50 protein-coding genes, 2 tRNA genes and 1 riboswitch (2 of these 53 running past the window's edge) are annotated in these 57,671 nt (G+C 66.2%); of the genes, 40 read left to right on the top strand and 12 right to left on the bottom strand.

Features of this window, described 5'->3' with window-relative positions; genetic code table 11:
• On the top strand, positions 1-57 hold the 3' end of the coding sequence (ndk, locus tag AC3IMC_RS03590) for a nucleoside-diphosphate kinase (protein WP_221385837.1). It extends 360 nt beyond the left edge of the window; the window shows 57 of its 417 coding nt (coding positions 361-417); its start codon lies beyond the left edge, outside the window; the stop codon is at positions 55-57.
• 99 nt (positions 58-156) lie between these two features.
• Here ndk and AC3IMC_RS03585 read toward each other — a convergent pair whose 3' ends face one another.
• Positions 157-828 carry a vitamin K epoxide reductase family protein gene (locus AC3IMC_RS03585; protein ID WP_490917055.1) on the bottom strand — a complete coding sequence of 224 codons (672 nt, stop codon included), beginning with the start codon at positions 826-828 and terminating at the stop codon, positions 157-159.
• A 439-nt stretch (positions 829-1,267) separates the two neighbouring features.
• Here AC3IMC_RS03585 and AC3IMC_RS03580 point away from each other — a divergent pair, with 439 nt between their 5' ends.
• The 15 genes from AC3IMC_RS03580 to mctP all read left to right on the top strand — a co-directional run bounded on the left by AC3IMC_RS03580 (position 1,268) and on the right by mctP (position 17,146).
• Positions 1,268-4,789 carry an Rne/Rng family ribonuclease gene (locus AC3IMC_RS03580; protein ID WP_490917054.1) on the top strand — a complete coding sequence of 1,174 codons (3,522 nt, stop codon included), beginning with the start codon at positions 1,268-1,270 and terminating at the stop codon, positions 4,787-4,789.
• 166 nt (positions 4,790-4,955) lie between these two features.
• A riboswitch (TPP riboswitch) is annotated at positions 4,956-5,053 on the top strand.
• Positions 5,054-5,060: 7 nt separating this feature from the next.
• Positions 5,061-6,572, top strand: a complete 1,512-nt coding sequence (thiD, locus tag AC3IMC_RS03575; RefSeq protein WP_490917117.1) for a bifunctional hydroxymethylpyrimidine kinase/phosphomethylpyrimidine kinase — start codon at positions 5,061-5,063, stop codon at positions 6,570-6,572.
• A 262-nt stretch (positions 6,573-6,834) separates the two neighbouring features.
• The gene (rplU, locus tag AC3IMC_RS03570) at positions 6,835-7,143 is read left to right on the top strand and encodes a 50S ribosomal protein L21 (RefSeq protein ID WP_003803420.1); all 309 of its coding nucleotides are present in this window, start codon (positions 6,835-6,837) and stop codon (positions 7,141-7,143) included.
• A 61-nt stretch (positions 7,144-7,204) separates the two neighbouring features.
• Positions 7,205-7,468, top strand: coding sequence for a 50S ribosomal protein L27 (gene rpmA / locus AC3IMC_RS03565; RefSeq protein ID WP_009372867.1), 264 nt, complete (start codon positions 7,205-7,207; stop codon positions 7,466-7,468).
• 116 nt (positions 7,469-7,584) lie between these two features.
• Positions 7,585-9,174: a GTPase ObgE gene (gene obgE / locus AC3IMC_RS03560; RefSeq protein ID WP_490917053.1), complete on the top strand. Its 1,590-nt coding sequence runs from the start codon at positions 7,585-7,587 to the stop codon at positions 9,172-9,174.
• Positions 9,164-10,312, top strand: a complete 1,149-nt coding sequence (proB, locus tag AC3IMC_RS03555; protein WP_490917052.1) for a glutamate 5-kinase — start codon at positions 9,164-9,166, stop codon at positions 10,310-10,312. Before obgE ends, proB begins: the two co-directional genes overlap by 11 nt.
• A 26-nt stretch (positions 10,313-10,338) precedes the next feature.
• Positions 10,339-11,709, top strand: coding sequence for a glutamate-5-semialdehyde dehydrogenase (locus tag AC3IMC_RS03550; RefSeq protein ID WP_490917051.1), 1,371 nt, complete (start codon positions 10,339-10,341; stop codon positions 11,707-11,709).
• A 79-nt stretch (positions 11,710-11,788) separates the two neighbouring features.
• On the top strand, positions 11,789-12,025 hold the full coding sequence (locus AC3IMC_RS03545; protein WP_221385842.1) for a hypothetical protein: 237 nt from the start codon (positions 11,789-11,791) through the stop codon (positions 12,023-12,025).
• Between the two features lie 13 nt (positions 12,026-12,038).
• The gene (gene nadD, locus AC3IMC_RS03540) at positions 12,039-12,695 is read left to right on the top strand and encodes a nicotinate-nucleotide adenylyltransferase (RefSeq protein WP_490917116.1); all 657 of its coding nucleotides are present in this window, start codon (positions 12,039-12,041) and stop codon (positions 12,693-12,695) included.
• 7 nt (positions 12,696-12,702) lie between these two features.
• Entirely contained in the window at positions 12,703-13,932 is a 1,230-nt protein-coding gene (locus AC3IMC_RS03535; protein WP_490917050.1) for a hypothetical protein, read from the top strand.
• 45 nt (positions 13,933-13,977) lie between these two features.
• Positions 13,978-14,379, top strand: a complete 402-nt coding sequence (rsfS, locus tag AC3IMC_RS03530; RefSeq protein WP_490917049.1) for a ribosome silencing factor — start codon at positions 13,978-13,980, stop codon at positions 14,377-14,379.
• A 106-nt stretch (positions 14,380-14,485) separates the two neighbouring features.
• Positions 14,486-14,558: transfer RNA gene (locus tag AC3IMC_RS03525), tRNA-Ala, on the top strand.
• Between the two features lie 272 nt (positions 14,559-14,830).
• A tRNA-Ala gene (locus AC3IMC_RS03520) sits at positions 14,831-14,903 on the top strand.
• 195 nt (positions 14,904-15,098) lie between these two features.
• Positions 15,099-15,476 carry a DUF3311 domain-containing protein gene (locus AC3IMC_RS03515; RefSeq protein WP_490917048.1) on the top strand — a complete coding sequence of 126 codons (378 nt, stop codon included), beginning with the start codon at positions 15,099-15,101 and terminating at the stop codon, positions 15,474-15,476.
• Positions 15,473-17,146: a monocarboxylate uptake permease MctP gene (mctP, locus tag AC3IMC_RS03510; RefSeq protein ID WP_490917047.1), complete on the top strand. Its 1,674-nt coding sequence runs from the start codon at positions 15,473-15,475 to the stop codon at positions 17,144-17,146. The genes AC3IMC_RS03515 and mctP overlap by 4 nt, the downstream gene beginning before the upstream one ends.
• 69 nt (positions 17,147-17,215) lie before the next feature.
• On the opposite strand, the gene AC3IMC_RS03505 is transcribed toward mctP, so the two are convergent.
• On the bottom strand, positions 17,216-18,553 hold the full coding sequence (locus AC3IMC_RS03505) for a class I SAM-dependent methyltransferase (protein ID WP_490917046.1): 1,338 nt from the start codon (positions 18,551-18,553) through the stop codon (positions 17,216-17,218).
• 46 nt (positions 18,554-18,599) lie between these two features.
• Here AC3IMC_RS03505 and AC3IMC_RS03500 point away from each other — a divergent pair, with 46 nt between their 5' ends.
• The 6 genes from AC3IMC_RS03500 to AC3IMC_RS03475 all read left to right on the top strand — a co-directional run bounded on the left by AC3IMC_RS03500 (position 18,600) and on the right by AC3IMC_RS03475 (position 25,427).
• A complete protein-coding gene (locus tag AC3IMC_RS03500; RefSeq protein WP_490917045.1) occupies positions 18,600-19,682 on the top strand; it encodes an FAD-dependent oxidoreductase in 1,083 nt (360 codons plus the stop codon).
• A 48-nt stretch (positions 19,683-19,730) separates the two neighbouring features.
• A complete protein-coding gene (locus AC3IMC_RS03495) occupies positions 19,731-20,891 on the top strand; it encodes a class I SAM-dependent methyltransferase (RefSeq protein ID WP_490917044.1) in 1,161 nt (386 codons plus the stop codon).
• Positions 20,892-21,116: 225 nt separating this feature from the next.
• Positions 21,117-22,319, top strand: a complete 1,203-nt coding sequence (locus AC3IMC_RS03490; protein WP_490917115.1) for an ROK family transcriptional regulator — start codon at positions 21,117-21,119, stop codon at positions 22,317-22,319.
• A 7-nt stretch (positions 22,320-22,326) separates the two neighbouring features.
• Positions 22,327-23,679, top strand: coding sequence for an extracellular solute-binding protein (locus AC3IMC_RS03485; protein ID WP_490917043.1), 1,353 nt, complete (start codon positions 22,327-22,329; stop codon positions 23,677-23,679).
• A gap of 3 nt (positions 23,680-23,682) precedes the next feature.
• The gene (locus AC3IMC_RS03480) at positions 23,683-24,564 is read left to right on the top strand and encodes a carbohydrate ABC transporter permease (protein WP_490917042.1); all 882 of its coding nucleotides are present in this window, start codon (positions 23,683-23,685) and stop codon (positions 24,562-24,564) included.
• Between the two features lie 14 nt (positions 24,565-24,578).
• On the top strand, positions 24,579-25,427 hold the full coding sequence (locus AC3IMC_RS03475) for a carbohydrate ABC transporter permease (RefSeq protein WP_490917114.1): 849 nt from the start codon (positions 24,579-24,581) through the stop codon (positions 25,425-25,427).
• Here the strand turns inward: AC3IMC_RS03475 and AC3IMC_RS03470 are convergent.
• Positions 25,424-25,627, bottom strand: a complete 204-nt coding sequence (locus AC3IMC_RS03470) for a hypothetical protein (RefSeq protein WP_454486047.1) — start codon at positions 25,625-25,627, stop codon at positions 25,424-25,426. The two genes, AC3IMC_RS03475 and AC3IMC_RS03470, sit on opposite strands and share 4 nt — an antisense overlap.
• Before the next feature lie 130 nt (positions 25,628-25,757).
• Between AC3IMC_RS03470 and AC3IMC_RS03465 the strand changes: the two genes are divergently transcribed.
• The 7 genes from AC3IMC_RS03465 to metE all read left to right on the top strand — a co-directional run bounded on the left by AC3IMC_RS03465 (position 25,758) and on the right by metE (position 34,592).
• Complete coding sequence (locus tag AC3IMC_RS03465; protein ID WP_490917041.1) at positions 25,758-26,765, top strand: AAA family ATPase; 1,008 nt, start codon at positions 25,758-25,760, stop codon at positions 26,763-26,765.
• 7 nt (positions 26,766-26,772) lie between these two features.
• Entirely contained in the window at positions 26,773-27,660 is an 888-nt protein-coding gene (locus tag AC3IMC_RS03460) for a DUF58 domain-containing protein (RefSeq protein ID WP_490917040.1), read from the top strand.
• The gene (locus AC3IMC_RS03455) at positions 27,650-28,114 is read left to right on the top strand and encodes a hypothetical protein (RefSeq protein WP_490917039.1); all 465 of its coding nucleotides are present in this window, start codon (positions 27,650-27,652) and stop codon (positions 28,112-28,114) included. The genes AC3IMC_RS03460 and AC3IMC_RS03455 overlap by 11 nt, the downstream gene beginning before the upstream one ends.
• Positions 28,105-30,168, top strand: a complete 2,064-nt coding sequence (locus tag AC3IMC_RS03450) for a vWA domain-containing protein (protein ID WP_490917038.1) — start codon at positions 28,105-28,107, stop codon at positions 30,166-30,168. The genes AC3IMC_RS03455 and AC3IMC_RS03450 overlap by 10 nt, the downstream gene beginning before the upstream one ends.
• A complete protein-coding gene (locus tag AC3IMC_RS03445) occupies positions 30,165-30,884 on the top strand; it encodes a hypothetical protein (protein WP_490917037.1) in 720 nt (239 codons plus the stop codon). The genes AC3IMC_RS03450 and AC3IMC_RS03445 overlap by 4 nt, the downstream gene beginning before the upstream one ends.
• 331 nt (positions 30,885-31,215) lie before the next feature.
• Positions 31,216-32,175, top strand: a complete 960-nt coding sequence (locus AC3IMC_RS03440) for a methylenetetrahydrofolate reductase (protein ID WP_490917036.1) — start codon at positions 31,216-31,218, stop codon at positions 32,173-32,175.
• Positions 32,176-32,249: 74 nt separating this feature from the next.
• Positions 32,250-34,592 carry a 5-methyltetrahydropteroyltriglutamate--homocysteine S-methyltransferase gene (gene metE, locus AC3IMC_RS03435; protein WP_490917035.1) on the top strand — a complete coding sequence of 781 codons (2,343 nt, stop codon included), beginning with the start codon at positions 32,250-32,252 and terminating at the stop codon, positions 34,590-34,592.
• A 68-nt stretch (positions 34,593-34,660) separates the two neighbouring features.
• On the opposite strand, the gene AC3IMC_RS03430 is transcribed toward metE, so the two are convergent.
• Positions 34,661-35,167: a DUF2004 domain-containing protein gene (locus AC3IMC_RS03430; RefSeq protein ID WP_490917034.1), complete on the bottom strand. Its 507-nt coding sequence runs from the start codon at positions 35,165-35,167 to the stop codon at positions 34,661-34,663.
• Between the two features lie 45 nt (positions 35,168-35,212).
• Positions 35,213-36,130, bottom strand: coding sequence for a LysR family transcriptional regulator (locus AC3IMC_RS03425; RefSeq protein WP_490917033.1), 918 nt, complete (start codon positions 36,128-36,130; stop codon positions 35,213-35,215).
• A 125-nt stretch (positions 36,131-36,255) separates the two neighbouring features.
• Between AC3IMC_RS03425 and AC3IMC_RS03420 the strand changes: the two genes are divergently transcribed.
• From AC3IMC_RS03420 to AC3IMC_RS03375, 10 genes are all read left to right on the top strand, one after another.
• Positions 36,256-37,656, top strand: a complete 1,401-nt coding sequence (locus AC3IMC_RS03420) for an NAD(P)/FAD-dependent oxidoreductase (protein WP_490917032.1) — start codon at positions 36,256-36,258, stop codon at positions 37,654-37,656.
• Between the two features lie 14 nt (positions 37,657-37,670).
• Positions 37,671-38,402 carry a DUF1365 domain-containing protein gene (locus AC3IMC_RS03415; RefSeq protein WP_490917113.1) on the top strand — a complete coding sequence of 244 codons (732 nt, stop codon included), beginning with the start codon at positions 37,671-37,673 and terminating at the stop codon, positions 38,400-38,402.
• Positions 38,399-39,754 (top strand): class I SAM-dependent methyltransferase, encoded by a 1,356-nt coding sequence (locus AC3IMC_RS03410; protein WP_490917031.1) that lies wholly within the window; start codon positions 38,399-38,401, stop codon positions 39,752-39,754. Before AC3IMC_RS03415 ends, AC3IMC_RS03410 begins: the two co-directional genes overlap by 4 nt.
• Entirely contained in the window at positions 39,751-40,989 is a 1,239-nt protein-coding gene (locus AC3IMC_RS03405) for a class I SAM-dependent methyltransferase (RefSeq protein ID WP_490917030.1), read from the top strand. Before AC3IMC_RS03410 ends, AC3IMC_RS03405 begins: the two co-directional genes overlap by 4 nt.
• 374 nt (positions 40,990-41,363) lie before the next feature.
• Entirely contained in the window at positions 41,364-41,609 is a 246-nt protein-coding gene (gene nrdH / locus AC3IMC_RS03400; RefSeq protein WP_043451057.1) for a glutaredoxin-like protein NrdH, read from the top strand.
• Between the two features lie 121 nt (positions 41,610-41,730).
• Positions 41,731-42,201: a class Ib ribonucleoside-diphosphate reductase assembly flavoprotein NrdI gene (gene nrdI / locus AC3IMC_RS03395; RefSeq protein WP_490917112.1), complete on the top strand. Its 471-nt coding sequence runs from the start codon at positions 41,731-41,733 to the stop codon at positions 42,199-42,201.
• A gap of 20 nt (positions 42,202-42,221) precedes the next feature.
• Positions 42,222-44,342: a class 1b ribonucleoside-diphosphate reductase subunit alpha gene (nrdE, locus tag AC3IMC_RS03390; RefSeq protein ID WP_490917029.1), complete on the top strand. Its 2,121-nt coding sequence runs from the start codon at positions 42,222-42,224 to the stop codon at positions 44,340-44,342.
• 89 nt (positions 44,343-44,431) lie between these two features.
• The gene (nrdF, locus tag AC3IMC_RS03385; protein WP_043451063.1) at positions 44,432-45,406 is read left to right on the top strand and encodes a class 1b ribonucleoside-diphosphate reductase subunit beta; all 975 of its coding nucleotides are present in this window, start codon (positions 44,432-44,434) and stop codon (positions 45,404-45,406) included.
• A gap of 66 nt (positions 45,407-45,472) precedes the next feature.
• A complete protein-coding gene (locus AC3IMC_RS03380) occupies positions 45,473-45,721 on the top strand; it encodes a type II toxin-antitoxin system Phd/YefM family antitoxin (RefSeq protein ID WP_490917028.1) in 249 nt (82 codons plus the stop codon).
• Positions 45,718-45,978: a type II toxin-antitoxin system RelE family toxin gene (locus AC3IMC_RS03375; protein ID WP_490917027.1), complete on the top strand. Its 261-nt coding sequence runs from the start codon at positions 45,718-45,720 to the stop codon at positions 45,976-45,978. Before AC3IMC_RS03380 ends, AC3IMC_RS03375 begins: the two co-directional genes overlap by 4 nt.
• A gap of 28 nt (positions 45,979-46,006) precedes the next feature.
• Here AC3IMC_RS03375 and AC3IMC_RS03370 read toward each other — a convergent pair whose 3' ends face one another.
• The 7 genes from AC3IMC_RS03370 to AC3IMC_RS03340 all read right to left on the bottom strand — a co-directional run bounded on the left by AC3IMC_RS03370 (position 46,007) and on the right by AC3IMC_RS03340 (position 56,863).
• On the bottom strand, positions 46,007-46,327 hold the full coding sequence (locus tag AC3IMC_RS03370) for a hypothetical protein (protein ID WP_490917026.1): 321 nt from the start codon (positions 46,325-46,327) through the stop codon (positions 46,007-46,009).
• A 226-nt stretch (positions 46,328-46,553) separates the two neighbouring features.
• Positions 46,554-49,742 (bottom strand): type I restriction endonuclease subunit R, encoded by a 3,189-nt coding sequence (locus AC3IMC_RS03365; protein WP_490917025.1) that lies wholly within the window; start codon positions 49,740-49,742, stop codon positions 46,554-46,556.
• A complete protein-coding gene (locus AC3IMC_RS03360) occupies positions 49,739-50,788 on the bottom strand; it encodes a 5'-nucleotidase (RefSeq protein ID WP_490917024.1) in 1,050 nt (349 codons plus the stop codon). The genes AC3IMC_RS03365 and AC3IMC_RS03360 overlap by 4 nt, the downstream gene beginning before the upstream one ends.
• 49 nt (positions 50,789-50,837) lie before the next feature.
• Positions 50,838-51,974 carry a PDDEXK nuclease domain-containing protein gene (locus AC3IMC_RS03355; protein ID WP_490917023.1) on the bottom strand — a complete coding sequence of 379 codons (1,137 nt, stop codon included), beginning with the start codon at positions 51,972-51,974 and terminating at the stop codon, positions 50,838-50,840.
• Positions 51,971-53,179, bottom strand: coding sequence for a restriction endonuclease subunit S (locus AC3IMC_RS03350; protein ID WP_490917022.1), 1,209 nt, complete (start codon positions 53,177-53,179; stop codon positions 51,971-51,973). The genes AC3IMC_RS03355 and AC3IMC_RS03350 overlap by 4 nt, the downstream gene beginning before the upstream one ends.
• Positions 53,172-54,803 carry a class I SAM-dependent DNA methyltransferase gene (locus AC3IMC_RS03345; RefSeq protein WP_490917021.1) on the bottom strand — a complete coding sequence of 544 codons (1,632 nt, stop codon included), beginning with the start codon at positions 54,801-54,803 and terminating at the stop codon, positions 53,172-53,174. Before AC3IMC_RS03345 ends, AC3IMC_RS03350 begins: the two co-directional genes overlap by 8 nt.
• Complete coding sequence (locus AC3IMC_RS03340) at positions 54,803-56,863, bottom strand: hypothetical protein (RefSeq protein ID WP_490917020.1); 2,061 nt, start codon at positions 56,861-56,863, stop codon at positions 54,803-54,805. The genes AC3IMC_RS03345 and AC3IMC_RS03340 overlap by 1 nt, the downstream gene beginning before the upstream one ends.
• Before the next feature lie 239 nt (positions 56,864-57,102).
• Here AC3IMC_RS03340 and AC3IMC_RS03335 point away from each other — a divergent pair, with 239 nt between their 5' ends.
• Positions 57,103-57,671 carry the 5' portion of an Rv1352/Rv1906c domain-containing protein gene (locus AC3IMC_RS03335; protein ID WP_490917019.1) on the top strand. 94 nt of this gene lie beyond the right edge of the window, so 569 of the gene's 663 nt are visible here — the first part of the coding sequence; it begins with the start codon at positions 57,103-57,105; its stop codon lies beyond the right edge, outside the window.

Here is a 57,671-nt window from a genome sequence, read left to right as displayed (position 1 = left end):
CACGGGTCCGACTCCACCGATTCCGCCGAGCGCGAGATCAAGATCTGGTTCAAGTAACCCGCGTCCGTCCCGCGTCTGTGGGCGCGAGGTGACAGATAAGGCCAATGTTCGTCGTGAACATTGGCCTTATCTGTCATGTGGCGCGATCGGAAACGCCTAGAAGCCCGAGGTCCCCGCGAAGACCTGGATGAAGGCGAAGAAGATGGTGGCGATGACGGCCACGTAGAGCAGCGCCGTGATGATCCAGCCGGAATCGGCCAGGACGCGGGCCGCGCCGGAAGGCATGGGGATGACGCCGGCGGAAATGTTCCTGATGGTTGTCCAGACAAAGAGCGGGATCATGGCCGCCCACACGATCATGCAGAACGGGCACAGGATGTGGATGGCGTAGAGGGCCTGGGACCACAGCCACACCACGAAGGCGAAGCCAAGTGTGACGCCTGCCTGCAGTCCCAGCCAGTACCAGCGGGCGAAGGTGGCGCCGGACAACAGCGCCATGCCCACCGTGATGGTGATGGCGAAGGCCACGATGCCGATGAACATGTTAGGGAAGCCGAACAACGAGCTCTGCCAGGTCTGCATCACCTGCCCGCAGGAAATCCATGGGTTCACATCGCACACGGTGGTGTGGTTGGGATCCTTGAGGACTTCGAGCTTTTCCAGGACCAGGGTTCCGGAGGCAAGCCAGCCCACCACGCCGGTGATGACCAGCAACCAGCCGAAGGGGCGGTTCCGGGTCATGGCCGGGACGGTCCGCGCAGTACTGCTGACGGAATCGGCGGCGCGTTCCTGGGCGTGGCTGCCGCTGACGGGGGAGATGCTGGGCATGGGTGTCGCGTCCTTTTCGTCCGGTGCTCCTGTGCCTGATTGTAACGCCGGCGGCTGGAGGCCTTTCCCAGCTTCCGGGGCAGGCTCGCCGCTTCCGCCGTGATTTAGCCCGGGTATGAGAGAATGAACGTGGCTGGAAGCCGATCCACATTCGGACTCCGGTCCGGTGGTTTGTTCCCAAGACCGCCAATGATGAGCAGGGCAGGCTTCGGATGCTTCCGACAACTCCCGCGACTCCATTGCGCGGCACCTGGTTGTGGCATGTAGAACAACGGGTTTTCAGAGCGACCGCCGGCTCCTACGGGCTGCCGCACCCTCCATGCCGGTGCGAACCTGGGAGTATCCACTTGACTTCTGTCAACGCCTGCGGGTTTTGACAATATGTGCCCCAATGGGTGCCGGATGTGGCGGTACGTCAGGGGCAGGAGTGTTGCCACATATGGACAATGAGCTGGAACTGGCTGTTAACGATGATGCGGCGGCTACAGAAGCCGCGCCGGCGCCGAAGAGGGCCACGCGCACCCGCCGCAAGGCGGCGCCCAAGGGTGCGGCGGCCGCTGCACCGGAAGACACTGCTGCTACGCCGGAAGGCACTGCCGCTGTGGACGGTGCTGTTGAAGGAGCCGGGCCCGAAGAAGCCGGGCCTAAGACCCCGGCGCGCCGCACCCGGGCACGGAAGAAGGCGGACGCCACCGAACCCTTGCCTGCCTTCGCCGTCGGTGACGCTGACTCCGTTGGAGCCGCACAGGCTTCCCCTGTCGCCGCACCGGCCGGCGGCACACAGGAAAGCGCCACACAGGACAGCGCAACACCAGAGCGCGGCGCCCAGGACGCAGCAACGCCGGACGCCACAACTGAGGCAGGCCCCGCGGCTGCGCCGGCCCCGGAAGCAGAAGCCGAGGCGAAGCCCGTCCGCCGCCGCCGGGTAGCCACCCGCAAGGCAGCGGCTCCGGCGCCGGCCCAGGAAGCGGCTCCGGCGCCGGCCCAGGAAGCGGCCGTTCAGGACGCAGCCGAAGCGGAGGCTGTCCAAGAGCAGGGCAACGGCGCCCCAACGGTCGAACATCAGGCTGCCGGCAACCAGGCGGCCGAGGGCCAGCCTGTTGAGCCCCAGGCCGTCGAACCCCAGGCGGCCGAGGCCCAAAGCGCTGACGCCCAGGGCACGGAAACCCGGAATGCCGACGCCCAGGCCACCGATGCCGGCGTCCCGCAGGCAGCGGACAAGGCAGAAGCCGCGGAGGAAGAAAAGCCGGCCGCCGGGGCTGCCAGCCCCTTTGGTTCCCTTTTCATGGAGCCCGGCTCCCCGACGTCGGTACTCTTCCAGGCACCCGACCTGAGCGCCGTGCAGCGCCCCGCGCCCGCCGCGGCCGAGACGGAAGAGGACGAGGAAGAGGCGGAAACGGACGACGCCTCAGGCCGCCGCCGGCGCCGCAGCCGTGGCCGCCGCGGACGCAGCCGCCTGGGCGGGCCCGAAGATGACACCGAAAGCGGCACCGGCACCGACGCCGAAGGCGCGGAGGATGCCGACGAGGACACCGGGGGACAGCTGGAGGACGGCGTAACGTCCCGTCGCCGTCGCCGCCGCCGCCGTGGCGACCAGGACCTTGAACTGACCGGCGGCGGGGATGATGACCCGCCCAACACCGTGACGAGGGTGCGCGCCCCGCGTCCCGTGAGCGAGGCGCCGGCCAGCAACCGGGTAGCCAGCGTGAAGGGTTCCACCCGCCTGGAAGCCAAGAAGCAGCGCCGCCGTGAGTCACGCGACACCGGACGCCGCCGCACCGTCATCACGGAGGCGGAGTTCCTCGCGCGCCGGGAATCCGTTGACCGGCAGATGATCGTCCGCCAGCGCGACGACAGAATCCAGATCGCCGTCCTCGAAGACGGCGTGCTGGCCGAGCACTTCGTCTCGAAGACCCAGCAGGACTCCCTGATCGGCAACGTGTACCTGGGCAAGGTGCAGAACGTGCTGCCGTCAATGGAAGCTGCGTTCGTGGACATCGGCCGCGGCCGCAACGCCGTCCTGTACGCCGGCGAGGTGAACTGGGAAGCAGTCAACCTCGAAGGCAAGCAGCGCCGCATCGAAAACGCCCTGAAGTCCGGCGACACCGTCCTGGTCCAGGTGACCAAGGACCCCGTGGGCCACAAGGGTGCCCGCCTCACCAGCCAGATCTCCCTGCCGGGCCGTTACCTGGTCTACGTTCCCGGCGGTTCCATGACGGGCATTTCCCGCAAGCTGCCCGACGTCGAACGCAACCGGCTCAAGCGCATCCTCAAGGACCGCCTCCCGGAGCAGGCCGGCGTCATTGTCCGCACCGCGGCCGAAGGTGCGTCGGAGGAAGAGCTGACGCACGACATCAACCGGTTGCGGGCGCAGTGGGAGGGCATCGAAAGCCAGTCGAAGTCCACCAAGATCCTTGCCCCGGAACTGCTCTACGGCGAACCGGACCTCACCATCAAGGTGGTCCGCGACGTCTTCAACGAGGACTTCTCCAAGCTCATCGTGTCCGGTGAGGAGGCCTGGGACACCATCGAGGCCTACGTCACTTACGTGGCACCGGACCTGGTGGGGCGCCTGGAGAAGTGGACCAAAGACCAGGACATCTTCTCGGCCTGGCGGATCGACGAGCAGATCCACAAAGCCCTGGAGCGCAAGGTCTTCCTGCCCTCCGGCGGCTCGCTGGTGATCGACCGGACCGAAGCCATGACCGTGGTGGACGTCAACACCGGCAAGTTCACCGGCAGCGGCGGCAACCTCGAAGAGACTGTCACCAAGAACAACCTCGAGGCAGCCGAGGAAGTGGTGCGCCAGCTCCGCCTGCGCGACATCGGCGGCATCATCGTCATCGACTTCATCGACATGGTCCTGGAATCCAACCGCGACCTGGTCCTGCGCCGCCTGGTGGAATGCCTGGGCCGGGACCGCACCAAGCACCAGGTTGCCGAGGTCACGTCATTGGGCCTGGTCCAGATGACCCGCAAGCGCATGGGTACCGGGCTGCTCGAAGTCTTCGGCGAGCAGTGCGAAGCGTGTGCCGGCCGCGGCGTGGTCACCCACGATGATCCTGTGGAGCACCGCCGCGCCAACATCGTCGCGGCTGAGCACCATGTGCAGCGGTCAGACAACCGGCCCGAGGGCCGGGTGGAAGCCTCCCGGAACGAAGGCCAGCGGACCGACAACAGCCAGCCCGCCGGACGTTCCGAGCGCAAGCGGCGGCGCGGACGCGGCGGCCAGCAGCCGGAGCCGGCCCCGGCACCCGCCGTCCATGTGCACACTGTCCAGCCGGACCCCGCCGACGCCGAGCGGCACGCCAAGGCGGAAGCCACAAGGCTCGCCCTGGCGAACATCGCCGCAGCCGCCCATGCAGCCCACCTGCACGACGACGAGGTCGCGGCCGCCCGCCAGGCGCCGCCCGCACCGCCGGTGGTGCAGCAGCCTGCCCCGGCTGAAGCGGACAAGCACGACGCCGGCACCCGGCCCGCTGCCGTCCTCACCTTCGGCGGCGAGACGGTGCCCCTGCCGTTCGTTGAGCACGCGGGGGAGCAGCAGGCGCAGCCCGCCTTCACCCTGGACCGGCTCGCGGAAGCGTTCGCGCACCTCGGGCAGCCGGCTCCTGCGGCGGAAACTGCAGCGGCCCAGCCCGTGGAAGCACAGGAAGCCAAGCCTGCGGACGTGGTGCGGGAACCCGAGCCTGCCGCCGCCGTACCCGGAACGGAACAGGCGGCGACGGACCAGTCCCGCCAGCGCCGGCCGCGGCGCCACCGCGGTGCCAGCCGTGCCCAGGGTGCCGCCAACGAGACCACGGTCCAGCACCACGAGAACGCGCCCGCGTCCGCCGGAGGGCACTCGCACGAGGCCAAGGCTCCGGAAACGACGAAGGCCCCGGCGGTCACAGCGGAGCCCGGCAAGGCCAGCGAGGAGCCCATCATCCTTGGCGTCGGAGTCCCCGCCTCGGAACTCTAAGCGCTCCGGGTTCTCAGCGCACCACGGCCGTCAGGCCATGCCGGAGGTCCCCGTTGTGTGGACAATTCCCCCGCGAAATGCAGGGGGAGTTGTCCACGCGGCGGGGACTTCCCGCATCCGGAAGGCTGTCACCTTTCCTTCGGGTGCCACCCGCCAGCTAGGCTGGGGAACCGACACGGGGTGCCGCGCACAGGGCCGGCTGAGATCCACACCCGTTGAACCTGTCCGGCTAGTACCGGCGAAGGGATGTCTGTTGTCTTCCACCCTTTCCTTGCCCCTGCCCCCTGCCACCCTTGCCTCCACCGTGGGCCGCGCTGTTCCCCGGGTACTCTCCATCGCGGGATCGGACCCCTCCGGCGGCGCCGGCATCCAGGCCGACCTCAAGAGCATCGCCGCGCACGGCGGGTACGGCATGGCGGCCATCACCGCCCTGACCGCCCAGAACACCCGCGGCGTCCAGGCTGTCCACGTTCCGCCTGCCGCCTTCCTTGCCCAGCAGCTGGATGCGGTCAGTGACGACATCTGCATCGACGCAGTGAAGATTGGCATGCTGGGTGACGACGCCGTCATCCGCACCGTCCGCGAATGGCTCGCCAAGGTGCGTCCCGCCGTCGTGGTCCTTGACCCGGTGATGGTGGCCACCAGCGGTGACCGCCTGCTGAAGGAATCCGCAGAAGCTGCGGTCCGGGAACTGCTGCCCGTTGCACACCTCATCACCCCGAACCTGCCTGAACTTGCCATGCTGGTGGACGGGGAGCAGGCGCAAACGTGGGAGGCAGCCCTGGACCAGGGCCGGCGCCTCGCGGAGGCAACCGGTGCAACGGTCCTGGTGAAGGGCGGGCACCTGGGGGGAACGGCGTGCCCTGACGCGCTGGTCAACACCTCCGGCGAGCTCTCCAGCGAAGTGGTGGAGGTGCCTGGGGACCGGGTGCCCACCCGCAACAGCCACGGGACGGGCTGCTCGCTGTCATCCGCGATGGCCACCGTGCAGGCGCGCCTGGGGGACTGGGAAGCATCCCTGCGGACGGTCAAGCCGTGGCTGGCCGGGGCACTCGAAAACTCGGGACAGTTGGACGTTGGCCAGGGGAACGGTCCGGTCCACCACTTCCACCACGTCCGGCCCGCGTTGCCGGAGGGCGGCTTCGCTGCCCGGCTGTGGGCGGAATCCGAACAGTACCTGGCAGAGATCTATGGGCTCGAATTCATCCGCGGCCTTGCCGGCGGCCACCTTCCCGAAAAGGAGTTCGCCTATTACCTCGCCCAGGACGCGGTGTACCTGAACGGCTACTCGCGGGTCCTTGCGCGGGCCAGTGCACTGGCACCTTCCGAGGCAGAGCAGTTGTTCTGGGCGGGATCGGCCCGGCAGTGCCTCGAAGTGGAATCGGAACTGCACCGGTCGTGGCTCAGCACCCGCCCGACGCAGGACGGACTCGGCCCCGTGACCAAGTCCTACGTTGACCACCTCACCGCTGCGTCGGCGTCGGGCAGCTACGCGGTGCTGGCTGCTGCCGTCCTGCCCTGCTTCTGGCTCTACGCCGAGGTGGGCGAAAAGCTGCACGCGCAGTTCCTTGCAGCAGGGGAGCCCGACGGGCACCCCTATGCGTACTGGCTGCGCACTTACGCCGACGAGGCCTTCGCCGAAGCCACCCGTCAGGCCATCGCGATCGTGGATGCGGCCGGCAGGGCGGCCCCGGACCACGAGCGGGACGCGATGCTTACGGCCTTCAGGCAGTCCTGCCGGCTTGAAGTGGACTTCTTCGACGCGCCGCGCCTTTATTCCTGACACTCCGCCGGCCCCGGCGCCGGTATCATGGAACGGCACGGTGACGGCGTTGCCGTGGGCTTGTGGTTACTATCACAACCCACCCGCCGGAACCAGCCTCATTTGCGGCCGGAGACGAACCTAGCGTATTCTTGATCTTCGGTGCTTACGCCAACACTTGGGTTTCTGACCCCACGGCGTTGAGGCACAGCGAGAAGCCAGGCTTATTCAGCCGGTACCGCACGCAATTTTGTTATAAACGTCGAGAGAAGTGAGTTCCCAAGTGGTGTACGCGATTGTCCGCGCAGGCGGCCGCCAAGAGAAGGTTTCCGTTGGAGACTTCGTTACCCTGAACCGCGTCGCCGGTGGAGCCGGCAGCACCATTGAGCTGCCCGCCCTGCTCCTGGTTGACGGTGACAAGGTCACCTCCGCCGCCGCCGACCTGGCCAAGGTTACTGTTACGGCTGAAATCCTCCAGGACCTCCGCGGTCCGAAGATTGTCATCCAGAAGTTCAAGAACAAGACCGGCTACAAGAAGCGCCAGGGTCACCGCCAGGAACTGACCAAGGTCAAGATCACCGGCATCAAGTAACCTTCGGTTACTGTTCAGGTATTTCAACAGATTCCCCAGAATTTAAAGGCAGGCATTTCAGATGGCACATAAAAAGGGCGCGAGCTCCACTCGCAACGGCCGCGACTCCAACGCTCAGTACCTCGGTGTTAAGCGCTTCGGCGGCCAGGTAGTTTCCGCAGGCGAGATCATCGTCCGCCAGCGTGGCACCCACTTCCACCCGGGCGCCGGCGTTGGCCGTGGCGGCGACGACACCCTGTTCGCCCTGACCCCGGGCGCCGTTGAATTCGGCACCCGCCGCGGTCGCCGCGTCGTCAACATCGTTGCTGCTGCAGCTGCAGAGTAACAACCAGTTCTGAAGTGGTGGAGCGGGCCTGTTGGTCCGCTCCACTGCTCTTTTAACCGCATTACAATCGATGTGGCGTCCACGGGCGCCGCATAAACAGCTTTGAGGAGATCCACGTGGCCAGCTTTGTAGACCGGGTAGTCCTGCACGTATCCGGCGGGACCGGCGGCCACGGATGCGTCTCCGTCCACCGTGAGAAGTTCAAGCCACTTGGCGGGCCCGACGGCGGCAACGGCGGCAACGGCGGCGACGTGATCCTCCGCGTCGACCACCAGACCACCACGCTGCTTGACTACCACCACGCACCGCACCGGCACGCCAGCAACGGCGGCCCGGGCATGGGGGACTGGCGCGGCGGGAAGAACGGCGAAACCCTCGTCCTGCCTGTCCCGGATGGGACGGTCGTCAAATCCAAGGACGGCACTGTCCTGGCGGACCTCGTCGGCGAAGGCACCGAGTACGTTGCTGCCGCAGGCGGCCTGGGCGGCCTGGGCAACGCGGCCCTCTCCTCCCAGAAGCGCCGCGCACCCGGATTCGCGCTCCTGGGAATCGAAGGCGACTCCCGGGACATCGTGCTGGAACTGAAGTCCATCGCGGATATCGCGCTGGTGGGCTTCCCGTCCGCGGGCAAATCCAGCCTGATCGCCGCCATGTCCGCCGCCAGGCCCAAGATCGCGGACTACCCGTTCACCACGCTGATTCCCAACCTTGGCGTCGTGCAGGCCGGCGACGTCCGGTTCACCATCGCCGACGTCCCGGGCCTCATTGAAGGCGCCAGCGAAGGCAAGGGCCTGGGGCACAACTTCCTCCGCCACGTCGAGCGCTGCGCGGCCCTGGTCCACGTGCTCGACTGCGGCACCCTGGAATCGGACCGCGACCCCCTTTCGGACCTCGCCATCATCGAGGCCGAGCTGGAGAAGTACGCCGTGGACATGAGCTACGCGGGCCAGGACGGCAAGGTGGTTCCCCTGAACCACCGCCCCCGCCTGGTGGCCCTGAATAAGGTGGACCTGCCGGACGGCAAGGACATGGCCGAATTCGTCCGTCCCGAACTCGAGTCCCGCGGTTACCGCGTCTTCGAGGTCTCGGCCACAAGCCACGAGGGCCTGCGGCAGCTCGGCTTTGCCATGGCCGAGATCGTCAAGGCCGCGCGCGACGCGGTCGAAGCTGCCCCGCCCAAGGTCCAGCCGGCCGTGCTGCGGCCGCGCGCGGTCAATGAAACCGGGTTCAAGATCCGGCGCGAGGAAAAGAACCTGGAGCCGTTGTTCCGCGTCCTGGGTGAAAAGCCGGAGCGTTGGGTCAAGCAGACAGACTTCACCAACGAGGAAGCCATCGGCTACCTGGCCGACCGGCTGGCCAAGCTGGGCGTGGAAACGGAACTCTTCAAGCAGGGCGCCAAGCCGGGCGACACCGTGGTCATTGGTGAGGATGACGGCGTCGTCTTCGACTGGGAGCCCACCATGATGGCAGGCGCCGAGCTCCTGGCCTCGCCGCGTGGCACCGATGTGCGGTTTGCCGATATCGGCGACCGCCCCACCCGCAGCCAGAAGCGCGAGGAGCAGCTGGAACGCCGCGAGGCCAAGGCTGCCGCCCGCGCGGAGCTTGAGGCGGAGCGGAAGGCCGGCATCTGGACGGAATCCGTCAGTGGACGCCGCGCCGCCCAGCCCCTCAGGGAGAGCGGAGTGGAAGCGGACGATGACTTCTAGGGCCATGGCGGCCGAGCGGCTGGCGGCCACCGACAGAAGCGTGCTGGCAGGGGCCCGCCGCATCGTGGTGAAGGTCGGTTCGTCGTCGCTGACCAGCATCAAGGGCGGAATCTCGGAAGAAGCGCTGACCGCCCTCGCGGATGCGCTGGCTGCCAAGCGCAATGCGGGCACCGAGATCATCCTGGTTTCCTCCGGCGCCATCGCCGCCGGCCTCGCTCCGCTGGGCCTGGCCAAGCGGCCACGCGACCTGGCTACCCAGCAGGCCGCCGCCAGCGTGGGCCAGGGCCTGCTGATGGCCCGGTACACCCAGGCTTTCGGAGCGCACGGCGTCACCGTCAGCCAGGTGCTGCTCACCGCGGAAGACCTGATGCGCCGCAGCCAGCACAGCAACGCGCTGCGGGCCATGGACCGGTTGCTCAACCTCGGCGTGGTTCCGGTAGTCAACGAGAACGACACCGTCGCCACCCACGAGATCCGCTTCGGCGACAATGACCGGCTTGCGGCGCTGGTGGCCCACCTGGTCCGCGCGGATGCGCTTGTGCTGCTGTCCGACGTCGACTCCCTGTACGACGGGCCGCCCTCCCAGGGTGCCAAGCGCATCCCCCTGGTCACCGGGGCGCACGATCTTGACGGCGTGTCCATCGGGAAGGCCGGGAAGGCCGGCGTGGGCACCGGCGGCATGCTCACCAAGGTGGAGGCGGCCAGCATGGCTGCAGGCTCCGGCATCCATGCCCTGGTGACCTCCACTCCAAACGCTGCCGCGGCACTGAACGGTGAGGACGTGGGCACCTGGTTCACCGTCAACGGGTCCCGCAAGCCCGTCCGGCTGCTGTGGCTGGCCCACGTCGCCTCGGTCCAGGGGCGCCTGGTACTCGACGACGGTGCGGTGCGCGCCGTGCGGCATCACCGCACCTCCCTGCTGCCGGCGGGGATCTCCGCGGTACACGGGGACTTCGAGGCGGGCGACGCCGTCGAGCTTGCTGCTGCCGACGGAACCGTCATTGCCCGCGGACTGGTGAACTACTCGTCCGAGGAACTTCCCAGGATGCTGGGGCGGTCCACGCACGACCTGGCCCAGGAACTTGGCAGCGGCTATGACCGCGAAGTTGTTCATGTTGACGACCTCGTGCTGGTCTGAGCCTGGGGCTCGCCTAAACTTGGACCATGACTGAAGCCCTGATCCATCACGCTGCCGAAAACCCTGGAGACGCTGCCGCCGAGGCCCAGGCGCAACCGGTGCCTTCCGCAGCCCAGGCATCAGCCGAAGCGCCCGGTGCCGGCGTTGAGGCAGCAGTCCACGCGATCGCCGACCGTTCGCGCCACGCCGCGCGCCGGATGGCCATGGCCAACCGCGCATGGAAGGACCGCGCGCTCCGGGCCGTGGGAGCCGCACTGCGGGAGAACACCCAGGCGGTCCTCACCGCGAACGCGCAGGACCTTGCCGCCGGCAAGGCCAACGGAACCTCCGCGGCGCTCCTGGACCGGCTCACCCTGAACGAAGCCCGCATCGCCGGCCTGGTAGCCGCACTCGAAAACCTGGCCGGCCTCCCCGACCCGGTAGGCAACGTGGTGCGGGGCCAGACCCTCCCCAACGGGCTCCGCCTGCGGCAGGTCAACGTGCCCATGGGCGTGGTGGCCGCCATCTACGAGGCCCGGCCCAACGTCACGGTGGACATCGCCGGACTGGCGCTCAAGAGCGGCAACGCTGTGATCCTGCGCGGGGGCAGCGCCGCAGAGGCAACCAACCAGGTCCTGGTCCGGGTGCTGCGCGAGGCCCTGGAATCGGTAGGACTTCCCGCGGACGCCGTGCAGACTGTTGACCAGTACGGCCGTGCGGGTGCCAACGTCCTCATGAAGGCCCGAGGCCGCGTGGACGTCCTGATTCCCCGCGGTGGCCGCGAGCTGATCCAGACCGTAGTCACCAACTCCGCCGTCCCGGTCATCGAGACGGGGGAGGGGAACGTGCACATCTTCATCGACGAATCCGCCGACGAAACCATGGCCGTCGAGATCCTGCTCAACGCCAAAACCCAGCGGCCCAGTGTGTGCAACACCGTGGAAACGCTGCTGGTCCACTCGCGCTCCAGCGTGCTGCCCGCCGTCGCTGCTGCCCTGAGCGCCGCAGGTGTACGGCTCCACGCCGACGACCGCATTCGGGCTGCCCTGCCCGCCGGCATCGATGCGCAGCCGGCCACGGACAAGGACTGGGGCACGGAGTATATGGACCTTGACCTTGCGGTGGGCATGGTGGACAGCATGGATGACGCAATCCAGCACATCCGCACCTGGTCCACGGGGCACACCGAGGCAATCCTCACTAACAGCCTGGCCAACGCCGAGAGGTTCATCGCGGAGGTGGATTCAGCGGCTGTGATCGTCAACGCTTCCACCCGGTTTACCGACGGCGGGGAGCTCGGCCTGGGGGCGGAGGTCGGCATCTCCACCCAGAAGCTGCACGCCCGCGGTCCCATGGGCCTGACGGAACTCACCACCACCAAGTGGATCGTCCAGGGCGAAGGCCAGGTCCGCGGGTAGCAACGCGGTAACATAGACCAGAACCTCACAGACAGCGGAAGGTTCCGCTGTCCCGTAATCATTGACCATAGGGGAGAAAATGCTCCAGCAGATTGCCACGTCCGTCGCCGCCGCAGGTGAAGCAGGCCACGAAGAGCTCGCTCCGCTCTGGGCCGAACCGTGGGTCTTCGGGGTCAGCATGTTCGCCATCTTCGTGGTGCTGATGTTCATCACGCTCTCCTACACCAACCTGGGCAACCGCCACGCTGCCACCGAGGAGCACGCGGATCCGCACCGCCAGCACCCCAACAAGCACGATCGCGGGCAGGGCCACTAAGATTTCCCACAACCTGCGCCGCAATGGTGCCCGGGGGCGGCTGCGGCTGGGCGTGATGGGCGGGACTTTCGATCCCATCCACCACGGCCACCTGGTGGCTGCCAGCGAAGTCGCGGCCGAATTCGACCTCGACGAGGTGGTCTTCGTGCCTACCGGGCAGCCATGGCAGAAGTCCCACAAACAGGTCAGCGAGCCCGAGCACCGGTACCTCATGACCGTTATCGCCACGGCCTCCAACCCCCGGTTCACGGTCAGCCGCGTTGACGTGGACCGCCCGGGCCCCACCTACACCATCGACACCCTGCGCGACCTGCGGGCACAGCGGCCCGACGCCGACCTGTTCTTCATCACGGGAGCGGATGCCCTCGCGCAGATCCTGTCATGGAAGGACATCGACGAACTGTGGTCGCTGGCCCACTTCGTGGGAGTCACCCGGCCCGGCCACGTCCTGGACGGCATGGGCCGCGACGACGTCAGCCTCCTTGAAGTACCCGCCATGGCCATCTCATCGACGGACTGCCGCACCCGGGTGGCGGCCAACGACCCCGTCTGGTACCTGGTCCCGGACGGAGTGGTCCAGTACATCGCCAAATACGGCCTTTACTCCGAGGTGCCAGCCAACGGCAACGGTCCAACTTCCGAAGCACGCGAACCAGCCAGTACCGAGTGAGTTCTCAATGAGTCAGGAACAGCCCCCCATCCGCAGCCGCCGGGAACTCCGGAAGGCCAGGGACGCCCAGCAGGCAGCCCTGCCCGCCACGGAGCAGCGTCCCCCGGCGGCGGACCGGCCGGCCCCGGCGGACCGGCCTGCAGCCGGCGCGGCTGCTCCCGCCCGCCCTGGGAATGCTCCTGCCGCGGAGCCCCGTCCTGCCGCCGACGCCGCGCCCGCCACGCAGCGCTCCTCCCAGATCCGTGCGAGGGACCGCGCCGCGCTGCGCACCATCAAGGAACTCGAGGAAAAAGAAGGGCAGTTGAACGCCGGCGGACCGCCCACCAGGCGCCAGCTGCGGCTGCAGCAGCTTAAGGAACAGGCGCTGACGGCGGCCAACCCGGTGGTCCCCGCCCCTGGCGGCCCCGCGCCTGCTGCACAGACGCCGCCGGCAGCGCCACAGCCCCCCAAGGATTCCGGCCAGGGCGCGCCCGCCGGCGCCCAGCCTCCCGCTCCGTCCGCACCGCAGGGCATGACAGTCGAACAGGCTCTCGCGGCGCGGGCCCTGATCGCTGAACAGGCGAAAAACCAGATCGCCAAGATGGAGCACATCGCCTCCCTGGATCCGGAAGCCGTCGATCCGGAGATCCTGGCCGAGCAGATTGCGCTGGCCGAGCGGGCTGCCGTCCTGAACCGCCGCGCCATGGCAAGGCAGAAACTCGCAGAACAGGCGGGAGGCACCGGCAACCCGCCCAAGGAGGCCCCTGCCAAGGACACGCCCGGGCCGTCCACCGCCAACAACCTCGCCATGGTGACGCCGCTGGAATTCGTCCAGGTCCCGGGAATCGATCGTCCCGTCATGAAGCCGCCGGCAACCTCGCATGTCCCGGTGACCACCCGGCCCGGCACGAAGGTACCGCCGGGGGCCGGCAAGCGGAAGCCTGCCGCGAGGCCCAGGACAAACCCGGCCGACGCCGGCAGCGGCCGGTCACAGGTCATTGCGCGGGCAGAGGCTGCCGCCAAGGCCGCACGCCGGCCCAAACCCGTGGTGCTGCCGGATGACCAGTCCGAGGACCTTTTCGAGGAGCTGCCCCGGATCCCGGCGAGGGACGCCCACGGCCTCGATCCACTCGATGCAGCCACGGCAGGACTGGCACGCGCCCGGCGGAACCGCATCCTGCAATTCTGCATCCTCGCCTTCGGGATCCTCGCCCTCGTCTCGGGCATCATCCTGATCATCAGCGGCATGTCCCGCTGACCGGCTCTACGAGCCACCAATACTTAAAACCCACTAAGGAGTCCCGTGACCGCATCAGAATCGTCCATCAGCCTCGCCCGGGCAGCCGCCAAGGCCGCTGCGGACAAAATCGCCCAGGACATTGTTGCCCTGGACGTCAGCGAACGGCTCGCCCTCGCCGATGTCTTCCTGATCGCCTCGGCACCCAGCGAACGCCAGGTGAACGCCATTGTTGATGGCATCGAGGAAGAACTCGGCAAGCAGGGCCTCCACCCGGTGCGCCGCGAAGGCCGTTCCGGGGGCCGCTGGGTCCTGCTGGACTACTCGGACATCGTCATCCACGTCCAGCACGAGGAAGACCGCGTCTTCTACGCCCTGGAGCGGCTCTGGAAGGACTGCCCCGTGGTGGACCTGCAGCTGCCCGACGACGCCTCGGCCAAGGCCGGCGCAACTGCGGAAGCCGAGTAGCCGGCAGGGAATATTCCCGATTTGGAATTTTCGGAATTGCTGTTCTAAGATATTGGAGTTGCTTCGGGGGAGACCACGAAGAAGCTCGCAAGGGCAGCAACAATCCGGGGCTGTGGCGCAGCTGGTAGCGCACCTGCATGGCATGCAGGGGGTCAGGGGTTCGAGTCCCCTCAGCTCCACCGGATAGTCCACCGGAATCGTCAGATTCCGGTGGACTTTTTTGTTTCGGCAGATTGCACCGCCGCCCGGACTTTACACCCGCGAATCCGGGGGTGACTTGTCCAGTAGCGGGGGTGTGGCAGTGTTAGGCCGGCTCCGGTCGACGGCCGATTGGCGTCCCGGACAAAAGTGCATTACTCTGGTCAGGTTGCTCCGGGGAATTCCACCGGAAGGAACAAGAGTACGGGGGTCAGGTTGCTCCGGGGAATTCCACCGGAAGGAACAAGAGTACGGGGCTGTGGCGCAGCTGGTAGCGCACCTGCATGGCATGCAGGGGGTCAGGGGTTCGAGTCCCCTCAGCTCCACCGTAGGAATGAACAAAGGGAACCATCACGCGTGATGGTTCCCTTTGTTGTTGCCGCCAGCAACTGTTAGGGGCCAAAACCCTTCCGGCGCAGGTCAAAGCGCGGTACAACTGTGATTGAGGGCACATCGTCCCGCCTCCGGACTGCTTTCATCCAAAGCGGCGGCCGCGGGACGGGCTGACGAGGAGGTCGCAGATGTCCCACGCAGATGGTTCCGGCAACAGCTCGAACGGCGCAACTTCTTCAAACGGATCGCCCTTGACGCGCGATACCGCCATCCGCGGCCCGGCCAGGCCTGCCCCGTATATCGGCGCCGGCATCCTTCTGGCCGCTGCGATCCTGTTTCCCCTGATGCCGCAGCTGTACTCGTTTGATGCGCCGCGGCTTGGCGGCATGCCGTTCTTCTACTGGTACCAGCTGGTCTGGGTGCCGGTTTCCGCCGCATTGACGGGCACCGCCTACTGGCTTGTCACCAGGGAGGACCGACGACGGCGGGCAGCGGTCAGCGCCGGCGGCCCGCCGTGGACAGGCGAGGGCTCGGCCGAGGCAGGGTTGGGAGGCGAGCGGCCGTGAACGGGCGCGACATCAACTGGATCGCGCTGGTCATCGTGGTGCTGCTCTTCGTCGTGGTGGCCGTGATGGGGTTCCTGGCGGCCAAGTGGCGGCGCACCGGCGAGGAAGGCCTCCATAGCCTCGACGAGTGGGGGCTGGGCGGCCGCGGGTTCGGGACCTGGATCACCTGGTTCCTGCTGGGCGGCGATCTCTATACCGCCTACACCTTCGTCGCGGTGCCGGCGGCCATGTGGGCTACGGGCGCAGTCAGCGGTTTCTTCGCCGTGCCGTACACCATCGTCCTGTACCCCATCATCTTCATCATCATGAGCCGCCTCTGGTCGGTGTCCCACAGGCACGGCTACGTGACGTCCGCGGACTTCGTGGGCGGCCGGTACGGGAGCCGCTGGCTGTCCCTGGCCGTCGCCGTCACCGGGATCGTGGCCACCATGCCCTACATCGCCCTGCAGCTGGTGGGCATCAAGGCGGTACTCACCGTCCTCGGCCTCGGCAGCCCGGACAATGTGCTGCTGACCGACCTGCCGCTGATCCTGGCGTTCGTGGTCCTGGCCGCCTACACCTACACCTCGGGGCTGCGCGCGCCGGCGATGATCGCCGTCGTCAAGGACCTGCTGATCTACCTCGCCGTGATCGTGGCCATCATCTACCTGCCCATCAAATTCGGCGGCTGGGACACGATCTTCGGTGCCGCGCAGCAGAAGCTGGGCACCGTGAACCAGGCGACGGGCAAACCCGCCGGCGTCTTCATTCCCGGTGCGGCAAACTATTCCGCGTACTGGTCGCTGGCCCTGGGCTCGGCCATGGCCCTGTTCATGTATCCGCACTCGGTCACGGCGGTGCTCGCCTCCAAAGCCCGGAACACCATCCGCCGGAACGCGGCCATCCTGCCGCTGTATTCGCTGATGCTCGGGTTCCTGGCGCTGCTGGGATTCGCAGCCATCAAGGCAGGCACCAAGCCCATTGACCTGGACGGTTCCGTCAACCCCCAGCTGGTGGTTCCGCAGCTGTTCCTGGACCATTTCCCGGCGTGGTTTGCCGGGATCGCGCTGGCGGCCATCGCCATCGGCGCCCTGGTGCCGGCAGCCATCATGTCCATCGCCGCGGCCAACATGTTCACCCGCAACGTCTACCGCGACTTCATCCGGCCGGACGTTGACCCCAAGACCGAGGCGAAGGTATCCAAGATCGTCTCCCTCGTGGTGAAGGTCGGCGCCTTGGTCTTCGTCATCGCCATGGACCAGTCCACCGCCATCAACATGCAGCTGCTGGGCGGCATCTGGATCCTGCAGACATTCCCGGCCGTCGTCGCCGGCCTGTACACCCGCTGGTTCGACCGCTGGGCGCTGCTGGCCGGCTGGGCGGCGGGCATCGTCTTCGGCACAGTGTCCGCCTACAACGTGATCAACCCCGTGACCAAGGCCCACTTCGGCGGGTCCGTGGCGCCGATCCCCGGCACGGACTTCAGCGTCTATATTGCCGTGTCAGCGTTCGCGCTGAACCTGGTGACCGCCGCCGTCCTGACCCTCGTGCTGCGGGCACTGAAGGTCCGGACCGGCGAGGACCTCACCAGGCCCACCGACTACGCCGCCGACGAAACGGACCCCAAGGTCGTGGAGATCGAGAAGACCCAGCGTTACACCCAGCCGGGCGGACCTTCACCGGTAGCCTGACCATCCCGGGCAGCTCCCGGGTTATGCCGCCCTCCTGCCGGGTTACGTCCCGGCAGGAGGGCGCTCACCTTAAAGCCACCCGGTACGGCGCAGCGGCGGGTCCCCGGCGCCGGGGCGCCGCACCAGGACCTGGTTGACACCGGTCAGCCCGTTCTCGAAGCCCAGTGCGCTGGACGCCATGTACAACCGCCACACCCGGGCGCGGCCCTCGCCGGCAAGATGGACGGCACGCTCCCAGTTCTCCTCCAGCCGGCTCACCCAGGCGCGGAGCGTCAGCGCATAGTGGCGCCGCAGGGCCTCGACGTCGAGGACCTCGAAGCCTGCGGTTTCCAGGGCCACCACCACTTCACCGAGGCTGATCATTTCCCCGTCAGGGAAGACGTACCGGGGGATGAACGAATCGGGGTCCGGGCTGGTGGGGCCGGCGTTCCAGGAGATGGCATGGTTAAGCAGCCGGCCGCCGGGCCGGAGCAGCCCGAAAAGCGCTGCAGCATACGCCGGGGTCTGCTCGCGGCCCACATGTTCGGACATGCCGATCGAGCTGATGGCGTCGAACGGTCCATCCTGCACATCCCGGTAGTCCTGCACGCGGATCTCCACCTTGTCCGTCAGGCCGGCGTCGGCTGCGCGTTTCCGGGCCAGCGCGGCCTGCTCCGCCGAAAGGGTGACACCCACCACCGTGGCGCCGTACCTGGCCGCAGCGTGAAGCGCAAAGCTGCCCCAGCCGCACCCGACGTCCAGGACGCGCATGCCCGGTTCCAGGCCCAGCTTGCGGCATGCGAGGTCCAGCTTGGCTTCCTGTGCTGCATCGAGGCCGGCAGCCGGGCCGCCGTCTCCTGCTGGTTTAGCCCGGTCCGGCCACACGGCGCAGGAATAGACCATGGACGGGCCGAGCACCAGGGCATAGAAGTCGTTGCCGACGTCGTAATGGTGCGAGATCGCTGCCGCATCCCGGCGGCGGGAATGCACCTTTCCCTTGCGCGTGACGCGGGACTCCTCCGGCGGCGGAACGGGATTGGGGCCCACAGCCCCGAGCCGTACCGCGGTCCGCAGCAGCAGCCACAGTTCCCCGGCCGTAGGCGGCCGGAAGGGACCCGGTTCCGCGAATTTGCCGGCCGAGCTCAGGGCCGTAAAGGCGGCGAAGATATCTCCCGGCGCGTCAATCTCGCCGGCTACATAGGCGCGGCTCAGGCCCAGCTGTCCCGGCGACCACAGCATCCGCCGCAGCGCCTTCCGGGACCGGAACTCCAGGACCGGCGCGTCCGGGGGGCCGGCTTCGGAGCCGTCCCACGCCTGTAGCCGCAGGGGTATCTGCGGGGTCCCGAGTACGACGGCCAGCGCCCTGGCCAGGCGTGCCGCATGTCCCGTGGTTCCCGATTCCGCCCGAGTGTCTCCCGCTGTATCCATGCGCCAACACTAAAGCCGCAGTGCCCTCCGCGACTATCATGGGGGAGTGAATCCCGAGCTGGCCGACGTCGTGGTCATCGGTGCTGGCCAGGCAGGTTTGTCGGCCGCTTACCATTTGCGGCGCCGCGGCCTGGATTTCGCAGTGCTCGACGCCGAGGAAGGCCCGGGAGGTGCGTGGCGGCACCGCTGGAAGAGCCTGCGCATGGACACGGTCAACGGGATCAGCGACCTGCCGGGCATCGCCAAGCCGGACGTTGATCCTGCCGCAGCGAGCTCCGAGTTCCTCACCGGCTACTTCGGCAGCTACGAGGCGGAACTGAGCCTTCCAATCCACCGGCCGGTCAAGGTCCGGGCCGTCAGCCGGGAGGATCAGAACCCGGCCGGACGGCTGAGGATCACCACATCCGCCGGGGACTGGAGCGCCAAGGCGGTCATCAACGCCACCGGCACCTGGACCCGCCCGTTCTGGCCCATCTACCCGGGCCAGTCCTCGTTCCGCGGCCGGCAGCTGCACGTTGCGGACTACATCTCCGCTGATGAGTTCAGGGGCCGGCATGTCATCGTGGTGGGCGGCGGCATCTCCGCCGTCGGCCTGCTGGATGAAATCTCCAAGGTCACGTCCACCAGCTGGTTCACCCGCAGGGAGCCGGTGTGGCGGGACGACCCCTTTGACGCCAAGGCAGGGCATGACGCCGTGGCCCTGGTGGAGGAACGCGTGCGCCGGGGGCTTCCGCCGCAAAGCGTAGTGTCGGTGACCGGGCTCATCTGGACTCCAGCCCTGCGGGCCGCCAAGGAGCGGGGCGTGCTCGAGCGGCAGCCCATGTTCACCGCCATTGAACCGGGCGGCGTCCGCCGGGCGGACGGGAGCTTCCTGGCTGCCGATGCCATCCTCTGGGCCACCGGCTTCCGTGCCGAACTGGAGCACCTGGCACCGCTCCACCTTCGGGGTCCCGGCGGCGGAATCGCCATGGAGGGTACCCGGGTGGCCACCGAGCCGCGCGTACATCTGGTGGGTTACGGGCCGTCATCGTCCACCATCGGCGCCAACCGGGCCGGGCGGGCGGCGGTTGCCGCGCTGCTGGAACTGCCGGGAATGGCGACGGCGGCGGAAACGGTAACGTGGGGCTGACCCGTTTGACGCGGGCAAAGAATGACAACAGAAAGCGGCAGGAGTCCGGTGGCAGCAAACACCCTTGAGGACGTTTTCCGCGTCCTGCGCCGGCGGCCCGACGTCGAAGCGCCCAACCTCCAGGCCTGGGACGCCACGGACCGGCTGCTGCTGGAAACAGCCGCTGAACTGGGAGTGCACGGATGCAGCCTCGCAGTGATCGGGGACCGGTACGGCGCGCTGACCCTGGGTGCCCTCGCCGTGCTCGCGCCGGCAACGCTGCGCGTCCACCAGGACCTCGTGACCGGGGAACGCGCGCTGCGGCTCAACGCCGCCGAACTGGCCGGCCCGGGACCAGCGGAAGGCGCGGCAGGATTCGAGCAGCTGCCCCTGGGCGCTGAACTCCTGTCCGGAGCGGATGCCATCCTCCTGCAGCTGCCCAAGACCCTTGCCGAGCTGGAAGAGATTGCGGCCGCCATCGCCCGGTATGCCTCGCCCGATGTGCTGCTGGTGGCAGGCGGGCGGGTGAAGCACATGTCCCTTGGCATGAACGCGGTCCTGGAGCGGTACTTCCGCTCGGTCCAGCCGCAGCTTGCACGGCAGAAGTCCCGGGTGGTCCTGGCCCGGGGCATCAAGCCCGGAACGGTCCCGGCCCGTTTTCCGGTGGTGGAACACCTTGCGGAACTGGACCTGGACGTGGCAGCCCACGGCGCGGTGTTCGCGGGGGCGAGGCTGGACGTCGGCACCAGGTTCCTGCTGACGTTCCTGCCCGCGATGAAGCCGGCGCGGCACGCCGTCGACCTTGGCTGCGGCACCGGGATCCTCGCCGCGATGTACGCCCGGCAGTTTCCGGGCTCGGCGGTCACGGCCACAGACCAGTCGGCCGCTGCCGTGCAGTCCGCGCTGGCCACCGCGAAGGCGAACGGGCTGGAAGGGCGGATCAGCGTATTGCAGGACGACGCGCTCAGCACCTTCCCCGACGGCGCGGCAGATACCGTGCTGCTCAACCCGCCCTTCCACGTCGGTGCCGGCGTCCACGCCGGGGCAGGACTGAAGATGATCGAGGCGGCGGGCCGCGTCCTGGCCCCCGGCGGGGAGCTGTGGACTGTCTTCAACCGGCACCTGCAGTACTTGCCGGCATTGAAGCGGCACGTGGGCCCCACCGCAGTGGAGGGCCAAAACCCCAAATTCACCGTCACCCGCAGCACCCGCAGGGGACCCGGAACCTGAGGCCCGGCCTGCCATCGCAGGCCGCCACGGACAGTGCCGCCTTGGCACGGAAAGCGGACCCAACAGGGAAAACACCGCCGCGCCGCCCCGGCACATGTGTGTGCCTGCGCGCACCCTTAACGTACGATTCAAAGCATCACCGTATAAGGTAGCCGAAGACGTTTAGGGGACACCGTGACTGAGATCCGCCAATCCTCTCCGAGGCGCGGAACCAACCTGCCCAGGATGGGGGACTTCAACCTCACGGTCATCCTGGACGCGATCCGCCGGACCTCCGGTGGACTGAGCCGGGTGGAGCTCGCGCAGATCGTGGGTCTGTCCCCGCAAACCATCTCCAATATCTCCCGCCGCCTGCTGGACCAGAACCTGATCGTCGAGGCCGGCAAGGAAGGCAGCGGCCCCGGCAAACCGCGCACTATCCTCCGCCTGAATCCGGGCGGCATGTACGCCCTGGGCGTCCACCTCGATCCCGCGGTGACCACCTTCGTGGTCCTTGACCTCGTTGGCGCGGTGGTGCGGCATTCCCGGATCAAGACCCCGGGCGGAAACGACCCGTCCGCGGTGATCACCACGATTGCCACCGAAATCGCCCAGCTCGTGGCGGAGTCGGGAGTGGACCAGCACCGGATCGCCGGCCTGGGCGTTGCCGCCCCCGGCCCCATCGACCTGGACAACGGCACTGTGGTGGATCCGCCGCTGCTCCCCGGCTGGGACCGGGTGGAACTCCGCGACGCCCTGGCCAGGGCAACCGGCTACTCCGTGCTGGTGGACAAGGACGTGACCAGCGCAGCCGTCGCCGAAACGTGGGCCGGCGGTCCCAGCGGCGCCGGCAGCTTCGTTTTCATGTACATGGGCACCGGCATCGGCTGCGGCATCGTGCTCAACGACGAAGTAGTCCGTGGCACCTCCGGCAACGCCGGCGAAATCGGCCACATCGTGGTGGACCCGGACGGGCCGGAGTGCGACTGCGGCCAGCACGGCTGCGTAAAGTCCTCCGCCATCCCGCAGGTCCTGGTGGCCGAGGCCGAAGCCGCCGGGATCCTCGACGGCTCCGGCTCCGAAGGCAGCGGCGCCGAAGTCCAGCAAAGCTTCTCACGCCTGTGCGAACTCGCCGACGAAGGCAATGAAAAGGCCGCCGCCATCCTGGACAAGTCAGCCGTCCTGGTGGCCCGGGCAGCATCGGTGGTCACCAACGCCCTGGACGTCGAGCGGGTCGTTTTCGGTGGCCCGTTCTGGAGCGGGCTGGCCGAACGTTACCTGGACAGGATCCCGCCACTGCTGGACGCCAACAGCGCGGCACGGCTCATCCACCCCATCGAGGTCGTCGGGACCGGGGTGGGGGAGGACGTGGGCGCCATCGGCGCGGCCTCGCTGGTCCTGGAACATACCCTCGCGCCGCGGGCACAGCGGCTTCTCCTGGAAAGCTGAGGAACTCATGGCACGCAGGCCCCTGACCGTACTGTCCCTGCTGGCCGCCGCCGTGCTGGCCCTTTCGTCCTGTACGCCCGGGAATCCGGCTGAGGGACCGAAGACCATCAAGGTCGCCTACCAAAAGACGGATGCGTTCACCGCACTGGACACCATGTTCCAGTCCGCCAAGAAAGAGTTCGAAGCCGCCAACCAGGGCGTCACGGTCGAGCTCCAGCCCATCCAGGCCAACGACGACGACTACGGAACCAAGCTTGCCCTGGCCCTGCGCTCGCCGTCCACGGCGCCCGACGTGTTCTACGAGGACACCTTCAAGGTGCGCTCGGACGTCGACGCCGGCTACCTCCTGAACCTGGACAGCCGGCTCGCCGGCTGGGCCGACTGGGAGAAGTTCGACAACGCGGCGAAGGAGGCGGGCAAGGCGGACGACGGCGGCACCTACGCGGTCCCGCTGGGCACCGACACCCGGGCCATCTGGTACAACAAGAAGGTCCTGCAGGCGGCCGGCATCGCCCTGCCCTGGCGTCCCGCCACCTGGCAGGACATCCTGGACACAGCCAGGAAGGTCAAAGCCAACGATCCCTCGGTCATCCCCTTCAACATGTATGCCGGCAAGGGCACCGGCGAGGGAACGGTCATGCAGGGCTTCTATGAGCTGCTGTACGGCACCGGCGCCAGCCTCTACGACCAGGATTCGAAGAAGTGGGTGGTCGGTTCCACCGGCTTCACGGACTCGCTGACGTTCCTCAAGACGCTGTACAGCGAGAACCTTGCCGCCGCCCCGTCGGACGCCCTGGATCCGAACGTCTGGAAGAAAGTCTTCGGTGAATGGTTCCCGCAAGGGAAACTGGGAGCCACCGTGGAAGGGTCCTACTCGCCGTCGTTCTGGCAAAAGGGCGGCAGCTACGAGTGGCCCGGCTATGCGGAGGACATGGGCGTTGCCCCGTTCCCCACGCAAAAGGGGCAGGCTCCGGGCGCTGTGAGCATGTCCGGAGGCTGGACGCTGGCAGTTGGTGCGGAAACCAAGCAGGCGGACCTTGCCTTCAGCTTCCTCACCACCGCGCTGAATGCAAAGAACTCCCGGGACTTCACCGTGGCAAGCTCGCAGATCGCCGTCCGGCAGGACGTTGCGGCGGATGCCGGCTACCAGTCCGCCAACCCCTTCGTGAAGGACGTTTCAGCCCTGGTCTCCGTCACGCACTACCGACCCGCGACGTCCGACTATCCGCGGATCTCGGCTGCCGTCCAGGAAGCCACTGAGGCGGTCATCACGGGCAGCAAGACCCCCGAACAGGCAGCCGCCGACTACGATGCCGCGGTCGCAGGAATCGTGGGCGGCGACAAAACCGTCCGGAAGTAGCCGGTGCCGGCAACGCACCGGGCACGCCAGGTGGCCCGCTACCTGCCGGTCCTCCCTGCCATCCTGCTGCTGGCCGTATTCCTTGCGGGGCCGGTGCTGTGGGCCTTCCATGCATCACTGACCAACGCGGGGCTCACCGGCCGGAACGCCAGGAACCCGCAATGGGTGGGGCTGGACAATTACCAGCGGCTGCTGCAGGACCCGGTCTTCCCGCTCTCGTTGGGGCTTACCGTCGTGTTCGTTGCAGGGTCGGCGATACTCGGCCAGAACCTGCTGGGGCTGGCGCTGGCCGTGCTGATGCGCCGCGCGCGCCCTGCCGTGTCCGCAACCGTGGGCACCGCCGTCGTGGCCGCCTGGGTCCTTCCCGAAATCGTGGCGGCGTTTGCTGCCTATGCCTTCTTCAGCCGTGACGGGACACTGAACCAGCTGCTTGGCGCCATAGGCCAGCCTGGAAACGACTGGCTCTACGCTGTGCCCATGGTGGCCCTGGTCCTGGCAAACGTCTGGCGCGGCACTGCCTTTTCGATGCTCGTATACAGGGCAGCGCTGGACGGTGTCCCGGCCGAACTGAGCGAAGCCGCACACATGGACGGCGCCGGCCCGTGGCAGCGGCTGGTGTTCATCACGCTGCCGGTGATCAGGGGAAGCATTGCCACCAACCTGATGCTGGTCACGCTGCAGACCCTGGCCGTCTTCACCCTGGTCTGGGTCATGACGGCGGGCGGACCGGCCAACGCCAGCACCACCCTGCCCGTCCTGGCGTACCAGGAGGCCTTTCGGTTCGGCGACATCGGGTACGGAACCGCAGTCGCCGTTGTGCTGATCCTTCTCGGCGCGGTGTTCGGGGCGGCCTATCTGCGCCTGCTGCGGGAACAGCGGCCGTGACCGCCCCCGTACAGGTGTCCCCGCGGGCAGTCAGGGCCCGCGCGGCCCGGCAGCACGGCAGCACCCTGGCGGACGGCGTACTGCTGCTCATTGGTGCGTGTTTCCTGCTGCCGCTTCTATGGCTGGTGTTCGGCTCCCTGGACGCCGGGGCCGGACACGAAACCAGGGTTCCGCAGCAGCCCGTCCTGGACAACTTCGCTGCCGTCCTCACCCCGGACCTGCTGTTCCGTCCGCTGTGGAACAGCCTGCTGCTGTCAGCGGGCACCGGAGCGGTGACCCTGGCCGCCGCCGTGCTGGCCGCGTACCCGCTGTCCCGGTACCGTTCCCGGTTCAACAGCCCGTTCATGTACGGCGTCCTGTTCGGCACCTGCCTCCCTGTCACGGCCATCATGGTGCCGGTGTATGGCCTCTTCGTCCAGCTGCGGCTCCTGGACTCCCTGCCCGCCACCGTGCTCTTCCTCGCGGCCACCAGCTTGCCCATGGCGATCTGGATGACCCGGAATTTCATGGACGCAGTGCCGCTGGCGCTGGAGGAGGCAGCATGGATGGACGGTGCCTCGAGAATGGCAGCCCTGCGCGCCATCGTGCTGCCGCTCATGCGGCCCGGCCTGGGCGTGGTGTTCATTTTCGTGTTCATCCAGGCCTGGGGGAACTTCTTTGTTCCCTTCGTTCTCCTCCTGTCCGAGGCCCGCCAGCCGGCAGCCGTGTCCATCTTCAGCTTCTTTGGACAGCATGGGGCAGTTGCCTACGGACAACTGGCCGCGTTTTCGATCCTGTATTCAGTGCCGGTCCTGGCCCTCTACGTCATCGTGGCGAGGGGTTCCGGCGCTGCCCTGGCTTTGTCCGGTGCCGTCAGGGGCTAGTCGATGTCCTCGACGATCACTCCGAAGGGAATGCTGTCGTCCAGGTGGGCCTGGTGGCCGGTGGACCCAGGGTTGTAGGAAACCCGGACGCCGTGCAGTTTGTCCGCCGCGGACTGCATCAGCACGGGCCTGACCGTGTCGATGAACAGCTGGCTCTTGTCGGCGAGAAACTCCTTGTAGCTGGCTGGAAGCTCAATCATGGCAAAAGGATAGACCTGCAGGCCGCGCAGGGGGAGGGGTCCCCATTGCGGGACTTGCCGGGCCCCGGCTTGGATAGGATGGCGGCGGGACCCGGCCCGTGCGCCCATCACCATCACCAGGGGGAATACAGTGCTTTCGACCAGCGTGCCCGCACGAATCACACCAGCGGAGCTGGCCCGGGCACAGCAGGTGGTCGGCAACATTTCGCGCAGCTTTGACGCCAAGGTGGTGGGCCAGGCCAGGCTGCGGGAGTCACTCCTGGTAGGCCTGCTCACCGGCGGCCACATCCTGCTCGAAAGCGTCCCGGGATTGGCCAAGACCACGGCGGCGCAAACCGTGGCGGAGGCCGTCAGTGCCGAGTTCCGCCGGATCCAGTGCACCCCGGACCTGCTGCCCAGCGACATCGTCGGCACCCAGATCTACGACGCCGCCACAGGGACCTTCCAGACCCAGCTGGGACCGGTGCACGCCAACATCGTGCTGCTGGACGAGATCAACCGGTCCAGCGCCAAGACGCAGAGCGCCATGCTTGAGGCGATGCAGGAGCGCCAGACCTCCATCGGCGGCCAGGACTACCGGCTGCCCTCGCCGTTCCTGGTCCTTGCCACCCAGAACCCGATTGAGCAGGAGGGCACCTACCAGCTTCCCGAAGCCCAGATGGACCGCTTCATGCTCAAGGACGTGCTGGACTACCCTTCACCGGCGGAGGAAGCGGAGATCATCCGGCGGATCGATGCCGGGGTGTTCGACCCAGGGCTGAAGCCCCCGGCGGCCGCATCACTGGACGCCATCACCGAAATCCAGGAACTGGTCCGCCGTATCTACATCGACCCCGCGGTGGTGAACTACATCGTGGGGCTGGTGTACGTGACCCGCAATGCCCACCAGTACATTGACGCCAGGCTGGCCGCGTTCATCGAATTCGGTGCCAGCCCCCGTGCCAGCATCGCCTTCAGCCAGGCCGCCCGCGCAGTGGCCCTGCTCAACGGCCGGGACCACGTCGTACCGGAGGACGTCAGGTCCCTGGCGCACCGGGTGCTGCGGCACCGGATGATCCTGAACTTCGACGCCGTGGCGGAACAGGTGCCGGTCGAGTCGGTGATCGACGCCGTCGTCGGCGCCGTCCAGACCCCCTAGGCTGCCAATGGCCAGCCTCCTCCAACGCGTGAAGTCGAAGATGGCGATCTTGGCACACCGCAAAGCCCGCGGCATGCTCGACGGCGAGTATGCTTCGGTCTTCCGGGGCCGCAGCCTCGACTTCGACGACCTGCGCGCCTACGTGCCCGGCGACGAAGTCCGTGACATCGACTGGAAGGCCACGGCCCGCCACGGCTCACCCCTGATCAGGCGCTACGTGGCTGTCCGCCGGCAGACGGTCCTCCTGGTGACAGACACGGGGCGGAACATGGCCGCCCAGTCCCGGTCGGGGGAGACGAAGAAGGACATCGCCGTCCTCGCCCTTGGCGTCCTGGGCTACCTGGCGCACCGGCACGGCGACGCCGTGGGGCTGGTCTGCGGCGACGCCTCCGGCACGCGCACGCTGCCTGCCAAGGGAGGGGAAGCACACCTGGAGCGGCTACTTCGGCACATCGACTCCCACGCCCGGCTGGACGCGCCCCCGAGCAGCATCGACGACCAGCTCGACTTCCTGGCGCGCACCATCAAGGGCCGCCACCTCCTGTTCGTGGTCGCGGACGAAATTCCTGCCACAGCCGCCACGGCCCAGCTCCTCCGCAGGCTCCGGGCGCAGCATGAGGTCCTGTGGCTGACCATCCGTGACGCCGAGCTGGCACCTGCGCACCTGGCTCCGGGGACGGAGTCCTACAGCGTGGCCGACTCCTCCCTGCTTGTCGGGGAGCCAGCGTTGTCCGATGCTGTTGCGGCCGCCTATGCACACGCCACTGCACTGCGCGACGCAGGCCGGAAGACAATGCTCCGCAACGCCGGGATTACCGAGGGCGAAGTGGCCGGCAGCCATGATGTCATCAGTGCGCTGTTCGCGCTCCTGGAAAGGCACCGCCGTGCAGGCTGACCCGGCCTACTACGGCCCGCTCCCGTACAGCCCGCTGTGGATGTGGTGCGGCGCTGCCCTGCTGGCCCTGGTGGCAGGCTGGTTCGTCTTCGTGTTCGCCACCACCTGGCCGGATCCGAAACCGAAGCGCACCCACACCGCGTTGACAGACCTGCCCGCGCTCAAAGCGGCCTACCTGCAGCGGATCAACGACGTGGAAGTGGATGCGGCCGGGGGACACCTCACTGCCCGCGAAGCACACCAGGAACTGAGCCTGCTGCTGCGCGGCTTTGTCCGCGACGCCACAGGGGTGGACGCCACGAGGATGACCCAGCAGGACCTGGCGCGGCATCCCCTCCCGGCGGCGGCCGCCGTCGTAGCCGTCCTCTACCCGGCCGAGTTCGGCCCGGACCCGCTGCCCCACGTTGGAACCTCCGCCGCACGGGCCTCCGAGGCGGTGCGGGCATGGACCTGATGTTCTGGTGGATGCTGCCACTGGCAGCCATCGCCGCAGCGGCCGCGGCGTGGACGGCGCTGCGGCGCCGGGCGTGGAACGAACGACGCCGGCCCGTGGCACACGCGGACCGGCTCACCGCGCTGCCGGAATACCAGGCGGCCCTGCGGCGGCACCGGGCATGGCTGGCCGCGGCTGGCGCGGCCTGTGCCGTCCTGCTGGTGACCACGGCTGTGGCAGCCGCGCGCCCGGTGGACGTCTCCACCGTCACGCCCGGGCTGCACAACCGCGACATCATGCTCTGCCTGGACGCCTCCGGTTCCATGAGCAGCGCCGACGCCGCCGTGGTGAACACCTTTGCTGAACTTGCCCGGAAGTTCGACGGCGAACGGATCGGCCTGACGGTCTTCGACAGCACCGCCATCCAGGTCTTCCCCCTGACCGACGACTACGACTATGCGCAGGAGCAGCTGAAGCTTGCACGGGACGCCTTCGACGGCAAGCCCGGAAGCTCGGGTTTCCTGGACGGAACCTGGGGCGGCCGCGGCTCCTCCCTGATCGGGGACGGCCTGGCCTCGTGCCTCAACAGCTTTCCGGGGGCCGGCGCCCACGGTACCGGACCAAGCCGCGACCAGCATCAGCGCTCGCGGTCCGTAGTGCTGGCCACCGACAACCTCCTTTCCGGTGAACCGATCATGACGCTGGACCAGGCTGCGGGGCTGGCCAAGGACCGTGCCGTCCGCGTGTATGCGCTGAACCCGGGCGACCTGGATTACGGCCGCGACCCGGACCAGCCGGGCGCGCAGCTGCGGGCCGCCGCGGAGGGCACGGGCGGGCGGTACTACGCCCTCGACAGTCCGGAGGCCGTGGCCGGAATCGTGGCTGCCGTCGAGGACACCGAAACCGCCGGCATCCAGGGCGCACCGCGGGCCGTCGTCTCGGAGGTGCCCGGTGTCCTGCTTGCCATTGCGCTCCTGTCCGCCCTGGCGCTGTGCCTGGCGTCCTGGCGGCTGCAGCCTGCTCTGGTGCGCCGACGCAACCGGCCGCGCCGACACAACCGGCTGCGGAACCGCACCTGGCTGCCGGGCACTGGCTGGCCCCGCCGTGCGGCCGTTGTCCTGCTGGTCCTGGTGGCAGCCTTGCGTCCAGGCTTACCGGGCGGCACGGCCCAGGCTGCCAGCACGGACCTTAATGTGTTCTTCGTGGTGGACACCACCACCAGCATGGTGGCTGAGGACTACGGCAATGGCGTCCCGCGGCTGGACGGCGTCCGGAAGGACATCATGGACATTGCCAAAGAGCTGCCGGGAGCGCGTTTTGCGGTGATTACCTTCGACACCACCGCGCATGTCCGGATGCCGCTCAGCACCGATACCCTGGCCCTGCAAACCATCACGGAGATCCTTGAGCCGCAGGTGACCGCCTATGCAAAGGGCAGCAGCATCACCGCAGCCCGCCAGGTACTGGCCGAACGGCTGACGGCCGCCCGCGACAACCACCCCGGCAGGCCCCGGCTGGTCTACTACCTGGGCGACGGCGAACAGACCAGCGGCAAGGAGCCTGCCGCCCTCGACCCCGGGGGCGGCCTGGTGGACGGGGGAGCGGTGCTTGGGTACGGCACCGCCGCCGGGGGCCGGATGAAGGTGAACACTGGAAAGGAGGACGACGGCGGCGCAGCGGGCGGCGGGGACGGCCAGTACGTGCAGGACACCGGGGGCGGGGCCGCGGTGTCCGTCATCGACGAAGGCAGGCTGCGGGCCATCGCCGGGCAGCTCAACGTGCCCTACGTCCACCGTGCCGCCGGCGACCCCGTATCGGCCATGATGCAGCAAACGCACCCCACTGCTGCCGTGCACGCCCAGGACGACGGTTCGCTCCCAACCAAGGCCGAGCTCTACTGGATCCCCGCGGCCGGCGCCTTCCTGCTGGCCCTGCTGGAAGCCGTGGTCATCGTCCGCCAGCTTCGCAGGCTCCCGCGGCCCGCATCCGCCCCGCCCGCATCCGCCCCGCTCGGGCCGGGCGCCCCGGGCAGCGCAGCCACCGGCTCCCGGCGGGCCAGGGAGGCCGCCCGATGAAGCCTCATGTACGCCGGCGCCGCCTGTTGCTGTGGTCGCTGCTGCCGGTGCTCCTGGTCCTGTGTGCGGCGGCGAAGCTCCTAAGTGTTGGGCTCCTCGCCGACCGCGCCGCCCAGGCATTCCCGGCCGGGGACGCGGCAGTCGTGGGTTCCGCGGCGGCAGGGCTCGGCGTCGTCAACGTCCTTGAACCGTACAAGGCGCCCTTCGCCGCCGGGGACGCTGCCGTCCTTGCGGGGGATTTCGGCGCCGCCCGCGCCGGATTCGAGCAGTCGCTGGCCGGCGTTCCCCGGGGCTCCCGGGACGAATGCATGGTTCGGGTCAACCTGGTCCTGGTGATTGAACGCCTCGGCGACGACAGGCTCCGGGCGGAGGATCCGGCGTCGGCCGTTGCCCTCTTCCAGGAAGGGCTGGCCGTCGCCGGGCAAGCACCGGAGGGCTGCTTTGCCGCCGGGGCCCCTGCCGGGGCGGGCGGCCGCCTTGCGGATGCCCGCGAACGGCTGGCCGGCAAGCTCGACGCCGCCGCGCAGGCAACTTCAAAGGAGCAAGCGCCGTCCGCGGAACCGGCGCCGGGCGACTCTTCGAATGACGCCAGCCAGGGGCAGTTGGAACAGCTCCAGGACAGCGCACGGCAGGCGGAGCGGCAGCGGAACAGTGGCCGTGAAAGGCAGGAATACCTAGACGGCGATCCGGCCCCGGCGCCGGAACGCCCCTGGTAAGGGGATCCCGGGCGAACAAAATTCTGCCGCCGAGGTAAAACGGGCCGTAAAACTGTGTCTTAATTCGGCAGCCGAGTTGGACACCGCATGCCACTGCCCATAGAGTCTTATACAAGTTACCGCGGTAACGTGTCAGCGATCCTCCGCTACGGAGGGTGTGGGTGCCCCCATGTGGGCCTGACATTTGCTCACGGAAAACTTCGTTCCAGGCGTAACAGTCGCGGCTGCGTCCTGTGGAGTTCTTCCGTGTTCCCCAAACTCAAATTCATTGCCGGACTGCAGCCACTTTCGTGGCAGGCAGCACCCCAATGGCCCAAAGCCAAGGACGCAAATGTCACCACCAAGCCTTATTGAGACACATCCAAATCTTTCCGACGCCGCCCCCGTGGCGCTGTCCTACGAGTTGTTCCCGCCCCGTTCCCCGGCCGCGGCCGAGACACTGTGGACCACCATCCGTGAACTCGAGACCACCGAGCCGGACTACGTCTCCATCACCTACGGCGCCAGCGGGTCCAACCGGGACACCGCCGTCGAACTCATCAACCGGCTCCTGCTCGAAACCACGCTCCGGCCACTGGCCCACCTGACCTGCGTCGGCAACACGCCGCAGGAACTCGCAGGCATCATCGGCCAACTGCTGGACACCGGCGTGCGTGGCATCCTTGCCCTCCGCGGCGACCTGCCGAAGGACGGCCAGGTCACCGACGGCTCGCTCCGCTACGCCCAGGACCTCATCGAACTCATCCGCCGGGTTGAGCAGCGGCGTTCGGCACTGCTGTGTGCCGGAAAAATCGCCGTTGGCGTTGCGGCCTACCCTGCGCGGCATCCCGAGTCGCCGAGCGAGGAGCACGACGTCGAGGTGCTGCTGGCTAAGCAGCGTTCCGGCGCCGACTTCGCCATCACGCAGGTGTTCTTCCATGCGGACCAGTACGCCGACCTCCTCACCAGGGCACGACGGGCCGGGGTCACCATCCCCATCATTCCCGGCGTCATGCCGCTGACCAGCCTTCGCCGCCTCAACCGCCTTGGTGAACTGACCGGCGTGGAGCCCGCGCCGGAACTGATGGCCAAGCTGGCTGCCGCCGACTCCGACCTGGAACGCCTCCACATCGGCGTCGACGCCACCGTCGATCTATCGAACGCGGCCCTGGACGCCGGCGCACCCGGCATCCACATCTATACCTTCAATGAGCACCAAAGTGCACTGGAGGTGCTGGACAAGCTCGCCCTGCCGCGCCACCACCGGTCCAGCGCCCGCCGGGACATCGTGTCCCCGCAGCTCGCCAGCTGAGCACCTTCCCGCCAGCACCACGTACTCATCACGCCAGCCCGACGTCAGGGCTGCCCGAAAACCTAGGATTCTCCATGCCTGAACTGACTGCACCCAAAAACACCCCGTTCCCGTCCGCCTCCCTCCTCGGCTACCCCCGCATCGGCCGCCGCCGCGAACTCAAAAAGGCCGTCGAGGCCTACTGGGCCGGCAGGATCGACGCTGCCGGACTCGACGCCGCCGCCAAGGACATCCAGCTGGCCACCGCCAGGCGCCTGCAGGAACTCGGCCTGACCGAGAGCGCCGCCGTACCCGGCACGTTTTCCTACTACGACCAGGTCCTGGACACCACCGCCCACCTCGGCGCCGTGCCGGCCCGGTTCGGAAACCTCCTGAACGCTGACGGACAGCTGGACATCGACGGCTACTTCACCCTGGCCCGCGGCACCAACGAACAGCAGCCGCTGGAAATGACCAAGTGGTTCGACACGAACTACCACTACCTGGTCCCGGAGATCGGCCCGGAGACGGAATTCTCCCTGGCCTCCACCGCCAAGGTTGACGAGTTCACCTTCGCCCTGGCCAACGGGATCGAAACCCGCCCCTACATCGTCGGCCCGGTCACCTACCTGCTGCTGTCCAAGGCCTCCGACGACGCCCCCGCCGGTTTCGCACCGCTGTCCCGCCTCGAGGACATCCTGCCCGTCTACGTCCAGCTGCTCGACAAGCTCGCCGCCGCCGGCGCCGGCTGGGTCCAGCTCGACGAACCGGCCCTGGTTGTTGACCAGGACACCCCGGCGACGGACATCGAAGCCGCGGTTGCCCGGGCCTACGAGGTCCTGGCCGGCGCAGCCAACCGGCCGCAGATCCTCGTCTCCACGCCCTACGGTTCGCTGGACCACCAGCTGGGCACGCTTGCCGCCACCAATATCGACGCGCTGCACATCGACGTCTTCAAGGGCGCCGTTCCCTCCGCGGCAGCGCTGGCGGGGCTGGGCAACAAGACCCTCGTCGCCGGCGTCGTGGATGGCCACAACATTTGGCGCAACGACCTCGCCGCGTCCGCCGCCAAGCTCGACGCCCTCAAGTCGGCTGCCGGCAGGATCGCCGTCTCCACTTCCACCTCCACCCAGCACGTCCCGCACGATGTCGCCGAGGAGACCCAGCTGTCAGAGCAGCTCCGCAGCTGGCTGGCGTTCTCGGACCAGAAGGCCGTGGAGGTCAAGACCCTGGCGTCCTACCTGGCGGATCCGGCCTCCGTCAGGGCCGCCGTCGACGAGGCAACCGCCGTGATCGCCTCCCGTGCCACGGCCGACGGCGTGCGCCGCGCCGACGTCCGCGCCCGCACCGAAGCCCTGACCGCGGCCGACTTCACCCGGTCCGAGTACACGGTCCGCGAAGCAGCCCAGGAAGAGGCCCTGCACCTGCCGCCGCTGCCCACCACCACCATCGGCTCCTTCCCGCAGACCTCTGAGATCCGCTCCGCCCGTGCCCGCAACACGAAGGGCGAGCTCAGGGACGCACAGTACGAGCAGCTCATGAAGGACGAGATCAAGCGCGTCGTGGACCTGCAGGAAGAGCTGGGCTACGACGTCCTGGTGCATGGCGAGCCCGAGCGCAACGACATGGTTCAGTACTTTGCCGAGAACCTGGAAGGCTTCGACGTCACCGTCCACGGCTGGGTGCAGTCCTACGGCTCCCGCTGCACCCGTCCCTCCATCCTCTGGGGTGACGTGACCCGCAGCGCCCCCATCACGGTCAAGTGGGCAGAATACGCACAGTCGCTGACCGCCAAGCCGATGAAGGGCATGCTCACCGGTCCGGTCACCATCCTTGCCTGGTCCTTCGTCCGCGACGACCAGCCGCTGCGCGAAACCGCGAACCAGGTTGGCCTGGCCCTGCGCGACGAGATCGCCGACCTCGAAGCCGCCGGCATCAGGATCATCCAAGTGGACGAGCCCGCCCTGCGCGAACTGCTCCCGCTGCGCAAGGCAGACCACGCCGACTACCTCAAGTGGTCCGTGGACTCCTTCCGCCTGGCCACCGCCGGTGCCGCCGACGCCACGCAGATCCACACGCACCTCTGCTACTCGGAGTTCGGCGTGATCATCGACGCGATCGACGGCCTGGACGCCGACGTGACCTCGATCGAGGCAGCCCGGTCCCGCATGGAGGTCGTCCACGACCTCGAGTCCCACGGCTTTGGCCGCGGCGTCGGCCCCGGTGTCTACGACATCCACTCACCGCGTGTGCCCGGCGAAGCCGAGGTTACGGAACTGCTCGCCACGGCGGTGAAGCATGTCCCGTCCCGCCAGCTCTGGGTAAACCCGGACTGCGGCCTGAAGACCCGCGGCTACGCTGAGACGGAAGAGTCCCTGCGCAACCTGGTCAAGGCAACCCAGGCGGTCCGCGCGGGCCTGCTGGAAGCAGCGAAGTAAGCAGGCAGAGAAACGAAAGCCGGCTGGTCACCTCGGTGACCAGCCGGCGTCGTGTTTAAAGGGCGGGCTCAGGACTCCCAGACGATCTCGTCGTCCACCACGCCGTCTTCATCCGCCGACGCCACCAGCACCTCGTCCGTAAAGTGCTCGCCCAAGGTGAAGTCCATGACGAAGTAGCGCTCCGGCTGGCCAGGGTAGATCCCCACATGGCCCAGCTTCAGTGCCTTCAGGAAGACCTCGTTGGTGAGCTGGCTGCGGTCCTGGACACCGAAGACCTTCTGCAGGTGCTCGACCTTGAGGGCATTGCAGTGGAAGTGCAGGTACTCCTGCGGGCTGGTGCCTTCCTGTTCCAGTTCCTCGGCGATCATGTCGCGCACCTCGTCCACCAGTTCCGGCAGGAACCGCAGCCGGTAGTCCACTTTGCGGAGCGCAGCTTCATCGAAGTGGTCGTGGGCGGTGATGTTCAGGTCGAGTTCCAGCGGGTGGCCGCGCAGCTCGTGCTTGGCGGCGATGAAGTGATCCCTGCCGTGGTTGAGCTCGATCTCTCCAAAGTGCTGGCTCGCTACCTTGTTCATAGTCTCAACATAGACCCGAAGTGCAGACCATTCCAGCGTTCCGGCCTAATTCACCGCCGTGCGCATCCCGGCGAGTGTTTCGGCCAGCAGATCCACGAAAAGCTGCACCCTGGCCGTCTTCCTGTCGTTGATCAGCAGGGCAAACACGTTGCGTGCCAACCGGATTTCGGGCACGTCCAGCACCACGATGCCCTGCGGTTTGTTCCGCAGGGCCAGTTCCGGGACAAGGGCGGCGCCCAGGCCCGCGGCGGCCATCTCCAGGCTCGCGTGGAAATCGTCGCTGTGCGCCACTACCCGCGGATGCAGGTTGCAGCCGGCGAAGAGCCGTTCAATGACCATCGCGTCGCTGGTGCCGGGGTGGTGCATGATCCAAGGCATCTCCGAGAGGTGGTCCGCGGCCACCTTCGCATCGGCGCGGAAGCCCCAGCCCGCGGGCAGCACCACCCGGAAGTCGTCGTCCCCGATCCACTGCCGGTTGATGGTGTTGGGCCAGGCGAACCCGGTCTGCCCCACCTGGAAGACGACGGCCAGGTCCAGGTCACCGCCCGTGCGCAGGCCCTGGATGGTCTGGCCGGGCTCGGCCACGGACACCCGCAGATCGATGCCCAGGTTCTTCCACGCCGGGTTCTTCAAAATGCGGGGCAGGACGTAGGTGGCCAGGCTGGGAAAGATGCCCAGCCGCAGTTCCTGGCTTTCGGTGTCCTTGGCCCTGGACGCGGCGGCCATCAGCGCCTCGATGTCCGTGAGCACCTTGGCGGCATGGCGGGTCATGACGACGGCGGCTTCCGTGGGGACCACGCTGCGCGCCGAGCGCTGGAAGAGGGTCACGCCCGTCTCCCGTTCCAGCGCCGTCATCTGTTGGGAAACAGCGGAGGCCGTATAGCCAAGCGTCGCGGCCGCCGCCGCGAACGACCCCAGCCGGGTCACTTCCAGCAGGGTTTTCAGATGCACCGGATTCACCACCAGCCCACAGTACTCTGCCGCCTTCCAGCGAAGAAGCTGCAACCCGCACCCATCCAGTGCTCACCGTGTGCCGAATTGCCCTCTGTATAACCATCACTGGCAAATGTTCAGCAGAGGAGCATCAGTTGTCATCCAACCCAGCAGCAAGTGCAGGAGGACGTCGGCGCATCGCCGTGATCGGCAGCGGCGTGGCGGGACTAACGGCAGCCTATGTGCTTAACCGGGAGGACGACGTCACCCTTTTCGAAGCCGATTCGCGGCTGGGCGGCCACGCCCACACGCACGACATGCCGCAGCCTGACGGGACTGTCCTCGGCGTCGACACCGGGTTTATCGTGCACAACGAACGCACGTACCCCACCCTGCTGAGGCTGTTTGCCGAGCTCGGCGTGGAGACCCAGGACTCCGAGATGAGCATGTCCATCCGCTGCGACGGCTGCGGGCTGGAGTACGCCGGCGCACGAGGGGGCGCCCGCGGGATCATCGCCCGGCCGTCCAGCCTTCTTCGTGGCCGCTACCTGCTGATGCTGCTGGAAGTCACCCGTTTCTACCGCAAGGCGCGCGAACTCCTTAAGTCCGTGCCGCCGTCGGCCATCAGCACTGAGGTGGAGGTCCCGGAACTGACGCTCGGCGACTTCCTGGAGCGGGAAAACTTCAGCCCGTACTTCATCTCCCACTTCATGACCCCGGTGGTGAGTGCGGTCTGGTCCTGCGATCCCACCACCGCCCTGGCCTATCCGGCCCGGTACCTCTTCACGTTCCTTGGCCACCACGGCATGCTGGGCATCAAGGGCTCTCCCCAGTGGCGCACCGTCACCGGTGGCTCGGCCCGGTACGTGGAAAAACTCGCCGCAACGCTGAACGATGTCCGGCTCAACACTGCCGTCACTGCCATCCGGCGGCTTCCCGAAGGAGTGGAGCTGGCAACCGCGGACGGGCTGGAAGACTTTGACGCCGTCGTGATTGCCACCCATCCCGCCCAGGCACTCGGGTTCCTGGCCGATGCGACGCCCGGCGAGAAGGAAGCGCTCGGCGGGATGCCGTACTCGGTGAACCACACGGTGTTCCACCAGGACCCGGCTGTCCTGCCGGCAGCGGACAACGCCAAGGCCTCGTGGAATTACCGGCTGCCATCCTGCGACGCCCGCCCGGACAAGGTCCTGGTCAGCTACGACCTGACCCGGCTGCAACGGCTTGTGCACGGGGACGGCCGGCCCTATCTGGTGAGCCTGGGGGAGTCGGAGCTGATCGCCGATGACGCTGTCCTCGAGCGGATGGTGTACGAGCACCCGCAGTACACCCCGGAATCATTGAAGGCCCAGCAGGCCATCACCGCCCTCAGCGACGGCCGGATCGCATACGCGGGGGCCTACCTGGGCTGGGGTTTCCATGAGGACGGCGCCCTCTCCGGTGTCCGGGCGGCCGAGAAGCTCGGACGCTCCTGGCCGGTCGCCCGGCCAGAAGACCCGCAGCACACCTCCGGCGACGGCGAACGGGAACTGTTGTCCGCGGCGGAGCCTGCATGAGCAGCGGGCGCGCCATGAACACCAGTGCAGCCATCTACCGCACCTCGATCTCCCACGTGCGGCGCACCCCACTGAAGAACGCCTTCACCTACCGCAGCTACAGCTGGTTTGTCGACGTCGACCGACTGCCGCGACTCCCGCTCCCGCTCCGGCCCCTGGCGGTCTTCCGCGCCGCCGACCATCTGGGCGACCCGGACGCCAGCATCCGTTCCAACGTGGAGCGCTACCTGCGGACCCAGGGCATCGAGCCCGACGGCGGCCCCATCCACATGCTGGCCAGCGCGCGGGTGTTCGGGTACGTCTTCAACCCGCTGACCCTGTTCTGGTGCTACCGCTCCAGCGGCGAGCTCCAGTGCGTGGTGGCCGAGGTCCACAACACCTACGGCGAGCGGCACTGCTACCTGTTGCAGACGGACCCGGCGGGGCGCGCCTCCGTTCCGAAAGCGTTCTACGTGTCGCCCTTCAACGACGTCGACGGGCAGTACCGGATGAAGCTGCCGGCCCCCGGCGAACGGCTGGCCATCTCGATCGTCCTGGACCGTGTGGGGCACCGGCCGTTCGTCGCCACCATGGATGGGACCCGCCGGCCGGCCACGGTCCGCCACATCCTGGCTGCGGCCTGTGCCGTGCCGGCCGCGCCACTGCTGGTATCCGCCCTGATCAGGGTGCAGGGCGTTAAACTCTGGGCACGGCGCCTGCCCGTCGTCGCAAGACCACACCACCCTTCACAGGAGGCAGTTCAATGACCATGACGGACGACAACGGAATCACGAGGGCTGCCGCGTCCGGGAGCGTCCCGTATACCGTGCCGCAGCCTCCCGCGGTGATCGACGCTGCGGTCTGGCCGGGCATCGCAACGCTTCCGGCCGGCCTCAGGGCCGACGTTGCGGCGCGCATCGCCGCCGGCATCTTCAAAGCCGCGGTCCGCCATCTTCCGCTGGCGGTAAGGTACCCCGACGGCCAGGTCCTCGGATCCGCGCCCGCCGGCGGCCCCGTCATGATCATCCACCGGCCCGGGGACTTCGCCCGCCGCCTGGGCGACGGCGGCCTGATCGGATTCGGCGAGTCCTACATGGCCGGCGACTGGGACGCGGACAACCTCACCGCGGTCCTCGAAGTCTTTGCTGCCCGGGCCGGGACCCTGGTCCCGGAGCCGCTGCAGAAACTTCGGGCCCTGTTCCTGCCGCGCCAGCCCCGCAGCGAACGCAATTCCCTGGAGAACACGCGGTCCAACATCTCCAGGCACTACGACCTCTCCAACGAACTGTTCGCCACGTTCCTCGACCCCACCATGTCCTACTCCAGCGCACTGTTCCCTTCGGTGGAAGGTGCCGTCCTCACCTCTGACCGGGACGGCTTCGCCGCCGCCCAGCAGGCGAAGATCGACCGCCTGCTGGACAAGGCCGCCGTCGGGCCGGGAACCCGGCTCCTGGAAATCGGCACCGGCTGGGGCGAGCTGGCCCTGCGCGCCGCCGCCCGCGGGGCCACCGTCTACTCGGTGACGCTGTCCAGCGAGCAGCAGGAACTTGCCCGGAAACGGGTCGCCGAGGCCGGGTATACCGGCGCCGTCACGATCGAGCTCAAGGACTACCGGGCCGTTGAAGGCGAATACGACGCCGTGGTCTCGGTCGAGATGATCGAAGCCGTGGGCTACCAGTACTGGGCCACGTATTTCCAGACCATTGAGAGGGTCTTGGCGCCGGGTGGCAAGGTGGCCATCCAGGCCATCACCATCGCCCACGACCGCCTCCTGGCCACCCGCACCGGATACACCTGGGTGCACAAGTACATCTTCCCGGGCGGGGTAATCCCCTCCGTCCGGGCCATCGAGGAAGTCACCGAGCAGCAGACCGGGCTGCAGGTGCGCGAACGGCTGGCCTTCGGCGAGCATTACGCCGAGACCCTGCGGCTGTGGGAGGAACGCTTCATGGAGAGGCAGGAAGAGGTTTCGGAGCTCGGCTTCGATACAGTCTTCCAGCGGATGTGGCTGTTCTACCTCTGCTACTCCAGGGCAGGTTTCGCGTCCGGCTACCTGGATGTCCAGCAGATCGTGCTGGACCGGAAGAAAAGTGCTCCCGGGAGCGGGGCCGCGCTGTGACGGCTGCCCTGGCGGAGACCATCGCCGATGCCCTCCGGCCCGTGGTCGGCGGGGACCTGCCCGTCCGCCTGAAGGTGTGGGACGGCTCCGAGGCTGGCCCCGCCAATGCTCCGGTGGTCCGGCTCAACAGCCCCAATGCGATCCGACGCCTCCTGTGGGCCCCGGGGGAACTGGGCGCAGCACAGGCCTACGTCACCGGTGAGCTGGATATCGACGGCGACCTCAACTCGGCCCTGCAGCAGCTGTGGGAGGTGGTGCGGCGCCGCCGCCTGTCCGGGATCCGGCCCACCCCCGCGGTGATCGCCGGCATCGGAAGGATCGCCAGGGCCGCCGGCGCACTGGGCACCCCGCCCGCGCCGCCGGCCACCCAGGCCAAAGTCTCCGGACGCCTGCACAGCCTGATCCGCGACCGCGCGGCGATCAGCCACCACTATGACCTCAGCAACGATTTCTACGGATTGATCCTGGATCCGCAGATGGCCTACTCCAGCGGCTACTGGGCCGAGGCTCCGGGGCCTGGCTACGGGGTCGAGGATGCCCAGCGCGACAAGCTGGACCTGGTGTGCCGGAAGATCGGTCTCGAACCCGGCATGCGGATGCTGGACGTCGGCTGCGGCTGGGGTTCCCTGAGCCTGCATGCCGCACGGCACTATGGCGCCGCCGTTGTGGGCGTCACGCTGTCCGTGGAACAGAAGGCCTTCATTGACGGCCGGATCAGGGAGTACGGACTGGAGGACCGGGTGGAGATCCGGGTACAGGATTACCGCGAGATCCCGGACGGACCCTTCGACGCGGCAGCCTCCCTGGAAATGGGGGAGCATGTGGGGCAGAAGAACTACCCCATCTATGCCAAGGCGCTGTTCGACAACCTGGTGCCGGGCGGCCGGGTCCTGGTCCAGCAAATGTCGCGCCGCGGCCGGCACCCCGGCGGCGGTCCCTTCATCGAATCCTTCATTGCCCCCGACATGCACATGCGCCCGGTGGGCGAGACGCTGGACTTCCTGGAAGGGGCAGGCCTTGAGGTGGAGGGCGTTGAGGGAATGCGGAGGCACTACGTGCACACGCTTGAAGCCTGGTACGCCACGTTCGAGGAAAACCAGGAACGGGCCGAGGCCATGATGGGTCCGGAAGTCGTCCGGGTTTGGCGGCTGTACCTGGTGGGTGCCCTCCGGAGCTTTGCCGAGGGGCGAATGGGCGTGGAGCAGATCCTCTGCAGCAGGCCCGCCCCGCTCTAGCGGGCCCCGCCGCCTGGGCATCCTCGCCCGGGCGTGCTTTTCGTCACCCAAGGGGGTTCCGGAGGTCACTCCGGGACCCCCTTTCCGGTGCCTGCGGCCACCTTGGCGGAGGCGCGACACGCCGTCTTTTCCACGACACGCTGGCCGTTAAATGTGGCTAAGTACTCCACAGGATGTGGATTCCGTCCGCAAAAACGCCGGGATTCCGGACATTTTGAAGGCTCCTCCCTGTGGATTAAAGGTGCATTAAATGACATACTTGTAATACATCATCTTGGGGTTCCGAAGAGGCGCCTGCACTACATGTAGTATCTACATACAGCTTGGACGGGGACACCGAACCAGCGAAGATTTCGACTAAGGGGACAGCGACAATGACCGTAACGGTTTACACGAAGCCTGCTTGTGTTCAGTGCAACGCCACCTACCGTGCTCTCGACAAAAAGGGCATCACCTACCAGAGCGTGGACATCTCCCAGGACGCCGAAGCCCTCGAGCGCCTGAAGGCACTTGGCTACATGCAGGCACCCGTTGTGGTCACGGACCAGGACCACTGGTCAGGCTTCCGTCCCGACAAGATCGAGGAACTTGCCCTCTCTGCTGTCACCTCCGTGGCTTAGGAGCCACATCTTTCCATCCGGCAACCGTCAACCAGCTGAGGTGACTCCCATGGCATCACCCACAGCGCAGCAGGACCACGCGGCTTCACTGCACGCGGTTTCCGGACACGCGGCTCAGCGCGTGGGTGGTTCACAGCCGGCCCGTCCATACAGTGACCCGGAGCCGGTCCTAACCAGCAGCCGGCTCATCTACTTTTCCTCGGCATCCGAGAACACCAGCCGCTTCGTCTCGAAGCTGGGCCGCGAGGTGGCCCGGATCCCGCTCTATGCAAAGGACGCACCCCTCCTCGCCACCCGGCCGTTCGTGCTGGTGGTGCCTACCTATGGCGGCACCGGGGGAGAGGGGTCCGTTCCCAAGCAGGTCATCCGGTTCCTGAACAACCCGCAGAACAGGGAGTTGCTCCGCGGGGTCATCGGGGCCGGGAACACGAATTTCGGGGACAACTACTGCCTGGCAGCGGACATTATCGCCGCCAAATGCCAGGTGCCCCACCTTTATCGATTTGAACTAATGGGCACGCCAGAAGACGTGGCCCGCGTAAACAAGGGATTGGACACGTTTTGGACACGACTGTCGCAGACACAGAAGTAACCAGGGCCCAGAAGCCCGAGATGCCGGCTGCCTTCAAGGGCCTTGGCTACCATGAGCTGAACGCCATGCTGAACCTGTACGGTCCCAACGGCGAGATCCAGTTCGGCGCTGACCGCGAGGCGGCCCACCAGTACTTCCTGCAGCACGTGAACAACAACACCGTGTTCTTCCACGACCTGGAGGAGAAGCTCGACTACCTGGTGAAGAACCAGTACTACGAGCGCGAGACGCTGGACCAGTACACGATGAACTTCATCCGGGACCTGTTCAACCGCGCCTACAAGAAGAAGTTCCGCTTCGAGACCTTCCTGGGCGCGTTCAAGTTCTACACCTCCTACACGCTGAAGACGTTCGACGGCAAGCGCTACCTGGAGCGCTACGAGGACCGCGTCTGCATGGTGGCCATGCACCTGGCCCGCGGCAACGAGGAGCTGGCCACCCGCCTGGTGGACGAGATCATCGACGGCCGCTTCCAGCCGGCTACGCCCACGTTCCTGAACGCCGGCAAGGCCCAGCGCGGCGAGCTCGTCTCCTGCTTCCTGCTGCGCATCGAAGACAACATGGAATCGATTGCCCGCGGCATCAACTCCGCGCTGCAGCTTTCCAAGCGCGGCGGCGGTGTGGCCCTGTCGCTGACCAACATCCGCGAGCACGGCGCACCCATCAAGCAGATCGAGAACCAGTCCTCCGGCGTCATCCCCGTGATGAAGCTCCTCGAAGACAGCTTCTCCTACGCCAACCAGCTCGGTGCCCGCCAGGGCGCCGGCGCCGTGTACCTGCACGCCCACCACCCGGACATCTACCGGTTCCTGGACACCAAGCGGGAGAATGCCGACGAGAAGATCCGCATCAAGACGCTCTCCCTGGGCGTCGTCATCCCGGACATCACGTTCGAGCTGGCCAAGAAGAACGAGGACATGTACCTCTTCTCGCCGTACGACGTCGAACGCGTCTATGGCATGCCGTTCTCTGACGTCTCGGTCACCGAGAAGTACTACGAGATGGTGGACGATTCCCGGATCAAGAAGACCAAGATCAGCGCCCGCGAGTTCTTCCAGACCCTCGCGGAGATCCAGTTCGAGTCCGGCTACCCGTACATCATGTTCGAGGACACCGTGAACCGGGCCAACCCGATTGCCGGCAAGATCACCATGAGCAACCTGTGCTCGGAGATCCTGCAGGTTTCCACGCCCTCGATCTACAACGAGGACCTCACCTACCAGACCGTTGGCAAGGACATCTCCTGCAACCTCGGGTCCATGAACATTGCCAAGACGATGGATTCGCCGAACTTCGGTGCTTCCATCGAGACGGCCATCCGCGCACTGAGCGCGGTGTCGGACATGTCCTACATCAACTCGGTGCCGTCCGTGGCCGAGGGCAACGCGAAGTCCCACGCCATCGGCCTGGGCCAGATGAACCTGCACGGCTACCTGGCCCGCGAGCGGGTCCACTACGGCTCCGAAGAGGGCCTGGACTTCACGAACATCTACTTCTACACCGTGCTGTTCCACGCACTGCGCGCCTCCAACAGGCTGGCCATCGAAACCGGCCAGACGTTCGGTGGGTTCGAGAACTCGAAGTACGCGTCGGGGGAGTTCTTCGACAAGTACACCGAGCAGGAGTGGCTCCCCGAGACTGAGCGCGTCCGCGAGCTCTTTGCCGGCCACCACATTCCCACCCAGGATGACTGGCGCGAGCTGAAGGCCTCCGTCATGGAGCACGGCATCTACAACCAGAACCTGCAGGCCGTCCCGCCGACGGGCTCGATCTCCTACATCAACAACTCGACGTCCTCCATCCACCCGGTGGCGGCCAAGATCGAGATCCGCAAGGAAGGCAAGATCGGCCGCGTCTACTACCCGGCGCCGTACCTCACCAACGACAACCTGGACTACTACCAGGATGCGTACGAGATCGGGTACGAGAAGATCATCGACACCTACGCCGCTGCCACGCAGCACGTGGACCAGGGCCTGTCCCTGACGCTGTTCTTCAAGGACACCGCCACCACCCGCGACATCAACAAGGCCCAGATCTACGCCTGGCGCAAGGGCATCAAGACGCTCTACTACATCCGCCTCCGCCAGCTTGCGCTGGAAGGGACTGAAGTTGAGGGCTGCGTCTCCTGCGCACTTTAATCTTCAACTAAATTTCACGTACGACGGCGGGTGCCCGCCCGCCGTCGTACGCTTTAACTTAGAGAACCACCCAACAATGAGGGGATGACATGACCGAAAAGGTCAAGCTTCTGAGCCACGTCGAGGCCATCAACTGGAACCGCATCCAGGACGACAAGGACGTGGAGGTCTGGAACCGCCTGGTCAACAACTTCTGGCTGCCGGAGAAGGTGCCGCTGTCCAACGACGTGCAGTCCTGGAACACGCTGACGCCTGCCGAGCAGCAGCTCACCATGCGCGTGTTCACCGGGCTGACCCTGCTGGACACCATCCAGGGCACCGTCGGGGCTGTCTCCCTGATCCCGGACGCGCTGACCCCGCATGAGGAAGCCGTCTACACGAACATCGCGTTCATGGAGTCGGTGCACGCCAAGAGCTACTCCTCCATCTTCTCCACGCTGGCCTCCACCAAGGAGATCGACGAGGCGTTCCGTTGGTCCACCGAGAACGAGAACCTTCAGAAGAAGGCGCAGATCGTCATGGACTACTACCAGGGCGATGACCCCCTGAAGCGCAAGGTGGCCTCCACGCTGCTGGAAAGCTTCCTGTTCTACTCGGGCTTCTACCTGCCCATGTACTGGTCCTCGCGCGCCAAACTCACGAACACTGCCGACCTGATCCGCCTGATCATCCGCGATGAGGCCGTGCACGGCTACTACATCGGCTACAAGTTCCAGCGCGGCCTGGAGACTGTGTCCGAGGAGCGCCGCCAGGAAATCAAGGACTACACGTTCGAGCTGCTCTTCGAGCTGTACGAGAACGAGGTCCAGTACACGCACGATCTGTACGACGGCGTGGGGCTGGCCGAGGACGTCAAGAAGTTCCTGCACTACAACGCCAACAAGGCGCTGATGAACCTGGGCTATGAGGCGATGTTCCCGGCCTCGGTGACGGACGTGAACCCGGCGATCCTTTCGGCGCTGTCCCCGAACGCGGACGAGAACCACGACTTCTTCTCGGGCTCCGGTTCGTCCTACGTGATCGGCAAGGCCGTCAATACTGAGGATGAGGACTGGGACTTCTAAGCTGCTGCTTATCTGTCGAGCGCGGGCTAGATGTACATCTGGATCCTTCGGATGTACATTTAGTCTATGTCGACCATCAACATTACGGACGCGCGCTCACATCTGCCGGAACTGATCGAGAAAGCCGAATCTGAGCCGGTATTCATTGAGCGGCGGGGGCATCGGGCGGCTGTGCTTGTATCGCCAGAGCGTTACGAGCAATTGCTTGAAGCCTTGGAAGAAGTCGAAGACATTGCAGCGTTCGATGCAGCAATGGCGGAAGAAGGCGAGAACATTCCCTGGATACAAGTGAAGGCGGATCTGGGCTGGGCATGAGCCCCTACCGAATTGAACTAAGGCCGGCAGCTGTACGAGCACTTAGGAAAATTCACCCTGAAGACCAAGCGCGCATTCAAGGTGCGATCGCTCTTCTCGGGCAGGACCCGCGGCCGCCCAAAGCAATTGCTTTGAGCGGCCGTCCTGGTTATAGGGTCCGTGTCGGTGACTACCGGATTATCTACACCATCCACGATGACGTGCTCCTGGTCGTGGTGGTAAATCTTGGGCACCGGCGGGACGTCTACCAAAAGTGATTGTCCCGCCGGCGCGGAACCAACGCTCTTATGCGGTAGCTAGCCGGTTCCGGCCTGTCCGGTCCAGTCCTCGAAGGATCAGCTCACCAGCAACTCCGAGGCCGAGCAGCGTCAGGAGGGTGCCGTTCCGGGCGGAGCTGGCGGCGATATACGTGTTCTGCGTGGCTGTGATAGCAGCAATATCGTTGGCGTACCAACCGTTGACCACCGACTGCTGTGGCGCTCCCTTTGTTTCCCCGTTATTGACATCGTTCTTGACGCTTGCAGCAGCGAGGTCGGACTTCCACTTGGAAGGGCTGCCGGCGTCGACAGCAGCAGGCCCGGTGCCGACCCAGGTCAAGATGAACAACAATCCGAGGACTGCGCCCAAGATGACACGGGCCAACTGGATTGGCCCTGCGGACGCTGCAAATTTCCTAATCTGGCCTTTACCTTTGCCGACGTTCACTTGGGGAGCGCTCTCCGGGGCCGGAGGAACGGCGGGGTTGTTGTAGCTTGAAGGCGGATCGTAAGACGACATAGTTTTCCCATTTCGTGATGTGTTGTTTGCTGCCCGTTGGCAGAAGTTCTAGGTGCTAAAGGCGGGCGTCAGCGAAGCGCGGAGCCATCGACTCCATCTGCTCCATAACCAACTTGATGGCCTCCGGCTGCTTGTCCGGCGGATAGCCGAACCGCACCAGGAGCCGCTTGATCGAGGACCGAAGCTTCGCGCGGACGTCATCGCGCACGGTCCAGTCCGTCCGGACATCGCGCCGCATCACGGACACCAGCTCGCGGGCAATGTCTGCCAGGACGCCTTCGCCTTGGACCTCCACCGCGGACTCGTTCTGCGCCACAGCATCATAAAAGGCCAGCTCGTCCGAATTCAGCGGGGGAGTGAACTGCTGGCCTCGCTTACCTTCGGCAGCCACTTCACGCGCCAGCTCCACCAACTCCGCAATCACCTCGGCAGATGTCAGCTGCTGGTTCGTGTACTTCTTCATCAGCTCGGTGATCCGCTCCGAGAACGCGCGCTGCCGGATTACGTTGTTCCGCGTGGAAGATGCAGACTCATCGGCAATGAGCTTTCGCAGCGCCTCGATGGCTAGCTGTGGGTTCCGTGCCTTCTGGGTCTTGGCGATGAACTCGGGTGTAAGGTCATCCAGCGACGGCTTGGGCATGCCGGCGGCCTCGTAAATGTCGAGCACTTCACCGGAGGAGGTGGCGGAAGCAATGAGGTTCCCCAGCAGCCGCTGGATCTCCTCAGGCACTGGTTCACCGCTGGCCTGCCGGTCGGCGGCGTCGTACTTCGCCATCCAGACACGGATCTCCTCATACACCTGGATCTCAGGACGCAGCTCGGCCAGGGTGTCCGATCCGGAGCACAGCGCCCATGCCCGCGACAGCTGGCCGGAGAACTTGCGGTACCTCGCTGCAACCGACTCCTCACCGTCGGCAGGCTGATTACCGGGAGTACCAGGATTCCGCAGGTAACTGACTGCGCCAGTCACCGCGTTGAGAAACGACTTCGGGCCGCCCTTCATCAGCACGGACTTCCAGTCATAGCCGGCCAACAAGGACCGCAGCGCCTCCACCAAGGACACCGTCAGCCCTACAGCCTCGTCGATGTTCTTGCCCACTGGCTTGTTCGCCTGATCAGACTGCGTATACTCGCTCAACGCCTTGGACAGGTTCTCGGCAAGCGGTGCATACGCCACCAGCAGCCCGTCCTCTTTGCCGCGGAACGTGCGGTTGACCCGGGCAAGCGTCTGCATCAGCAGCGCGCCCTTGAGCGGCCGGTCCAGGTACAGGGTGTGCAGCGGCGGAGAGTCATAGCCCGTGAGCATCATGTCCTTCACGATCACCAGCTCCAGCTCGTCGTCGACGTCCCTGAGCCGCTCCTTCACCTGGGCATTCAGGGAATCGCGGCGGACATGATCTGACACCGGCGGCACATCGGTCGCGTCGCCCGAGTACACCACCTTGATCTTGCCCTTCGACAGGTCATCCGAATGCCACTCAGGTCGCAGTGCCACGATGGCCGAGTAGAGGTTCGCGCAGATCTCCCGCGTCCCGCCCACGATCATCGCCTTGCCCGGCGCCTCGATGAACTTGCCCATCCGTTCGCGCCGGTTCTCCCAGTGCGCCACCAGGTCCTCGGCCAAGGCGGCGATGCGCTGCGGCGCACCATAGACGGCGTTCACGACGGCGACACTCGCCTCGATGCGTGCGCGTTCCGTATCGTCGAGCCCTAGCGTCAGCTCGTCCGCTGACTTGTCGAGGTCCTCCTCCGTGACGCCTTCGGAAAGTCCTACCTTGATCAGCCGCGGCTCGAAGTACACGGGCACGGTGGCGCCGTCTTCCACGGCCCGGGACAGGTCGTAGATGTCGATGTAATCGCCGAAGACATCCTGGGTGTTCCGGTCGTCGAACGAGATCGGCGTTCCGGTGAAGGCAATCAGGGTCGCATGGGGGAGTGCATCACGCAGGTGCCGGGCATAGCCGTCCAGGTCGTCGTAGTGCGAGCGGTGTGCCTCATCGACTACGACGATGATGTTGCGGCGGTCGGACAGTAGAGGGTGGTCAGCGCCGGCCTCCTTTTCGGACCTGCTCCGGCCGAACTTCTGGAGTGTGGTGAAGTAGATGCCGCCGGTTGTCCGGTTGCTTAGCTCGTCTCGCAGCTCGGACCGTTTCTTGATCTGCTTTGGTTGCTCGGCGAGGAGCAGGCTGCGGTCGAAGCTTTCGAACAGCTGGCCGTCGAGCTCGTTCCGGTCGGTAATGACGACGACGGTGGGGTTCTTGAGCTTTGGCTGGCGGGCCACCATGTTGGCGTACAGTTCCATCTCCATGGACTTGCCCGACCCCTGGGTGTGCCAGACGACGCCGGCCTTGCCGTTGCTTTCCACTGCCTGGATGGTGCTGGCCACTGCCTTGGTTACGGCGTAGTACTGGTGCGGCTTGGCAATCCGCTTGGCCAGGCCACCGGATCCTTGGTCGAACGCGGTGAAGTTGCGGACCAGCTGCAGGAAGCGCTCCTGGTTGTAGAGCCCGTCCAGCGCGGTGTCGAGTGCGGTGACCGCGTCGCCGTCCACCATGTAGCCCTGGGGGACGGGCGCGCCATCGTCGTCAACGTTCCACGGTGAGAAGTGGTTGAAGGCGGTGAACGGCGTCCCGTACTTGGCCTGGATCCCGTCGCTGGCAAGCGTGAAGACGCAGAAGCAGAACGCCATGGGGAATTCGCGGAGGTACGTCTGGAGCTGGGCGTAGGCGCCGGGGAGGTCGGCGTGGGCGCTGCCGGCCTTCTTGAGTTCGATGATGCTGACGGGCATGCCGTTGCAGTAGAGCACGATGTCGAAGCGTCGTTTGTAGTCGCCCTGAACCAGGGTGACCTGGTTGACGGCGAGCCAGTCATTCTGGTCCGGTGCCTGGCTGAGCAGCCGAATAGTCGGGTTGGCTTCGTTGCCGTCGGAGTCGATATAGGTCAGCCGGTAGCCGTCGACCAGGCAGTTGTGGATCCGATGGTTCTCAGCCATCGCATCGATTGACTTCGGTGATGCGATTTCCGCCAGAGCCTGCTGCAGATACTGGACGGGAACCTCGGGATTGAGCCGCTCGAGGGCGGCGAGGAGACGCGGCCGGATCAGTAGCTCGGACCAAGACTCGCGTTCCCCGGTGCCGGGCGCAAGGGCCTGGCCCTCCATGGGCTTCCAGTCCAGCTCGCCGAGCCGTTCCTTCGCGGCGCCTTCCCAGTCGGCTTCGGAAAAGGCTACTGCTGGTGCTGTCACGGTTGTTCCCCCTGGTTGACCGGATCGTTGAGCAAAAGGTCGCGCGAAACTGGCTCCACGTCAGAATGGTCACCTAATGCAAGGCTAAGATCAGCCGGCCCAATTGGAGCTAATGCCGGTTCATTCGCGACGCCATATGGGATATGTACACCTGCTGCGTAAGACGACGCCGGTATGAGATGAGTGGTTTGATCATCGAAGAAAATATGAGGTTGCATCACCTTCAACACACGGGACTTCTCAATCCCGCCAAGGAAGAACGCATCATTCACCGTGACTCCCCAGGCAGCGAGGGACCGGACCGCACGCTCGTGCGCAGGTGCACTTCGTGCGGTCACCAGGGATATACGGAGCCGCGGCTGGTAGCTGGAGTCTTCTTTCTGTTTCGCCGACTCCAGGCCCTGGATCAGGTTCAGGTCCTGAAGAAGATTCTTCAGGGGGCCAGGGATCAGTGCGCGGTCGAGATTTTCGGCCTCGTATGCGAGGTATTCTGTCAGGTCGCCCGCCGCTTTATAAACGCGTTCGGACTCATCGTCACCGAGGACACCGTCGAAGTCGAAGGCCACCCGGAGAGACGGATCAGTAGTGTCGTAAACCGCCGATGACGGAAGAACGTGACCAGCGGGATATCCCAAACGCGTTGCAGAATCGACGTCAGACCGATTTCCGGACAGGAAGAGGGACATGTCAAAGGCTTCTATGTACTGATAGGGGGCCTCCCCTTGTGTGAACACTGCCCTCGAAATCCCCAAACCATGGGACTTGACAGAGCGGAGCACGCGCAGGCCGGTTGAAGGATCGTTTTTCGACAGGACGATGACTTCGACCAATGGGTTATCGGCGTCGCGTAAGTCATTCAAGCTCAGCAATCTCTGGATGAACGGGAAAGCAACACCGGGAAGTAGGCAGTCATCGATGTGTTCATCCTGGTACTGGCGATATGCTTCTTCACCGTTCTCGCGGAAGTAGGCGTCCGATTCGGCCAAATCAAAAAGGGCGCTGGAAGCAACGCCGACAACCAGCCGGTTCGTCAATTCGTATGCCATTATGGTCGCTCCGGAGGGTGAGCATCGGAAAAGGTTATTGCTGGTGCTGTCACGGTTGTTCCCCCTGGTTGACCGGATCGTTGGGCAAAAGGTCGTGCGAAAGTTCTGCTTCGATGTCGCTGATGCTGGGCAGCGTGGAGGTGAACTCCGCGGGCAGGGACTTCACCATCTCCGATTCCCATTCGGCGATGCCGATGGGTTTGGAGAAGCCCCGCAGGGAGTACTCCGCCACCACGTTGTTCTTCGTCTTGCACAGCAGCAGGCCGATGGTCGGCTGGTCCTGGACATGGGCCAGGAGATCGTCAACGGCCGACATGTACATGTTGATCTGGCCCAAGTATTCGGGCTTGAAGGCGGTGGCCTTCAGCTCCACCACCACGAAGCAGCGCAGCTTGAAGTTGTAGAACAGCAGATCCGCGAAGAACTCGTCGTCACCGATGTTGAGCCGGACCTGGCGGCCGACGAACGCGAAGCCCTGGCCCAGTTCCAGCAGGAACTTCTGGATGTGCTCTACCAGCTGGTTTTCGAGCTCGCGCTCGTTGCGCCGGTCCGCCATGGCGACGAAGTCGAACACATACGGATCGTGGAACTGCTGCCGTGCCAGGTCGGAGTCCGACGGCGGCAAGGTCGCTTTGAAGTTGTTGAGCGCCGTGCCGCTGCGCTCCATCCGTTTGGTGTCGATGTGGTGGACCAGGACGTTGCGTGACCAACCGTGTTCGACGGCGGCCGCTGCGTACCAGAGGCGGCTTTCCTTATCGCTGAGCTTCTGAAGCAGCGCCAGATGGTGGTACCAGGGCAATTGTGCAAGCGGCGCTTGCACAATTGCCTCGGCAGGCCAGGCTTCGGCGAAGGCCCGCATGTACTTCAGGTTGCGCGGCGAGAATCCGGCGGCGCCGGGGAACTGGCTTTTGAGATCCGCGGACAGCCGCTCGATGACCTTCGATCCCCAGCCCTCGAGGCTTTGTCGGTCCAGGATGTCACGCCCGATACCCAAGTAGCTGACCAGCAGCTCCCGGTTAGCCGCACTGACAGCTTTGGAGCGGCCGGCGGTGACTTGGCTGGCAACGGAGGCCAGCAGCTCGGGGTACCATGCCGGCATCGAGCTGGTGGCGCGCACGCCGGAAATCGACGCCTCGCCGACGTGCGTGCGCGCGCCCGGCTGAATCTCGCCCCCAACCTGATTCATACCCCAGCTTCCTCCAGGACCTTCTCGGCATCCTTGACTCGTAGACTGCCGGACATGAGTTGGGGGAGGAGCGCGTTGCGGGTCTCGGCTAGCGAATTGTTTTCGCGAACAACCCCAGCGGCCACTTCCAGCAGTGGGCCGATTTCGCCCTGTGTAGAGGTCAATGCTTCAACGTCGAAATCTGGGAACGGCAAATGGTCGAAAGTCTTCATCGTGATCGTGTCGAAAACTGAACCATGGGCAATCTCCTTAGCCCTCAGCACAGCCCTCATGATGGCGAAATAGAGGATGCCAGGCGGTATATCGCCCGGAACGAAGCCGTAACAGGACTGGTTGAATGAGGCAGGGGCTGCCAGCCTGGCGACGGCTCCGACTGTACCGCGTGCGGTGAGTATCACGCTTCCCGCAGGCAGAGGCTTTGCTTTCGTAGTTGCCACCGCCGCGTGCGTGATCTTCTCATCAGTGGAAAGCACAACACCGAATTGCGCGCCGGTAATATCCTTTGCGGATGCCCACAGTTGGTCGCCGCCCCATAAGTCTGCTCGCGAACGTGCCGGCGTGCCCCCTAGGACCGGGGTAAGCACGTTACTCATGGGTCGTGCGGGGAAACGAGCAGCCGAGCGGTCATATTTCAACCCGGCAAGCTCACTGGCCGAAGCGGCGAGCTTGGTGTTGGCGGCGATTTTGTCGTCGAGGGCGCCCAGTACCTCCGCGATCGCCCGCTGCTGCTTGACGGGAGGAAGGACAGCTTCGAAGGCTCCGATGCGGGATGGGCTGGTATGGCGAACGGTGCTTCCGGAGGCTGTTCCAAGAATGTAGTCACGATATCTGCCGGTGCGGAGAAAGTAATTCAAAAAACCGCGGTGGACGTTTTCCGGGTCGGTAATCTCAACGAGGCCAACTCTTTGGTTATGGAGGTAGTCGCCGCACTCCGGGACGATCGCTGGCAGTCCTAACGTGTCCCCCTCCTTGCTGAGGTCCGTCATATTCAGGATCAAATCACCAGCGGAGAGCCTGTATTCGGAGGGATAGTCACCCGTGTATGTCTTCGTCCTTGCTTCCCTAAATCCGCCACCGAGTGCGAAATTTCCGGGAGTAAGAAGAGTTGGGAACGACGGATCCTCACTGAACCCGACACCTGGAAATGCAAAGCCGTGCTTGACACGAATGTATGACGAAAGAGGACGGGCTGCAGTGTCAGACATCGACCCTCCCCAACTGCTCGCGCACAACTGCGGCCAGCCGCTCGGACTCCTCGAACTGCTCGAAAAGCTCCTTCGAAAGCCGCGCGATCTTCTCCTCGATCGGCTCGCCGTCGTCCTCGACCTCCGCGGCACCGACGTACCGTCCGGGCGTCAGCGCATAGTCCGCAGCCTTGACCTCCGCAAGAGAAGCCGAATAGCAGAAGCCTGCCTCGTCGTCGTACGCCAGCCCTGCCTCCACAGCCGAACCGGTGCCGCGCCAGGCGTGGTAGGTGTTGGCGATCTTGGCGATGTCGTCGTCGGACAGTGCGCGTTCGGCGCGGTCCACCATGTGGCCAAGGTTCCGGGCGTCGATGAAGAGCACTTGCCCCGTGCGGTCAACGGAACCGCGCGGGCCGGCGGTCTTGTCCTTCGCGAAGAACCAGGTGCACACCGGGATGCCAGTGCTGCGGAACAGCTGGGTTGGGAGGGCCACCATGCAGGAGACGAGGTCGGCCTCGACCAGCTGGGCGCGGATCTCGCCTTCGCCGCCGGAGTTGGAGGACATGGAGCCGTTGGCCATGACCACGCCCGCGCTGCCGCCCGGCGCCAGCTTGGAGATGATGTGCTGGATCCACGCGTAGTTGGCGTTGCCGGCCGGCGGGACGCCGTACTTCCAGCGCGGGTCTGACTCGGACCGGGCCCAGTCCTTGATGTTGAACGGCGGATTGGCCATGATGAAGTCCGCGCCGTTGTTCCCGGTCAGCTCCGGGTGCTGGTCGCGGGCAAACGTGTCGCCCCAGCGCGACGCCAGGTTGGCGTTCAGCCCGTGGATGGCCAGGTTCATCTTGGCCATCCGCCACGTGCGCTCGTTGAGCTCCTGGCCGTAGACGGAGATGTCCGAACCCTCCAGGTGGTGCGCGGCCAGGAACTTCTCCGCCTGCACGAACATGCCGCCCGACCCGCAGCACGGGTCGTACACCCGCCCGCGGTGCGGCTCCAACACCTCCACCAGCACCCGGACCACGCCGGCGGGCGTATAGAACTCGCCGCCGCGCTTGCCCTCCGCCTTGGCGAACTTCTCCAGGAAATACTCGTACACCTCGCCCAGCAGGTCGCGCGCCTTGCTGGCGCCCTGGCCCGTGAAGCGCGCGGAGTTGAATAGGTCCAGCAGCTCACCCAGGCGGCGCTGGTCCACGTTGTCGCGGTTGTAGATCTTGGGAAGCGTGGCGGCCAGGCTCTTGTTGTCGTGCATGATGAGCTCCATTGCCTCATCGATCAGCAGCCCGATGGACTTCGGCGCGGCGCCGTCCACCGCATCCAGGCCCTTGGCGTTCTCCGCCAGGTACGTCCAGCGCGCCCTGGGCGACACCCAGAAGACGCCCCGGCCGGTGTACTCGTCCACGTCGTCGATCAGCTGAGCGATCTGCTCTTCGTTGAGCCCGTCCGCCTCCAGCTCGGCCTGGATCTGCTCCCGCCGCTCCTCGAACGCGTCCGACACGTATTTCAGGAACACCAGCCCCAGGATCACGTCCTTGTACTGTGAGGCGTCCATCGAGCCGCGGAGTTTGTCCGCCGCCTTCCAGAGTGTGTCCTTGAGTTCCTTCATGGTGGACGGGGCGAGGTCCGCCTTCACTTTCGGGGGCATTATGCAGTTCCTTCTTCTGGCACGGCGTGGGTAATAGGGTCTGTCAGGGTGAGGCTTCCGCCCGCTACGCCGTCCGTAATCAGGGTAGCGAGTTCTTCCAGTTGTTTGAGGCGTTCGCCGGCCCTGGCCTGCTCGTGTTGCAGGCGCTGCAGGGCGTTGCTGAGCGGCTGGCGTTGGGCTTCGCCTGTACGGCGCAGCTGCCAGTCGCGCCAGGACTTGTCTGCCTGGTGGAGGGCGTTGATGTCACGGGCGACGACGGCGGGCAGCAGGCCGCCTGGGTCGCCCTGGTCAATCCTGAGGATCCGGGCGGGAAAGACGACGACGGCGCCGCCCTCCGCGTCCACGATCGCCGCGGGTCGCGGGCTGGTACAGAAGACAACGTCGCCGGGTTCCGTGAGCCGTCCGGCGGAGTAGTTGGCCGCGAAGTCCAGCAGGGTGATGAACCGGGAAGGTGCAGTGTGCGGGTCCAGCAGTTCCTCGCGGCCGAGGATCCTGCTTCCCGCCGTCTTGTTAATGTGCTGGTCCTCGATCCGGATGCCCTTGACGTATTTGAGGTATCCGGAGCCCATAAGTTCCGTGACAGAGACGGGGGCGGGGGAGGAAGGGTTGGCGGCAGGCTGGACACCGAGAAGCGTGGTGTCACCACTTCCCCCTGTGGCCAGGGCCCGGACGAGTTCCTCCACGCGGAGTGCCGCCTCTGAGTCAGGCGCCGCCGTCGACGTCCCCTTGGACGGCACGCTGACCAGGGCACCCGTTCGCGCAAGCAGAATCCGGGTCTGCACAAGCCGGGCGAACCGGAAGGAGTGCGCGCGGATTGTGGCGCGGCTGCCCATCGACGCGACGACGTCGCTGATCAGGTCCTGGCTCACATCCACGGTCAGCGGCGTAGTGCTGAGGTCTGCCACCATGGTCCACCGGTCGGCGATGGGTACGTCGGCAAACGATGGACCCAGAACCCACAGCGCCTGCGGCTCGCGTGGCTTGGCCCGAAGGAGCCCAGGCATGAGCCGGATGATGGCCCGCACGCGGCCGGACCTCATCAGGTCTGCCCGGACGTTGCCGGACTCACCTGCAAGGGCGTCAGACAGGACCCGAGCCGGGGCGATCACCACCGCCCGTTGGGAATCGTCCATTTGCAGCACGATGTTCTCGATGCCGGACAGGATGCCCTGGGTGTCCAAGCCGGGTTCACCGGGGGCGGGATATTGCGCCACGTGGACAGCGGGACCCGTGACCGCGAAGGCTCCCTTGCCGTCAACCTTGACGGGCCCACTGTCCGTCCCGTGCACCGCCAGGCGCCGTCGCGCCAGACGCGAGGCGCCGCCGTCGTGATCAGCTGCCAGAAAGGAGGCTGACTTTGATTCGCCGAACTGCTGCGCGATGCTGAGCATGACGTCGCTCCCGCCCGGAGTAGCGTCCACGAACACAGGCCGGCTGTCCAGCGTGGCCGCGAGCTCTATGGCTGCGGCGCTGACGAGCTTGAGGGCTGCAGCTGTGAGAGCGGTGGCCGCATGCTCCCTTAGACCTTCCTTGAAGCGGTGGGTCAGAAGATTCTCAAACGCCGCTGGAGCGCTGTAGGCGCTGTCCACCAGCCTGTCGGCGAAGCTGGCCAGCCCCGGAAGTGCAGAGCCCAGGGCCTCCAGTTCCGAGTACAGGAACAAATCATCCGGATCGGCCTCGTCCGCCTCATCCAGGAGACGGGAAGCACCGAAGTTGCCCAGCCCTCGTCCGGTGATGACTTTCAGGGCGAGCAGCGCTGTGAGGCCGTCGAATGTCTTGCGGCCGTCGTTCAATGGCCCGGCGTGATCCGCGGGTTTGGCATGGACGGCGACGTCGTTTCCTGCCTCAGGGTTGTTGCCCCGGCCGGTTGCCTGCAGCCATGCCGTAACTTGGTCGGCGTCGAAGAGTTCGACGCCGTTTACCGTTTCCGCGGGTGAGGGGAATGGCAGAGGCCCCCCGCTGCTGCGCTTCCGCCACATAGAGACGACGGGACGCTGAACCTGCGAGAGGGATGCCACGTCCGACAGCGTCATGCGCATTGAGTCCGTTGCTGTGTCCATTGCTGCCCCCCTTTCCGTTGGTCCGTCCTGAAGCCTAACCGAGCAGGCCGACATGTTCTCGCCAGACCCTGATAATCCCCCTTATCAGTCTGTGGGCGGCACCGACGACCAAGCAGGCAATAACTTTTTCCTGCAGCCAGGAGGTGATCCTCCGAAGCTGTGGCGGTGGCGGGAAACCGCACATTGGGGGGAGGTATCCCGCCGCCGACCTGCAGCACTCATGAAATGGGGAGAACTTAGTGTTGAACAACGACATCGGACCGGGGGAGATCCCGGACAGTGATCAGGTGTACCAAACCGGGCAGGCGACTCCTGCCCAGGTGACCAAGCGTGGCCGGAAGAAGCCTGCCCTTCTGGTGGCGGCCGCGGTTGTGCTCTTTGCCGGCGGAACGGCACTTGGAACGGCATTGCCAGATCCCAAGGAAAGCACGGCGTACAAGTCCCTTGCCGGCGAGAAGTCCACCGTCGAGACCGAGCGGGACGCCGCGCTATCCAGCTACGCCTCCCTGAAAGGCAAGTACGACACCCTTGAAAACGGCATGGCATCCCGCGAGTCCAAGGTCGCGGCCAGGGAAGCCGAAGTCGGCAAAGCCGATGCTGCCGTGAAGACCGCTGAGGCAGCAGTCAAAGCCCGGGAGGACGCCGTGACTGGGGCCGAAAAAGCGAAGGCGGCGCGCACGGTTGGCGACGGGACCTGGACGGTGGGCACGGACATCGAACCCGGCACGTACCGGGCAGCGGCTGCCGTCGGCTCCACCTGCTACTGGGGGATCTACCGCAGCGGCAGCAACGGCAGCGACATCATCGA

The organism is Arthrobacter sp. E70, assembly GCF_058266945.1.
Note: the sequence above shows the minus strand (reverse complement) of the source record. Positions and strands in the feature narration are given on the sequence as shown.

Bases quoted from the DNA above. Each gene is read 5' to 3' on its own strand.
- AC3IMC_RS03585 (WP_490917055.1), bottom strand. From the start codon at position 828: ATGCCCAGCATCTCCCCCGTCAGCGGCAGCCACGCCCAGGAACGCGCC.
- AC3IMC_RS03580 (WP_490917054.1), top strand. From the start codon at position 1,268: ATGGACAATGAGCTGGAACTGGCTGTTAACGATGATGCGGCGGCTACA.
- rpmA (WP_009372867.1), top strand. From the start codon at position 7,205: ATGGCACATAAAAAGGGCGCGAGCTCCACTCGCAACGGCCGCGACTCC.
- proB (WP_490917052.1), top strand. From the start codon at position 9,164: ATGACTTCTAGGGCCATGGCGGCCGAGCGGCTGGCGGCCACCGACAGA.
- AC3IMC_RS03550 (WP_490917051.1), top strand. From the start codon at position 10,339: ATGACTGAAGCCCTGATCCATCACGCTGCCGAAAACCCTGGAGACGCT.
- AC3IMC_RS03545 (WP_221385842.1), top strand. From the start codon at position 11,789: ATGCTCCAGCAGATTGCCACGTCCGTCGCCGCCGCAGGTGAAGCAGGC.
- AC3IMC_RS03535 (WP_490917050.1), top strand. From the start codon at position 12,703: ATGAGTCAGGAACAGCCCCCCATCCGCAGCCGCCGGGAACTCCGGAAG.
- AC3IMC_RS03515 (WP_490917048.1), top strand. From the start codon at position 15,099: ATGTCCCACGCAGATGGTTCCGGCAACAGCTCGAACGGCGCAACTTCT.
- AC3IMC_RS03505 (WP_490917046.1), bottom strand. From the start codon at position 18,553: ATGGATACAGCGGGAGACACTCGGGCGGAATCGGGAACCACGGGACAT.
- AC3IMC_RS03490 (WP_490917115.1), top strand. From the start codon at position 21,117: ATGGGGGACTTCAACCTCACGGTCATCCTGGACGCGATCCGCCGGACC.
- AC3IMC_RS03485 (WP_490917043.1), top strand. From the start codon at position 22,327: ATGGCACGCAGGCCCCTGACCGTACTGTCCCTGCTGGCCGCCGCCGTG.
- AC3IMC_RS03470 (WP_454486047.1), bottom strand. From the start codon at position 25,627: ATGATTGAGCTTCCAGCCAGCTACAAGGAGTTTCTCGCCGACAAGAGC.
- AC3IMC_RS03460 (WP_490917040.1), top strand. From the start codon at position 26,773: ATGGCCAGCCTCCTCCAACGCGTGAAGTCGAAGATGGCGATCTTGGCA.
- AC3IMC_RS03450 (WP_490917038.1), top strand. From the start codon at position 28,105: ATGGACCTGATGTTCTGGTGGATGCTGCCACTGGCAGCCATCGCCGCA.
- AC3IMC_RS03445 (WP_490917037.1), top strand. From the start codon at position 30,165: ATGAAGCCTCATGTACGCCGGCGCCGCCTGTTGCTGTGGTCGCTGCTG.
- AC3IMC_RS03440 (WP_490917036.1), top strand. From the start codon at position 31,216: ATGTCACCACCAAGCCTTATTGAGACACATCCAAATCTTTCCGACGCC.
- metE (WP_490917035.1), top strand. From the start codon at position 32,250: ATGCCTGAACTGACTGCACCCAAAAACACCCCGTTCCCGTCCGCCTCC.
- AC3IMC_RS03430 (WP_490917034.1), bottom strand. From the start codon at position 35,167: ATGAACAAGGTAGCGAGCCAGCACTTTGGAGAGATCGAGCTCAACCAC.
- AC3IMC_RS03415 (WP_490917113.1), top strand. From the start codon at position 37,671: ATGAACACCAGTGCAGCCATCTACCGCACCTCGATCTCCCACGTGCGG.
- AC3IMC_RS03410 (WP_490917031.1), top strand. From the start codon at position 38,399: ATGACCATGACGGACGACAACGGAATCACGAGGGCTGCCGCGTCCGGG.
- nrdH (WP_043451057.1), top strand. From the start codon at position 41,364: ATGACCGTAACGGTTTACACGAAGCCTGCTTGTGTTCAGTGCAACGCC.
- nrdE (WP_490917029.1), top strand. From the start codon at position 42,222: ATGCCGGCTGCCTTCAAGGGCCTTGGCTACCATGAGCTGAACGCCATG.
- nrdF (WP_043451063.1), top strand. From the start codon at position 44,432: ATGACCGAAAAGGTCAAGCTTCTGAGCCACGTCGAGGCCATCAACTGG.
- AC3IMC_RS03380 (WP_490917028.1), top strand. From the start codon at position 45,473: ATGTCGACCATCAACATTACGGACGCGCGCTCACATCTGCCGGAACTG.
- AC3IMC_RS03375 (WP_490917027.1), top strand. From the start codon at position 45,718: ATGAGCCCCTACCGAATTGAACTAAGGCCGGCAGCTGTACGAGCACTT.
- AC3IMC_RS03360 (WP_490917024.1), bottom strand. From the start codon at position 50,788: ATGGCATACGAATTGACGAACCGGCTGGTTGTCGGCGTTGCTTCCAGC.
- AC3IMC_RS03355 (WP_490917023.1), bottom strand. From the start codon at position 51,974: ATGAATCAGGTTGGGGGCGAGATTCAGCCGGGCGCGCGCACGCACGTC.
- AC3IMC_RS03350 (WP_490917022.1), bottom strand. From the start codon at position 53,179: ATGTCTGACACTGCAGCCCGTCCTCTTTCGTCATACATTCGTGTCAAG.
- AC3IMC_RS03345 (WP_490917021.1), bottom strand. From the start codon at position 54,803: ATGCCCCCGAAAGTGAAGGCGGACCTCGCCCCGTCCACCATGAAGGAA.
- AC3IMC_RS03340 (WP_490917020.1), bottom strand. From the start codon at position 56,863: ATGGACACAGCAACGGACTCAATGCGCATGACGCTGTCGGACGTGGCA.